Origin of the sequence: Streptomyces sp. NPDC058525 (genome assembly GCF_042719495.1) — a bacterium.
In the GTDB taxonomy this organism is placed as follows: domain Bacteria; phylum Actinomycetota; class Actinomycetes; order Streptomycetales; family Streptomycetaceae; genus Streptomyces.
In genome coordinates this window covers 1-42395 of record NZ_JBHXNP010000083.1, presented here as the reverse complement: position 1 = coordinate 42395, position 42395 = coordinate 1, and the positions used below count along the sequence as shown (strand labels likewise).

The window sequence follows — 42395 nt, the reverse complement described above, 5'->3', positions numbered from 1 at the left end:
TTCCGCACCAACTGCCGTCGGCCCGAGGAACACCCCGCTGTCATCTCCGTAATCAGCGACCGCACACAGCGCGCACATCTCAATCAGCAGCCAGGGCGCCCCGGAGAGCCGGACGGCCACTCCTTGGGAGCCACTGAAGGCAAGAACCCATAAGCCACACCCGGCCCTCCCGGGCCACCAAACAACTTACGGAGAATCCATGAGCGCGCACGGCCACGTCGACCTCGGCCACACGGTGGCCGGCTGGACCGGTACCGGCCTCGCCCTGGTGGGCTCGACCGGGGCGGGCCTCGCCGTGTGCGCCGCCTGGCTGCCCGGGGTCTGGATCGGGCTCGGCGTCGTCGCGGCGGCCGGGGCCGTCACCTGGCTGCTGCACCTCGCCGGGTGGGGCAAGCCCAGCGGCCCCCGCCCCGAGGCCGACTGGGACTGGCGCACCCGGGACACCGCCGCCCGCGCGGGGCACGCGGACTGCCTGGGCTGCCGGGTCGGCGGACCGCGCCGGGCCGCGGCGGCCGCCCCTCGGCCCCGATCGGCCGTGCCGCTGCCCGCCGCGGATGGCGGCGCATGAACTGCGGGTGAAGTGTCCGGGCCCTTCTCGCAGGCGCCCTTTCCCCCGTTTCGCGGACGAGGCGGGCAGAAGTTCGAATGCGCGGCACGCCACGGTTGGCCGCGTTCAGCGTGTGCTGTACGAGACCGTTGGGCAGGATCGAGACGGCCGCGCGTGCGGCCCGCAGTGGAACGTTGAGAAGGATCAGCCAGATGGCAACAGGCACCGTGAAGTGGTTCAACTCGGAGAAGGGGTTCGGCTTCATTCAGCAGGACGACGGCGGGCCGGACGTGTTCGTGCACTTCTCCGCCATCGCGACCACCGGCTTCAAGTCGCTGGAAGAGAACCAGAAGGTCGAGTACAACGTCACCCAGGGCCCCAAGGGTCCCCAGGCCGAGCAGGTGGTCCCCCTCTCGTAGTACCGCTTCCCGGGCCGAGCCCGTGAGGTGAGCCCCGCCGGTCCGTCCGGCGGGGCTTTTTCGCGTACCGGCTCTCCGACGCCCGCTACACGGCCCGGTGGAGGGCCGGCAGGAGCCGCCACAGATGGTCCGCCAGGTCGGCCGGACCGGCCGGGACGGTGTCGTGCAGCCAGTCCGCGAGAACGCCGGTGAAAGCGGCGGCGACCGCCGAGGCGACGAGGTCCGGGTGCGGGGCGCCCGCGGCCGCGCGCTCTGACCGGGCCCGCTCGCGCAGCTCCCGGTGGAGGCGGTCGCCCAGCGGCCCCCCGCCGCCCGGCAGGAGCAGGGTGCGGTAGAGCGGCGCCCGCTCGGCCGCCCCGGCCAGGAAGTCCGCCAGGGCGGCGGGCGGCCGCACCGGGGGGAGCGCCGCCGGGCCGGTCTGCCAGGCGTGCAGGGCGTCGACCGCGGCGTGCACCACATCGGCGCAGGCGTCTACGGCGAGCGCGGTGAGGTCCTCGTAGTGCAGGTAGAACGTGGCGCGGCCGACCTTCGCCCGGCGGACCACCGCCGAGACGCTGACCTCGGCGAGCGGGTGGCCGGCGCATTCCGCGAGCAGGCTCTCGCGCAGCCGCGCCCTGGTCCGTGCCGTGCGCGGGTCCGGCGCCCGCGCGTCCTGCGCGCTCACGCGGCCGGCAGCGCCGCGCCGAGGGCCAGCGCGCCGGGCAGGGCCTGGGCGACGAGGATCCGGCGGTTGGCGGTCGCGGCCCCGTAGACCCCGGCGACGAGGATCTGAGCGACCGTGTGCACGGGCCGCCTCCACTTCACAGGTTCGGGGACTGTATTTTCTGGACAACTGTCCAGGAAATACAGTCCCCGTCCACGGCTCAGTCCTCCCGGACGGAGATGGCCGAGACCGGGCAGGCCCGGGCGGCCTCCCGGACCAGCGGGCTCCCGGCGCCGTCCTCGCGCCCCGGGAGCAGCTCGCCGAAGCCGTCGTCGTCCTGGGTGAACACCCCGGGGGCGGTCAGCGCGCACTGGCCCGCGCCGATGCAGACGCCCGTGTCGATGTCGATGTGCAGACGCGCGTGCGACACCGCCCTCACCAGGCCACGGGCAGCTCGACCATGCCCTGGATGGTGTCGCCGGGCTTGAAGGGGATCCCGTCCGGATCGGCGGCCAGCCGCAGCCCGGGCAGCCGCTCGAACAGCGTGCCCAGCGCGATCTCCATCTCCGCGCGGGCCAGGTTCTGCCCGAGGCACTGGTGGATGCCGAAGCCGAAGGCCACGTGGTGCCGGGCGGGCCGGTGCCAGTCCAGCGCGTCCGGATCCTCGAAGACGGAGTCGTCGCGGTTGATGACCGAGGTGGAGAAGACCACCCCGTCCTCCGCGCGCACCGTGACCCCGCCGATCTCGATGTCCTCGGTCGCGACCCGCAGCATGCCGTCCGCGATCGACAGGAACCGCATCAGCTCCTCCACGGCCGAGGACATCAGCGCCGGGTCCGCGCGCAGCTCGGCCAGCTGCTCGGGGTGGCGCAGCAGGGTGAAGGTGCCGAGCGAGATCATGTTGGCGGTGGTCTCGTGCCCCGCGATCAGCAGGATCGCGGCGAGGTCGGCCAGTTCCCCGACGCCGATCTCGCCCGGCTCCAGGCGCTGCGCGATCAGCTCGTCGAGCAGTCCGTCCCCGGGCTCGCCGCGCTTGCGCCCGATGAGGCCGACGAGGTACTCGTCGAGCCTGCGGCGGGCGTCCTCCACATCGGCGGGCTCCGGGCCGCGCAGCAGCCGCCGGGACTCGCCCTCGAAGAACTCGTGGTCCTCGTACGGGACTCCGAGCAGGGCACAGATCACCATCGAGGGCACCGGCAGGGCGAAGGCGGAGACCAGCTCCGCCCGCGGGCCCGCCGCGACCATCTCGTCGATCAGCCGGTCCACCGTCTGCTGGATGCGCGGCCGCAGGGCCGCGGTCCGCTTCACGGTGAAGGAGGGGATCAGCATCCGGCGCTGGGCGTTGTGCTCGGGATCGTCGAACCCGAGCAGCGCGGCGCGCCGGTTCTGGAGGCCCTTGAACCGCCGGCTGGGCATGGGGAAGCCCGCGTTGCGGCGGTCGGTGGAGAGCCGTCCGTCGGCCAGCAGGGTGCGGGCCTCGGCGAGCCCGGTGACCACCCATACGGAACGGCCGTCGAAGAGGGTGACGCGGGAGAGCGGCCGGCTCTCCCGCAGGGGTTCGTAGGCGGTGGGCGGGTGGTAGGGGCAGGTTCGGTCCTGGGGGAAGGCAACGGTCTCTGACGTGAAGGACATGAGCACCTCGCGAGCGATGGTTCCGTTGTGCCGGATCCATTACATGCCTGAGGCACCTATCCCACCTATGCCACTTTCGGCCAGATCACCCGAGTTCGCCCACAGGGCCCAGTCGGCGGTCCGGCGGGCTCAGAGATGGGCGTCCAGGAAGGCCCGGAACTCCTCGCTGGTCAGGGGCCCGGCCTGGCTCGCCACCGCCTCGCCGTCCTTGACGAGAACGGCGGTCGGCGCGCCGGTCACACCGAAACGCCTGGTCGGCCCCGGGCAGCGGGTGATGTCCGTACGGACGGCGGTGAGCCGCGCCCCGTACTCCTCCGCCAGCTCGCCGACGACCGCGTCCATCGCGCGGCACGCCTCCAGGGCCTTCGGCCAGGTCCCGCAGAAATAGGCGAGAACCGGCCCCGGCGCCATCGACAGGATGAAGTCGAACTCCTGGTCCTCCAGTGGCTGGTGTACCCGACGTGCCATGCCTGCCGCTCCTCGCTCCCGGGCCGCCCTGACCAGGGAGGCGGCCACCATCATCGCCGCTGCGCGCGGCGGCCGGTTGAAGCTCCTATTGGCTGTCAAGCGGCGGTGAGCCAGTCGCGGTAGGCGTTGGCGAGGGTGTCGTCGCGGCGGGTTCCGCGTTCGATGCAGGAGATGACGGCGGGCCAGACGCCGAAGTGGTTGGCGGCGGTGGTGAGGGTGATGTTCTTGGCCTGGCGCGCGGGCCGCAGGTCGGCGATCTCCGGGACTGGGACCGTGGTGGTGAGGTAGCGGAACACTTCCCTGACGATGGCCCGTTTCAGGAGGCGGATGATCTCCTTCTTGGTCCGGCCGGCCGCGGTCTGCCGGACCACGTAGTCACGGGTGCGAGCGTCGCTTGACATACGGACCAGCGCTATCCGGTAGAGGGCCGCGTTGGCGGCCCGGTCGCCGCCTCGAGAGAGGCGGTGGCGGTTGGTTTTGCCACTGGAAGCCGGGACCGGTGCGACGCCGCACAGGGCTGCGAAGGACGCCTCGGTGCGGAGACGGTCGGGGTTGCCGCCGGCGGTGATCAGCAGCTGGGCTGCGGTGTCTGGGCCGACGCCGTAGGCGGCACGCAGGCCTGGATTGTGTCCGGTGACCACGTTGTCCAGCGAGGCCGTGAGCTCGGCGTGCTCGGCGGTCAGGGCCTGGACGCGTCGGGCCAGACTCTTCAAGGCGGTCAGGACGGCGGTGTGGACGGCGTCCCCCGCAGGGCGCAGGCGTGAAAGGGCGTCGATCAGCGGTTTGCCGTGCAGGGCCCGGTAGCGGGCGCGGATGGCGTCGGGGGCGCTGATGAGGATGTGCCCGGTCTGGTTCACGGCGGCGGTGCGTGCTTTGACCGTGGACCGGGCGGTGTTGTGGAGGGCGCGTATGCCGGTGACGGTCTCGTCCTTGGGCGCGCTCGATGCACGCCCGGAGAGTGCGGCGCGGGCGGCGGCGTAGGCGTCGATGGGGTCGGACTTGCCGCTGCGGCGGCGTTCGGCGCGGTCGGGGCGGTTGACCTCGACCACGCTCAGGCCATCGGCGACGGCTGCGCGGGTGAACCCGGTTCCGTAGGATGCGGTGCCTTCCACACCGATCGCGATCACGTTCCCGTGCGCGCCCAGGAACGCGAGAGCTGCCGTATATCCGGCGGTGGTGGTGGGGAACTCTGCGTCGGCGAGATGGCCGCCGTTGTCGGTGAGGACCGCGACGTGAATGGTGTCGGCGTGCGAGTCCACACCGCCGAACACCCACTGGCCGCCCGTGCCCGCCATGCCTGCTGCTGTCATGCTGGAGGTGCCTTCCTAGCCGGAGGCGGCACCGGCCGGGTGGGGCAGACAGGACATTGAGGGGGCTTCTGACCAAGCTCCTATCAGGTCATGTTCCACCTGGCCGGAGCCATGAGAACGGGCCCCGGCAGCCGGACGGTACAGCCGGAAGACAACCCAGCAGGGTGTCAGTCAGTGGCAGAGCCACGACCACCGGAACCCGCTACGAGTATCAATGTCAGTGGTGCCTGTGAAGCTGTACGGCATGGACGACAGGATGCTCCGGCGCCGGGTCTACGGCGCCGACCACGAAGACCCGGACCCCGGCCCGCGCCCCGGCCACGTCTACGGCGAGCTCGTGGGCGGCCCCCTGGACGGGCTGCTGCTCGACGTCACCGGCTGGAGCGTCCGGCAGCTCGCCGAAGAGGCCCGGCTGCCCACGGAGATAGGGCGCTACGGGGCGGGCGGCCGCGCGCACTACCGCCGCCGGGCGGCAGACCCCGGCCGCTGGGACTGGGTGGGGGACAGCCGCTGACCGGCCCGGCCGTGCACCACGAGCCTCCGGAGTCGGCGATCATGGAATTCGACACACGGAGGAATGGGGCCATGGGGAACCTGGAGATGAGCACCGGCGACATGCGGGCCGTGATCCGCCTGCTGACGGCGGTGGAGCGGACACCCGAGCAGGAGCGCGTCCTCGGCGTCGCGCGGGAGCGGTGCGCGCGGGCCGACGCCCGCTTCGAGGACGAGGGCATCAGGCTGGGGGTGCCGGTCACCCGGGCGCTGGAGGAACTGCTGGACGGCAGCCCCAGCGCGGACATGGAGCCCGCCTACACCTACGCCTTCCAGGCGCTGGTCGCCGTGAACTTCTCCGATACCTACGACCTCGGCTACTGGCGCCGGCCGTCCTGGTTCCACACCGTCGACGAGGAGATGACCCGGCACGGGGTCCCGGCCGACCTCGCGCCCGTCGCGATCCTGTTCGGCGGCCCGCCGCTGCGGCTCCCGCATCCGGGCGACGCCGTCCCGTGGATGGGCACCTTCCCCGCCTCCCGGGCCGCCGAGCTGGTCGAGGCGTACGAGGCGGTCCTGGACCGGCTCGACCCGGAGGTGCGGGAGACGGCGGAAGTGCTGCTGGAGCCCATGCGCGTCGAGGCCGGGGAGTGGGAGTCGACGAAGAAGGCGGGCCGGACCGAGGACACCGTCTTCTTCTGGATCCACTGAACTCAAGGGGCCGGGGCGGGGCCGAAGGGCCGGGGCGAGGCCGAAGGGCCCGGCGGCCGGGATCCGGTGGCCGCTCCCGAAGATTCTTTGAAGAATTCTCCGGAGAGCTGTCGATCCGGGCGTCTCCCGTTCGACGCAGGGGTGAGAGGCAGGGAAAGCCCCCGCCCTCCCGACCGAGGAGTCACCATGCCGCGCTTCCTGACGATGATCCGCATCAACGAGCAGGACCTGCCCCCCGAGGAGTTCCCGGCCGACTTCCAGCAGCGGATGGGCGCCCTGTTCGAGGAGATCACCAAGGCCGGGGTCATGCTCGACACCGCCGGCCTGCTGCCCACCTCCGAAGGCACCCGCCTCAGCTGGTCCGGCGGGAAGATCAGCTTCACCGACGGCCCCTTCACGGAGACCAAGGAGGTCGTCGGCGGGTACTCCCTCACCCAGTGCAAGGACAACGCCGAGGCCATCGAATGGACCAAGAGGTTCCTGGAGATCCACCCGGCCGAGTGGAACGTCAGCGCCGAGGTCCGGGAGATCCAGGAGATGTGATCCGCGGCGCGTTTGCCCTGCCTCGTCACGGCTGCTCTGATGGGTGGCCGTGACGGCAGTGAGTGCGGCCCAGGCGGTCGAGACGGTGTTCAGGATCGAGTCGGCGCGGATCATCGCCGGCGTCGCCCGTATCGTCCGGGACGTCGGCATCGCCGAGGAACTCGCGCAGGACGCCCTCGTCGCCGCGCTCGAACAGTGGCCCGCGTCGGGCGTCCCGGACCGGCCGGGCGCCTGGCTCATGGCCACCGCCAAACACCGCGCGATCGACCTCGTCCGCCGCAAGGAGACGTACGCGCGCAAACTCGCGGAGGTCGGCCGGACCCTGGAGGACGTACCGCCGCCCGCCGAACCGGCCGACCTCGCGGACCCCGAGCACATCGACGACGACCTGCTGCGGCTGATCTTCACGGCCTGCCACCCGGTCCTCGCCACCGAGGCCCGGATCGCGCTCACCCTGCGCCTGATGGGCGGCCTGACGACCCAGGAGATCGCCCGCGCCTTCCTCGCCTCCGAGTCCGCCGTGGCCCAGCGCATCGTCCGGGCGAAGCGCACCCTGGCCGCGGCCGGGGTGCCCTTCGAAGTCCCGTACGGGGCCGACCGCGAGGCACGGCTCGCGTCGGTCCTCGAGGTCATCTACCTGGTGTTCAACGAGGGTTACTCGGCCACCGCGGGCGAGGACCTGGTCCGTCCCGCCCTCTGCGAGGACGCGCTGCGGCTGGCCCGCGTCCTGGCGGGCCTGATGCCCAAGGAGCCCGAAGTGCACGGCCTCGCCGCGCTGCTGGAGTTCCAGGCGTCCCGCATGGCCACCCGGACCGGACCCGACGGGGAACCGGTCCTGCTCGCCGACCAGAACCGGGCCCGGTGGAACCGCCTGCTCATCCTCCGGGGCATCGAGGCCATGCGGCACGCCGGCACCGGCCCGTACTCCGTCCAGGCCGCGATCGCCGGCTGCCACGCGGCCGCCGTCCGCTACGAGGACACCGACTGGACGACGATCGCCACCCTGTACGGGCGGCTCGTCACACTGGTCCCGTCCCCGGTGGTGGAGCTCAACCGGGCGGTCGCCGTCTCGATGGCCCAGGGGCCGGAGGCCGCGCTGCCGCTCGTCGACGCACTCGCGCGGGAGCCGGCCCTGCGCTCCTACCACCTGCTGCCGAGCGTGCGGGGAGACCTGCTGGAGCGGCTCGGCCGGCCCGCGGAGGCCCGCGCCGAATTCGAACGCGCGGCCTCGCTCACCCGCAACGAGAGCGAACGCGCCCTGCTCCGCCGACGCGCGGAGCAGCTGTAGCGCGTGACGCCCAGGCCGTCGCCAGGGGACGGCCGTGGGCCGTACGGCGGCGCCGGCGCGACGGCTGAACCACGGTCGGCCGGGCTGTCCGGGACCGCACTCTTGTGTCCTCGGACGGGACCGGGGAATCTGGGGCGCCCCCACGCCCGGTCGACGAAAGGTCAGGTGTACCGGAGATGACCGCCACCAGACGCTCAGCGAGGCTGCTGCCCTGCGCCGCCCTGCTCGCCGCCGCCCTCCTGCCGATCGCCCCCCTCGCCACCGCCGCCTCCGCGGCCTCCGGCCCTCCCGCCGCCCCCGGCGCTTCCGCGGCCCCGGCCGGGAAGTTACAGCTCGCCGGCCCCGCCGAGCAGGCGGTCCCGGACGGCTGGATCGTCGTACTCAAGCAGCCCGCCGCCGGTACCCGTACCCTGCACGACCTCCTGGCGAAGGCGGGCGGCTCGGCCCGGATCGGCCACGTCTACACCTCCGCGCTCCACGGGTTCTCCGCGCGGATGGACCGGAACCAGGCGGCCCGGCTCGCCGCCGACCCGCGCGTGGCCCGCGTCCAGCAGGACACCACGCTCACCCTGGACGCCGCGGCCCCCACCGGCACCGGCCCGGCGGCCGAGCAGCCGGGCGCCCCCTGGGGACTCGACCGCATCGACCAGCGCGCGCTCCCGCTCTCCACCACCTACACCTACCGGACCACCGCCCCCGGCGTCCGGGTGTACGTCATCGACACCGGACTGCGCACCACGCACACGCAGTTCGGCGGCCGCGCCTCCGTCGGCACCGACACCGTCGGCGACGGACAGAACGGCAACGACTGCAACGGCCACGGCACCCACGTCGGCGGGATCGTCGCCGGCTCCACCTACGGCGTGGCCAAGGAGGCCCGGCTGGTGGCCGTCCGCGTCCTGAACTGCCAGGGCTCCGCCAGCACCTCGGGGGTCATCGCGGGCGTCGACTGGGTGACCGCGAACGCGGTGCGCCCCGCCGTCGCGAACATGAGCCTGGGCGGGGCCGCCAACTCCGCCCTCGACGCCGCCGTCCGCGGCTCCGTCCGCGCCGGGATCACCTACACCGCCGCGGCCGGCGGCTCCGCCCGGCCCGACGGAGCCTGCGCCACCTCGCCCGCCCGGCTCCCCGAGGTCATCACCGTCGCGGCGAGCGACAGCCTCGACCGCCGGGCCTCCTCCTCCAACTACGGCCAGTGCGTGGCCCTGTTCGCACCCGGCGTGGGCATCCCGTCCGCCTGGAAGGGCGGCGACACCGCCACGGCCACCCTCAGCGGCACCTCGGCGGCCACCGCCCACACCGCCGGAGCCGCCGCCCTCCACCTGGCCTTCCGGCCCGGCGACACTCCCGCACAGGTCAAACAGGCCCTCGTCGTGAACGCCACGGCCGGCGTCCTCCAGGGCAACCCGCCCGTCGCCCCGAACCGGCTCCTCTACACCCTCTACCGGCCGTAGCGGGCGGCCACATCGAGCGGCGTCCGCCCGGGCCGGCGCGGCGCGGTCAGCGCGACGGGCCGGCGGAAGCCGCCCGAGCGGGCGATCTGCCGGACCGTCAGGCGCAGCGCCTCCTGGAAGGCGCCCATGGTGTTGCGGGCCGCCGGGGTGTCGACGTACAGCGAGTTCATGTGCAGCCCCTCGGCGTCCCGCTGGAACCACGAACAGGCGCCGTTGGCGCGCGCCGACCACACGTGCGTCGAGGGCCGCCACTCGTCGTGGCGCTCGGCGCCCCGGCAGCGGCGCATGTCGATGTACGAGAAGAAGTTCACCGGGTACGGCCAGGAGCGGGCGGCGAACTCCTCGGGGGCGAGCAGCTCCCAGGCCCGTACGAACGGCACGTCGATGTGGCTGATCATCTCGCCGAACCCGGCCCGGACCCCCGCCATCACCTGGGCGAAGTCCCGGCCGGGGGAGGCGTCGAACTCGATGGGCATGGTGTTGACGAACCAGCCCACCGCATTGCCCCAGCCCTCCCGGCCGCGCTCGCTCACCGGCATCAGACCCCGGTAGACGCCCGGTCCGCCGGCCTCGCGCAGGCAGACGGCGACGGAGGCCAGTACCCCCATGAAGGGCTTCCCGCCGACCGCCAGGCAGGTCTTCTCGAAGACCTCCGTCTCGGCGGCGTCCAGCAGCGTGGAGGCCTCGTTGACGATCGGGTACATCCGGTCCGGCTCCACGCCGAGATCGAGCGGGAAGCGGGGGAAGAACTCACCGCCGCGCGCGATGAACTCCTTCCAGTAGTCCAGGCGTTCGTCGCTCGCGTCGATGGAGAGGTAGCGGCGGCGCTGCTCGTCGGCGAAGTCGAGATAGCTGGGCGCGGCCGACGGCAGCCCGCTGTCCTCGCCGCGGCACAGGGCCTCGTACTCCGTCAGCACCTCGTGGACGACGATCGGCATCGACATGCCGTCGCACACGATGTGGTCGAAGGCGAGGTAGACCGTCGCGGAGTCCTCGCGCAGCACCGCGCCCATCACGAACAGCGGCCAGGACAGCGTGTCGATGCTCCGGGTGAACCGCTCGACGAGGAAGTCGCGCAGCGCCCCGGAGGTCTCGAAGGTGTCCACGGTCTCGGCTTCGAGGGCGAGTTCGGCGGGGTCGAACGGTTCGCAGGACAGCTCCCCGGCCAGCCGGCGGAAGGCGCACCTCAGCACCTCGTGCCGCTGCACGAAGGCCAGCAGGGCCCGGGCCAGGGCCGGTTCGTCCAGCCGCCCGGCCACCTCGAACGTGACGGCGATCCACGACGCGACGGGGTCGTCGGCGGCCCGGCTCTCCTCGGCGACGGTGAAGTGCTTCTCCTGGTTGAACGAGGCCCTCCTGCCCGGCTCGTCGTCGGGCCCGCCGGCCTCCGCGACCGCGGACCTCAGCCGCCATTCGACCACCCGACCGGGTGCCACGTGGTGCATCTCCAGAGGAAACTGCCGCATTCCGTTCATCCCTTCGCCCCCGAGTCAACCCCGAGGCCCTAACGACCCCCAGGGCGCGAAGGTGACGAAATCGGCGACGTACGTACCTCAGTCCCCGTCCGTGTCGGAGTCGTCGCGGCGCACCTCGATGTGGTCGGCGGCCAGGTCCACGGCCACGCGCTGCTCCATGCCGAGGGCCTCCAGGAACTTGTGCGGCAGCTGCACGCGGCCCGTGCGGTCCAGCATCACGTACTCCCGTTCGCTCACCGACTGCGCGCCGTGCTCGTCGGTCACCGTACGGCGCAGCACCTCGCTGCTGGTGCGTCCGTCGCGGATGGCCACCGTGCGGCGGACCTCCCCCGCGACGAGCGGATCGTGGGTCACGATGACCACCGTGGCGCCCAGTTCCCGGTTGACCGTGCGGAAGGCCTCGAAGATCGCGGCGCCGGTCTCGGAGTCCAGCTCGCCCGTCGGCTCGTCGGCGAGCAGCACCGCGGGGTCATTGGCCATGGCCACGGCGATGGCCACGCGCTGCTGCTGGCCGCCGGACAGCTCGGCCGGCCGGCGGGCCGAGAGGTCGGATATCTCCAGGGCTTCGAGGAGTTCGCCGACCCGGGCCGCCCGGCGCCTGGCCGCGCCCCGGGCAGCGCGGCCCCTCAGCTGCATGGGCAGGGCGATGTTCTCGGCGGCCGTCAGGAAGGGCATCAGGTTGCGGGCGGTCTGCTGCCAGACGAAGCCCACCGCCTCCCGGCGGTAGCGCAGCCGCTCCTTGGCCGACATCTCCAACAGGTCGTAGCCGCCGACGGTGGCGGTCCCCGCCGTCGGGACGTCCAGTCCGGCCAGGATGTTCAGCAGGGTGGACTTGCCGCTGCCGGAGGCTCCGACCAGGGCCACCAGATCGCCCTGCGCCACGGTCAGTTCGAGCCCCTGCAAGGCCTGCACCTCGACCCCGTCGGTGCTGAAGATGCGCACCAGGCGATCGCAGGCGATGGCCGTGTCCGCCCCGGTCGTCCGGGGCGCGGCGGCGGCCAGCGCCTGCCGGCGCAGCTCTTCGTAGGTCGGCTGCTCGGTGTTCACCGCTGGTCTCCCGCTCTCAGCTCGGTGGAGATCTGTCGTCTGCCGGATATCGCCGCCTCGGCGAGCACGGCCGCGGCGACCAGCGCCGCCAGGCCCAGCGCCTGCGTCAGCACGGGCCGCGCCGTGAACCGCAGCCCGGCCGGCACCGGTGCGCCGACCAGCGCGGAGAGGTCCACGGCCGGGCCGAGCAGGGCCACGGCCGCCGCCGCGACCAGCCCGCCGCCGACCGCGGCGACCAGCGCCTGCGGCAGGGACTCGGCGAGGATCAGCGCCACGCCCTGCCGGGGACGCAGGCCCATGGTGCGCAGCCGGGCGAGCAGCGCGGCGCGGTCGGGCGCGGCCCGCATCAGTGTCAGCAGGACGGCCAGCAGGGCGAATCCGGCGGCTCCCGCGACCGCCGCCCAGAACAGCCGTCCGGCCGAGTGCTGGAGCGGGTCGGCGCCGAGCTCGGCGACGGTGTCGGCGCTGGTCCGCACCAGGACGTGCTCGGCGGCCGAGGCCGGAGCGTTGGCGCGGACCAGCTCCCGCAGCCGGTCCGTGTCCAGGGCTCCGGTGGCGAACCAGCGGTTGGGGCTGGAGACACGGGGCGTCAGCGCGACGGTCGGATCCGCCGGCAGGACCAGCGTGCCGGCTCCGCTGCCCGACAGCGCGGGCGTGCCGTCGACCACGGCAGCGGCCCTGACCTGGAGTTCCTCACCGCGGACCCGCAGCCGGAAGGCCTGCTCCCCGGCCTGCGGCACCACATCGCTGCTGAACAGCGCCGGCACCGGCTCCCCGGGGGCGCCCGCCGCGAGCAGCGCCGGATCGAAGCCGCCGCGCCCGACCGTGCGGGCCAGCGCCGCGTACGCCACCGGGTCGACGACGACCACCGTCACCTGCGGGGAGCCCGCCTCGGTGCCGAAGACGAACGCGTCCTCCTCCACCCAGGCCGCGACCGGCGTCCGTACCCCGGGCAGCTCGTTCGCGGCCCGGATGAGCTCGGGCGTCAGCGCGTCGCCCAGGGGAGCGGTGATCTGGGCGTCGCCGCCGACGGCCTGCCGGGCCACCTGGAGCCGGGCGGCGTCCACCGAAGCGAGCACCGTGGCACCGAAGCCGCCCGTGGTGACGGCGAGCAGCAGGGCGATCAGCGGCAGTACGGAGGGCCGCCCGCGGCCCCCGCTGCCCCGGGCGGCGCGCGCCAGCCCGAGGAAGCCGACCAGGCCGGGACGCCGTCCGGCCGCCCCGGCCAGCGCCCCGACGAGGGCGGGCTGGAGCCGGGCGAGCAGCAGCGCCCCGGACAGCGCGAGCAGCAGCGGGGCGGCCACCAGCAGCGGATCGAATCCGGCGGAGGTGACGACCCCGCGCCGGCGCACCTCGACCACGGCCGCGGCGGTGGCGGCGAGGACCAGCAGCTCGCCGACGAGACGGCGCCGGGGGCTCGGCCGGCGCGGCGCGGACAGCAGGACGAAGGCCCGTACGGGGAAGGCCAGCAGGGCGAGCAGCGTCACGGCGGACGCGGCGGCCAGCGAGGCCGTCAGCCGGGGGGCCGGCAGCAGCCGGAGCGCGAGCCAGGTGGCGAGCGCGGCGGCCGGCAGCACGGTGAGCGCGCCCTCCGCGAGCAGCCGGCGCACCAGGGAGCGGCGCGAGCCGCCGCGGGCCGACAGCAGCCGCAGCTCGGCCTCGCGCCGGTCGCCGGTGAGCGCGGCGGCCAGGCAGAACACCACGGCGGCCACCCCGGCGACACCGGCCGGGCCGATCGCGGCGAGCGGTGCGGCGCCCCGCTGCCGGGCCTCGGCCTGCGCGAACAGTTCGGGAAGGCGGGAGCGGATGCGCAGGTCGGGCCGTTCGACGGCGAGGGACAGCTCGGACGCGGTGCGGCCGGTGACGAAGGCGGCGACCTCCCGCGAGACGCCGGGCAGCAGGTCGGCGCGCAGCACACCGGTGTCCACCGGGAGCCGCCAGAAGTACTCGATGCCCTCGCCCCAGGGCGCGATACGGCCGAGCCCGTCCGCGCCGACGAGCGCGGAGGTCTGCCAGAACACCTTCGGCAGGGTGTCGCGGGTGCGCGTCTCGCAGGCCCTGGTCAGGCACGGCAGGTCGGTCCAGTAGACGTCGTCGGGGTCGGCGGCGTCGTACAGCCCGACGACCTCGGCCCGGAGCGTGCCGGAGATGCCCGGCGCGGTTTCCAGCACGGTGCCCAGCGGGGCCTTGAGGGTCTCGGAGGCGCTGCGCGACAGGGCCACCGGGAGCGGGCCGCCCGGCTCGCCGCCGTCCGGCCAGCGGCCGGCCACCAGCGCGGTGTGGGCGGCGGCCTCGGGGAGGTGGGTCAGCGAGAGCAGCGGGTCGATCCCCTCGGGCCGGTCCAGGCCCGGGTTGGCCAGGCCGCGCGGCTTCACCCCGACCGCCCCGTGCACCGAACCGCTCGGGGCGATCCGGAAGGCGCCGCCGGTGCGCGCGCCCAGCGCGGCCCGTACGGAGTCCAGGTCCTGCGGGGTCATCGGCCCGCCACGGCCGGTGGCGGAGGCGAACAGGCTGGTCGGTCCGGGGCCCTGGGCGTGCAGGAACGAGCGCAGCGCCTGGTCGGCGCCGCGGTCCACGGCGCGCGGCAGCGCGGCCGCCAGCAGTACCGAGACGAAGGCGAGGGCGGCGCCGAGCAGCACGGTCAGCGGCGCCGCGCGCAGCCGGGTCCGCACCCAGGGCGCGGGGCGAAGTGCCCGCTCCTCGGCGGTGGTCGGGGCCGGGCGGGTCACATCTCCTCCAAGAGGCGCAGCCGGTGGGCGGCGCCCCGGGCGGTCCGGTCGCGGCGGCCGCCGATCACGGCCGACAGCAGGGGCACCGCGGCGATCGCGGCGGCCATCAGCAGGGTCTGGACGGCCGGCAGGTCCACGAGGACCTCGGGTACGGGCCGCCGCGCGGCCGGCGTCAGCACCACCAGCGGCACCACCAGGTGCACGATGGCCGCGCCCAGCCCCAGCCCGACGGCGGTGCCGAGGCCGACCAGGACGCCGTTCTCGGCGGCGGCCGTGCGGCCGAGGGCGCGGCGGGGCGCACCCAGCGCGGTCAGCACCGCGAACTCCCGCGCCCGCTCCCGCCCGGCCGCCGCGGCGGACGCGCCGAAGCCGATCGCGGCCAGGACCGCGCAGGCCACCGCGAGGGCGGCGAGCGCGCTCTGCGGGCCGGCGCTCAGCGGGTCCTCCAGCAGAGCGGCGGCCACCTCCTCGCGCAGCTCCGCCCGCTGCGTACCGGGCCCGGCCCGCAGTTCGGCGGCGGCCCCGGCAGGGGCCGGGTCCCCGGACGGGGCGGCGGGCAGCCACCACTCGTCGGGCGGTGGCAGCTCCCGACCGGTGTCGGCCGCCAGCAGCCGCCCGGCGGAGGCCAGGTCGACGGCGAGGGCGGTGTCCCCGGCCACCGGCAGCGAGCCGACGGCCGCGGTGATCCGCACGGGCACACTGCCCCCGCCCAGCGGCACGGGCACCAGGTCGCCGACGGCCGCCCCGATGGCGGAGAGGTAGCCGCGGGTGGCGATCCCGGGCACTTCGGCGGCGGGCGCGGGCCCCGGCAGCAGCCCGAGCTGGACACCGCCGACGGTGTCCGTGCCGCCGCGGTACCGCACCCGGAGCAGCGCCGGGCCGCCCGGGGCGTCCTGCGCGGGCAGGAGTTCGGCGGCGGGTGCGGCGCCGGACAGCGCGGGCGGCTTCAGGGTCCAGGCCGGCGGGGCGGCGGGCAGAGGCACCGGTACGGCCGCCCCGCCCGGGGCCGAGGCGACCGCGAGGCGGCGTACGGTCAGCTCCCCGGGCAGCTCGGGCCCGCCGGTCCCGGGCTCTTCCAGGCCGTAGCCCGGGCCGGCTTCGAGCCCGTACGAGAGCACCAGACCGGCCAGGCTCAGCGGCGCGGCGACGGACCCGAGCGGGGCCCCGGCCAGTGCGTCGAGGTCCACCGAGAGGGTGGCCTCCCCGGTGTCGGGGAGCTGGAGCATGGGCGAGCGGAAGGTCATGCCGAACCGGTCGCGCAGCAGCAGTCCCAGACCGGGCCGGCCGGCCGCCCGGGGGGTCCGGGCGGTCACGTCGAGGTCCAGCCGGCGGGGGTGCCCCGGCAGTTCGATGACGCCGCCCGCCGGGCCGTTGCCGGCGGCGAGCGGCGCGAACAGTTCGCGCATGCACCGGCCGTCCCGCAGGTCGGCGCGCAGCGGCACCCGTTCGGCCACCCCGGCGGCGTCCAGCGCGAGCACCTCCGCGGGCCGCCCGCCGGGCAGTTCCTGCCTGGTGCGGATCACCGGGATCACCCGCTCGCCGCCGGGCAGCGCGGCGTAGCGGCCGCCCCGGCCCGGCGGGGCGATCTCGCTGCCGGAGATCCGCAGGCCCCCGGCGGTGGCGAACTCGGCCTGGTCGCGCTGGGAGGCGGTCCAGGCGGTGTGCTGGCCGAGTGCCAGGACCCCGCTGGACACGGCCAGGACGAGCAGGAGCACCGGACCGGTGGCCCGCCTCGGCCGCCGCGCGAGCTGCCAGCCGACCAGGGCGGGGCCGAGCCCGCGGCCGCGCGCCGCCAGCCGGCCGCCCAGCCGCGCGGCGAACGGCAGCAGCCGCAGCACCAGCAGGGTGCCCGCGCACAGCGCCAGGGTCGGCGCGGCCACCAGCACCGGGTCGATGCCGAGTCCGCCGGAGGCCGGGGCCTGCGGTCCGTGCCCGGCACCGCTGTACTGGGCGAGCTGCTGGTAGGCCAGGACGGCCAGGGCCACCAGCGCCAGGTCCGCGCCGGACCGGGCGGCCCCGGCGACCAGGGCCTGGCGGCGGCCGCTGCGGCGCAGGGCGGCGGCCCCCGCGCCGCGCAGTGCGCCGGGCAGCGCGGTCAGCGCCACGCACCCGAGGGCGCAGGCGGCCGCGACGGGCCACAGCAGCCAGGAGCCGGAGGTGTCCAGCGGCACCCGCGACAGCGGGCCGAAGCCGCTGAGGAACCCGAGCAGGGGAGGGGTGAGGAGGGGGGCCAGGAGCGCGGCGGGCAGGGCCAGGAGCAGCGATCCGGCGGCGCCGAGCGCGCCGAGCCGTCCGCGTGAGGCGCCGCGCGCGGTGAGCAGGACCCGCTCGGGCTCCTGGCGGTCCGTCAGCAGCCGGGAGACGAGCAGCAGGGCGGCCGCGGCGAGTACGGCCAGCTGGAGCGCCCCGACCAGCAGCGAGGACCGGGCGACGAGCTGCCCGGACTCCAGCTCGCCCAGCAGCTGCGGGAGTTCGGTCCTGATCTGGAACCCGGCGAGGGACTCGGCGGCCCCAGCCCCCCGGGGGCCGCCGGCCGGGGCCGCCGCGCGCTCGCGCAGGGCCCGGGCCTCGGCGGGGCGGACGGTGGCGAAGTCGGCGGTCAGCAGCGAGGCGCGGCTGTTCTGCGGGATCCCGCCCGCGGTGAAGGCGGTGTCGTCGACGAGCAGCGGCCCGTAGGTGGTGAAACCGCCGACCTGGAGGGCGCGGCCGCCGAGCGGGTCGAGCCGCCAGTACGGGTCCTCCGGATCGGCCGCCCGGTACACCCCGGTGACCCGGACGGTCAGCGGGGCGCCGCCGTACCGGTCGGCCAGCCGCACCTCGGCGGGCAGCGCGGCCTCGGCCAGCCCCAGCCGGACCAGCGCGGCCCGGGGCACGGCCACCGTCGGCGGGGACGAGCCGTCCGCGGCCTGCGGCCACTGGCCCGCGAGCAGGTCCGCGCGCTCCCGGTCCACGGAGGCGAGCAGGGTCAGATCGGCCTGCTTGCCCGGGGCGGGGGTGCCCGGCAGGCCGTACGGGCGGCTGCGCGCCAGGCTCTCGACGCCCACCGGGAGCCGGCCGAACAGCTCGCCCGCGAAGCTCCGTACGGCCGCGTCGTCCCGCGCCCGCGCGGCCACCGGATGCTCGGCGGTGACCAGCACGGTGGCCCGGTCCCGGCCCGGTCGCTGGAGCGCCTGGCGCAGCCCGGCCTCGCCCACGCCGCGGGTGAAGGCGAACAGCGCGGTCAGCACGGTCGTGGTGATCAGTACGGTGAGCAGCACGGCGGCGGCGAGCGGCAGTCGCCCGCGCAGCCGGCGCACGACGAAGCCGAGCATGTGCCTTGTCCCTCCCCCGTCCGGACCGCTGGCTCCGGATAGCGGACGATGCTGTCAGATTCGAACGTGCAGTGGAAGGGACTTGCGCGAAGGATGAGACGGATGAGCAAATTCGAGCAGGAGGGGGCCCGGTGGCGTCTCCACCGGCCGAACCGAGTCCCAGGGGGAACCGCACACCATGACGCAGCATCAGGACGGCCCGGCCGCACCCATGGTCGTGGTGGACGACGTCCACCGGAGCTTCGGCAGCGGCCCGCGGACCGTGCACGCCCTGCGCGGCGTCACCTTCGAGGTGCGCCGCGGTGAACTCACCGCCCTCAAGGGCCGCTCCGGCTCCGGCAAGACCACCCTGCTGAACCTGGTCGGCGGCCTGGACACCCCGACCAAGGGAGACGTGCTGCTCGACGGCACGCCGCTGGGCGGCCTCGACGAGACGGGGCTGCTGGCGCTGCGGCGGGAGCGCATCGGCTTCGTGTTCCAGTCCTTCGGCCTGATCCCCGTCCTCACCGCCGCCGAGAACGTCGGCGTCCCCATGCGCATGCGGGGGCTCCCCGCCCGGCAGCGCGAGGAACGCGCCCGCACCCTGCTCGCCCTGGTGGGCCTTGCCGAACACGCGGGCCAGCGCCCCGGCGAACTCTCCGGCGGCCAGCAGCAGCGGGTGGCGGTGGCCCGCGCCCTCGCCAACGAACCCGACCTGCTCATCGCGGACGAGCCCACCGGCCAGCTCGACTCCGAGACCGGACGCTCGATCATGCGGCTGCTGCGCGCGGTGGTGCGCAGCGAGGGCGTCACCGCCCTGGTCGCCACGCACGACCCGGCCCTGATCGAACTGGCCGACCGCGTCGTGGAACTGCGCGACGGCCGCATCGTCGACGAACACCGCCCGGCGGACCTCTGACGAGGGCGGCCGCCGGGCAGTCCGGTGACGGCAGTCCGGTGACGGCCGCCCGGTGACGGCCGCCCGGTGACGGCCGCCTGGAGACGGCCGCCCGGCAACGGCCACTGGGTGACGGCTACTCGGTGTGCAGCACCGAGGCGATCGTCATCCGGGCCGCCGAGCGGGCCGGAAGCAGGGCGCCGAGGACGGCGATGGCCACGCCCGCCAGCAGCATCGCAGCCAGCTGCGGTGCGTGCCACACGTCCTTCATCGACTCGGGGAACTCGACCACCCCGACGTTGTCCACGACCAGCCGGTGCGCCAGCATCCCGAGCGGGATCCCGAGCAGCCCGCCGGCCACGCCCAGCCCGGCCACCGAGGTCACCGTCATCACCACCACCTGGCGGGGCGTCATCCCGATGGACTTCAGCATGCCCAGGTCCCGGCGGCGCTCCCGGGTGTTCAGCAGGACCGTGTTGAAGACGCCGAGCGAGGCGACGAGGGTCAGCAGCACCGTGAACACCACGGAGAAGGTGACGACGGTGACGGTCGCGGCGCTCCCCCCGTCCTCCACCGACACGGAGAGCCCGGGGTCGGCCGCCTCCGCCGCCGCCGCGTAGGCGGCCGGGTCGGCGCCGGGGGAGAGCCGTACGTCGTACTCGATCGGACGGGCGCCCGGCGCGAGCTGCTCGAAGGTCTCCCACGAGGCGTCCACGGAGCGGGCGTTGCCCTCGATCAGCCGGCCGACGACGGTCGTGGCGACCTGTCGCCCGTCCAGCTCCAGGGTGACCCGGTCGCCGATCCGCAGCCCGCGCTGGGTGAGGAACGACGGACCGGCCGCGATCTCCCCGGCCGCGTCCGGCAGTCGGCCCTCCACGATCTCGTAGGCGTACGAGGAGTCGTTGCCGCGGTAGAAGTTGGCGAAGGCGGGCTGGGTCTGCCCGGACAGGCCCACCTCGGCCAGCCCGCGGGCCCGTACGTGCCGCGCCCCGGGCAGGGCCCGCAGCCGCTCCTCGATCTGCGCGTCGCCGAGCCGGGGCGCCGGCCGGTTGCCCTGCGCGTCCGCGTGCACCAGGACCCGGGCGCCGCCGTCGGCCCCCGCGGCCTGGCCCAGCGCGAGCATCGTGCTGGTCAGCCCGGTCGACAGGGTCACCGTGGTGACGCCCAGGACGATGGCGGCCATGGTCAGCAGGGTGCGGCCGGGGCGGGAGAACGGCTGGCCCAGGCCGAGGCTGACCCCGCGCGGCAGCCGGGTGGATCCCAGCACCCGCTGGACGCGCAGTCCGCGCCCGGTCCGCGGCGCGGTGCCCGCGCTGATCGCGCGGGCGGCCGGCAGCCGGTGCGCCCGCAGCGCGGGGACCAGGGCGGTGAGCAGGACGAGGGCGGGCATGCCGAGCAGGCAGACGACGTACACCCACGGGGGGACGGCGCCGACGGCGGCCCGGCCCGTCTGGATGCCGGAGAACGAGACCTTGAGCACCGGTCCGGCCAGGGCGTTGCCCAGCAGGGTGCCGAGGACACCGCCGGCGACGGCCGGCACGGACACCATCGTCAGGTAGACGGCGACCACCTGGTTCGGGGTGAAGCCGAGCGCCTTGAGCACGCCGATGTGCCGGTACCCCGATACGACCGCTCCGCTGACCACGTTCGCGACGATCAGGCAGGAGACCAGGATGCCGAGCACGCCGAACAGCGACATGAAGGGGAGGTAGGCGTCGGCCAGCGCGGAGAAGGCCTGCTCGAGGGCGAGGTGGGTCTGGGTGTGGGTCAGCGCCTCCCCGGGCAGCCGCGCCGTCGCCCCGGCGAGGCCGGAGCGCAGCTGCGCGTCGGTCGCGGAGTCCGCGAAGCGGTAGAGCATCTGGGCGGAGGCCGGACCCAGCGCGGCCAGCTGCTCGGGCGTGACCCAGGCGCCGGCCGACTGGCTCATGCTCGCGGCGAATCCGACGACGGTCAGGGGCTGGCCGCCGCCGGGGACCGCGAGCCGGGTGCCGAGCAGCTCGGGGGAGGGGGCGCCGGCGAAGGACCAGTTGACGACGATCTCGCCGGGGGCGGCGGCCCACCGCCCCCGCAGGATCTCGACGCGGTCGACGGGGCCGCCCGGATCGGCCCGGCCCACCACCGTCAGGGAGCCGCCGGGCGACCCGAGCCAGCCCCTGGGCACGGCGACGGCGGCCTGTCCGAAGGGCCCGGCCGCAGCCTCCACGCCCGGCCGCCCGCCGGTGCCCGCCAGCTGCTCCGCCGAGACCTTCGAGGTGTCGAAGGAGGCCACCACGTGCGCGCCGCGCTGGGCGGCGTACGCCTGGTCGAAGGGGCCCGAGGCCGCGGCGATCAGCCCCAGGGCGAGCAGCACGGTCGTGGTGGAGCACAGGACGACCAGCCCGATCACGAACGTCTGGACCCGGCGGCGCTTCACGGCCGCGCGCGAGGCCCTCCACACGGCGTTCACGCGGTCGCCTCCAGTGCGCTCTCGCGGGCCACCCGGCCGTCGGCGACCTCGACCAGGCGGCTCGCGCAGCGGGTGGCCAGCTGCCGGTCGTGGGTGACGATGAGCAGGGTCTGGCCGATCTGGTTGAGGTCGATCAGCAGGTCCATCACCTGCTCGCCCGAGCGGCTGTCGAGGGCGCCCGTCGGCTCGTCCGCCAGCAGCAGCGCCGGACGGTTCATCAAGGCCCGTGCCACGGCCACCCGTTGGCGCTCACCGCCGCTCAGTGTCGCGGGGTAGTTGTTCCGCCGGTCGGCCACCCCCAGCTCGTCGAGGAGCTCCAGGGCCCGACGGCGCGCTTGACGGGCCGAGGTCCCCGTCAACTGGGCGGCGAGCGCCACGTTGTCGAGGGCCGGCAGATCGTCGATGAGGTTGAAGAACTGGAAGACCATGCCGATGTGGCGGCGCCGGAACAGCGCCAGCCCCGTCTCGTTCAGCCCTGCCAGGTCCTGGCCGTGCACCTCGACCCGGCCCGACGTCGGCCGGTCCAGGCCCGCCACCATGTTCAGGAGCGTGGACTTGCCGCAGCCGGAGGGACCCATCACCGCGACGGCGTCACCCGCCCGGATCTCCAGCGACAGCCCGTCCAGGGCCTTCGCGTCGCCGAACTCCTTGTGCACCCCCTCCAGCCGTACCACCACGTGTCCCGACCGGTTCTGATCATTTGTCATGGACCGAACCTAAGACGGGGGCCCCGGACCCTGCGTCAGCCCCCGGATGTAAAGGTCGGGTCAGGTCATCCTGGGGATGTACGCGAACCGTCCGGCAGAATGACACCCGGACGGACGGGGGGAGTTCGGGAGTGGAACCGATCATCGCGGTGGCCGCGGCATGCCTGGCCACGGCCGTGGCCGGAGGGCTGGGCCTGGCGCTGCTGCGGGCCCGGCGCGGGCACCGGGCGGCCATGGGGGAGCGAGGCTGGCTGCTGGAACGGGAGCGCGAGAGCGCGGCCCGCGCCGCCGTCGACGCCGAACGGGCCAGGATCGCGGCCGAACTCCACGACATCGTCAGCCACAACGTGAGCCTGATGGTGGTCCAGGCCGGCGCCGCCCGGGAGGTGGTGGCCAGCATGCCGGCGGAGGCCGCGGCGGCGATGGCCGCCGTGGAGCGGGCCGGACGGACCACGATGACCGAACTGCGGCACCTGCTCGGCCTGTTGGCGCCCGCACAGGACGGCCGGGACGAGCCCTACGCCGCCGGCCCGGCAGCGGAGCTGTCTCCGCAGCCCAGCCTGGTCCGGCTCGGCCCGCTGATCGACAAGTTCGCCTTCGCGGGACTGCCGGTGGAGGTGCGCGTGTCCGGGGACCCGCGCCCGCTGCCCGCCGGGATCGACGTCACTGCGTACCGCATCATCCAGGAAGCGCTGACCAACGCCCTCAAGCACGGAGACGGCGGGAAGACGGAGGTGACGGTGCGGTACGCGGACCACGCGCTGCGCGTGGAAGTGCTCACGACCGGGCCCAGCGTCCTCAGGGACGGAGCACGCGGGCGCGACGGCGCCGCAGGCGGCGGGGACGCCGCGCCCAGGGCCGAGGGCACCGGACGCGGACTGCTCGGCCTGCGCGAGCGCGTCGCCGTCTACGGCGGCGACCTCGACGCCCGCCGCCGCCTCGGCGGCGGCTACCGGGTGAGGGCCCGCCTGCCCCTGGACCGGCCGTGACCGCCCCCGCCGGGCCCGCGCCCCGGGTGGTCATCGCCGACGACCAGGAGCTCGTCCGCACCGGCTTCCGGATGATCCTGACCGCGCGGGGGATCGACGTGGCCGGCGTGGCCGCCGACGGGGTCGAAGCGGTGGCCGCGGCGCGCCGGCTGCGCCCCGACGTCGCCCTGCTCGACATCCGGATGCCGAACATGGACGGCCTGGAGGCCGCCCGCCGGATCCTCGCCGAGGTCCCCGGCTGCCGGGTGATCATGCTGACGACCTTCGACCTCGACAGCTACGTCTACGCCGCCCTCGCCGCCGGTGCGAGCGGCTTCCTGCTCAAGGACGTGACCCCCGAACACCTCGCCGCCGCCGTCCGCCTGGTCGGCACCGGCGACGCGCTGCTCGCCCCGTCGATCACCCGCCGCCTGGTGGAGCGCTGCGCACCGGCGGCGGCCCGGCCGGCGGCCGGGCACCGGGAGCTGGACGCGCTGACCCCGCGCGAACGCGAGGTGCTGACCCTGCTCGGCCACGGCCGCTCCAACGCCGAACTGGCGGCCGAGCTGACGCTCAGCGAAGCCACGGTGAAGACCCATGTCGCCCGGATCTTCGCGAAGCTGTCCCTGCGCGACCGCGCCCAGGCCGTGGTGCTCGCCTACGAGACGGGCCTGGTCACGCCCGGCTCGCCGTGATCGCCTCCGCCGTCACGGAGCGGTCGCCCGCGGCGCCGGGCCGGCGGTGAGGGCCTCGGCCAGGGCTTGGGCGTAGGGGTGGGGGCGGCGTCGGCGGGGGAGCAGGAGGCCGATGTGGCGGGTGGGGCTTGGGGGGTTGATCTGGATCACCGTGGTCTGCGGGGACGGGTCCAGTGAGACCTGCGGGATCAGGGAGACGCCCACGCCCGCCGCCACCAGGGTCTGCGCGAAGAAGTAGTCGGTGGTCGACGCGCCCACCCGCAGTTCGAAGCCGGCGAGTTCCGCGTAACGGCGCAGGTACGCCTCGGTCTTGAGGCAGCCGATCACCCAGCGTTCGGCGGAGAGCTCGGCCGGGCTCAGCGAGGGCCGGTCCGCGAGCCGGTGGCCGCGCGGGACGACCAGCCGCAGCGGGTCCTCCATCAGCGGAACCCAGTCGAGCGCCGGACGCTCGCCCGGCCGCACCGGCGGCGGCCCGTCGAAGTGGTAGGCGAGGGCCAGATCGGCGGCGCCGCCGCGCACCATCGGCGTCGCCGCCTCCGGCTCGCTCTCCAGCACCGTCAGCTCCACCTCCGGATGCGCGGCCACGAACCGGGCGAGCGCGGCGGGCAGCAGATGGCGGCCGCCGCTGGTGAAGGTGGCCACGGTCAGGCGCGGGCGGGGCGCGGTGAGCCGGTCGATCTCGTGGCGGACCTGGTCCAGCTCGGCGGAGATCGCCTCCGCCGCCTCCACCAGCAGCCGTCCGGGCTCCGTCAGGGTGACCCCGCGGGTGCTGCGCACGGCCACCGGGTGCCCGAGCGTGCGCTCCAGCGCGGCGATGTGCTGGGAGACGGCCGACGGGGTCAGCAGCAGGGCGCCGGCGGCCCTGTTGAAGCTGCCGTGCTCCGCGACGGCCCGCAGGACGCGCAGCCGCTGCACATCGATCATCAGTCGTCCTTCATACGTGTTCAGCAAGTCATCAGTTCTGCTGGGGACCCTATAGCGGCAGAGTCGGGGGCATGAACACGATTCTTGTCATCGGCGGGAGCCGGTACTTCGGGAAGTCCCTGGTCACCAAGGCGCGGGACGCGGGGCACGAGGTCACCGTCCTCAACCGGGGCTCCAGTGCCCCGCCCGCCGGCGTCGGCCACCTCGTCGCCGACCGGGACGACGAGGCGGGGCTGCGGGCGGCGCTGGGCCCGCGCGGATTCGACGCCGTCATCGACCAGGTCTGCTACACGCCCCGGCAGGCCGCCGTCGCCCGCCGGGTCTTCGCCGGGCGGACCGGCCGGTACCTCATGACCTCGACGATGGAGGTGTATGACCCGGCCACCCTGCCCGGTCCCGGTCAAGGTTCCGTGCCCGTGCCCGTGCCCGTCACCGAGGACTCCCTGGACCTCGCGCGCACCCTGCCCGCGGCCCGGCACCCCGACCACGCCCAGGCCCACGCCTACGCCTACGCCGAGCAGAAGCGGCAGGCCGAGGCCGTCTTCCTGCGCGAGCCGGCCTTCCCCTTCGTCTCCGTACGGACCGCCCACGTGCTCGGCGGCGGACGGGAGGAGTTCACCGGGCGGCTGGCGCACTACGTGGAGCGGATCGCGGCCGGGACCCCGGTCGACGTGCACGAAGCCCCGTACGCCACCTCGTTCATCCATCACCGGGAGATCGCGGACCTGCTGTACTGGGCGGCCGGGCAGGAGTTCACCGGGCCGGTGAACGCGGCCTCGCACGGGGCGCTGGACGTGACCGGGCTCTGCGAGCTGGTCGCCCGGCGGCTCGGGCGGCGGCCGAGGTACCGGCTGATCGAACAGGGCGCCGCCGCCTCGCCGTTCTCCTTCGACCGCGCCTACGCCATGGACAACGGCCGGGCCGCCGCCCTGGGTTTCCGCTTCGGCCGGGTCGCCGACTGGCTGCCGCAGGCGATCGACGAAGCGGCCGAAGCGTAGCGCCCTTCCGGAGGTCAGCCTTCGCCCGCCCGCCGCTCCAACGGCGTTGCTACCGCCGAGTTGTTCACACTGAAGGTGACGCTGCCCGCCCGGTAGCGGTCGTCGGACCACTCGATCGGGCGGCCCGTCGCGGTCGCGGAGACGTGCCGCTGGCGCAGCAGCGGGCTGCCGCGCCGGATCTCCAGCAGCCGGGCGTCCTCGCTGCCCGCGGCGAGGGCGTCGATGAGGTGCTCGCCGTGGTGGGCGACGATCCCGGAGCCCTGCGCCAGGCTGTCCATGACGGAGCGGCAGTCCGCGGGCAGTGCCTCGACGGCCGCCGCGACCCAGTCCGCGTACGCGGTCCGCTCCACCATCGTGGGCTCCCCGTCGAGCAGGCGCAGCCGCAGCACGGCCAGGATCTCCGTACCCGGCTCCAGCGCGAGCCGCTCCGCCTCCTCGGCTTCCAGCCCTTCGCGGTGTGGATCGTCTCGATCTCCGGAGCCCAGGCCCGGATGTCCGTGGCCGTCTCCGTCCTCAGCCTCCTGATCACCTGGCTGCTGCTGCTCGCCCTCTCCCGGGCCGGAACCGCCCCGGCCACCGCCGCGGCCGCACCCGCCACCACCTCCCGCAAGGAGTCCTGACCCCGATGTCCACCACGCCCACCACCCTTCCCGCAGACGCGGCCGCCGCCGGGAAGCCGGCGGCCGACTCCGCGCGGCCCGCGGGTGCGCGCGTCGAATTCCGCGGCCTGCGCCGGGCGTTCGGCTCCACCGTCGCCCTCGACGGCCTCGACCTGACCGTCGAGCCCGGCGAACTCCTCGCCCTGCTCGGCCCGTCGGGCTGCGGGAAGACCACCGCCCTGCGCGTCATCGCCGGATTCGAGCAGCCCGACTCCGGTGAGGTCCTGGTCGACGGAGAGGACATCACCCGGGTCCCGGCCAACCGTCGCGACGCGGGCATGGTCTTCCAGTCGTACAGCCTCTTCCCCAACCTCAACGCCCGTGACAACGTGGCCTTCGGCCTGCGCGTCCGCAAGGTCGGCGCGGCGCAGCGCCGCGAGCGGGCCGCCGAACTCCTCGACCTGGTCGGCCTCCCCGACCACGGCGACCGCTACCCGCACCAGATGTCCGGCGGCCAGCAGCAGCGCGTGGCCCTGGCCCGGGCCCTCGCCCTGCGCCCGCGCGTACTGCTGCTCGACGAGCCGCTGTCCGCGCTGGACGCCAAGGTGCGGGCCAACCTGCGCGAGGAGATCCGCCGGCTCCAGCTCTCGCTGGGCATCACCACCGTGTTCGTCACGCACGACCAGGAGGAGGCACTGTCGATGGCCGACCGGGTGGCCGTCCTGAACGCCGGGAAGCTGGAGCAGTGCGCCGCCCCGGCCGAGCTGTACGAGCGGCCCGCGACGCCGTTCGTCGCCGAGTTCGTCGGCACCATGAACCGGCTGCCCGGACGGCTCACCGACTCCGGCCTGGTGGCCGTGGCGGGCGTCCGGCTGCCGGTGGACGGCCCCGTCCCGGCCACCCCGGACGTGGAGGTCCTCGTACGCCCCGAGAACGTGACGGCGACCGCCGACGCCGAGGGCGAGGCGACCGTGGTCTCCGCCTCCTTCTTCGGCTCGGTGACCCGTCTGCACCTGGAACTGCCCGGCGGCGTACCCGTCAAGGCCGACCTGCCCTCGCGGGACGCCGGGGCCCTGGTGCCCTTCGCCCTGGTCAGCGCCTCGCCGCGGCTGGTCGTGGACTCGGTGGTCGGCGGCTCGCTGGCCCATGTCCCCTTCGCCTTCACCGTGTCGGCCGACGACACCGAGCGCACCAAGCCGCACCCGGACCCCTACCGGGCGGCGGCCGGGCGCCTCGGGCTCGAACCGGGCGCCTGCGTGGCGGTGGAGGACTCGCCCGACGGCGCCGCCTCGGCGGAGGCCGCCGGATGCGGGGTCCTCGTGGTCCCCTCGCTGCTGCCGGTCCCGCCGTCACCGCGGCGGACGTTCGCGCGCTCGCTGGAGGACGTCACCCCCGCACTGCTGCGCGGCCGGGCGGAGCCGCCGGTGTGAGACCCGGCCCGGCCGGTTGGGTAGGGTGCCGGTCGTCGGGAGAGAAACTGCGTGGGAGACATGAGTTGATGAGTGGTCAGCAGCGGGGCGGGGACGGTACGGCTCAGGTCTTCCAGCCGCTAGCCGGAGACGATCCCACCACCATCGCCGGCTACCGGCTGGCCGCCAAGCTCGGTGCCGGCGGCATGGGCAAGGTCTACCTCTCCTACACGCCCGGCGGCCGGCCCGTCGCGATCAAGGTGATCCGGCCCGAGTTCGGCGAAGACGCCGAATTCCGCCGCCGGTTCACGCAGGAGGTCCAGTCCGCGCAGCGCGTGCAGGGCCTGTTCACCGCTCCCGTCATCGACGCCGACACCGACAGCGCCCAGCCCTGGCTGGCCACCGCGTACGTACCGGGCCCCTCGCTCGCCGACTCGGTGGTCGCGCACGGGGCGCTGCCGGTCGAGGCCGTCCTGCTGCTGATCGCCGGGATGGCCGAGGCCCTGCACGTCATCCACGGCGCGGGCATCGTCCACCGCGACCTGAAGCCGTCCAACGTGCTGCTCGCCGCGGACGGGCCCCGCGTCATCGACTTCGGCATCGCCCACGCCGCCGACGCGACCTCCCTGACCGGCAGCGGAGTGACCATCGGCACCCCGTCCTTCATGGCCCCGGAACAGGCCGCCGGGCGCAAGGTGACCCCGGCCACCGACGTCTTCGCGCTCGGCCAGGTCGCCGCGTACGCCGCCACCGGGACCCCCGCCTTCGGCGAGGGCACCTCGCACGGCGTGCTCTACCGCATCGTCCACGAGGAGCCCGACCTCAGCGGGGTCCCGGAGCGGCTGACCGAACTGGTCACCCGGTGCCTCGCCAAGGACCCGGAGGCCAGGCCGTCCCTGGCCGAGATCATCGCGCTCTGCCAGGCCGCCAACGCCGAGACCGTGCTGCGCCGCCCCGAGGACTGGCTGCCGGCCCCCGTCGCCGCCGACATCACGGTGCGCGCCGCCGCCCCCGCCCCGGTACAGACCCCGCCGCCCCCGGCCGCGGCCCCGGCCGTGCCGGCGTACGCGCCCACCGCGCCGGCGGCCCCGGCCACCCCGCCCCCGGGCTTCGGCCCGGCGCCGCACCAGCAGCCGACGCAGCAGCAGTCCATGCATCAGCAGCCCACGCAGCAGCACCAGAACCAGCCTCACCCGAACCAGCCGTACCAGCCGCAGCACCCCCCGCAGCAGCCCCAGTCGTACCCCACACCGCCCCCCGGCCCCGCCGCGCCGCCGCCGGCCCACGGGCACGCCTACGCCCCGACGCAGTTCCCGCCGCAGCCGCAGCAACCCCGCCCGTACCCCGGCGGGTTCATGCCGCAGCCCGTCCAGCCCCCGAAGAAGTCGGGCAGGAAGGGCGTGCTCATGGCGCTGGCGGCCGTCCTGGTCTTCGCGGTGGCGGGCAGCGCCACCGCCTACGTCCTGCTCAAGAAGAACGACGGGCAGCAGGCGCAGGGCAGCGGCTCCGGGCAGGACAAGGGCAAGGGAGCGGACCAGGCCGGGGGAGGCCAGACGGGCTCGGCGCAGCCGGGCGCCAAGCCGGGCACCAAGACCGATCCCAAGCCCACCGACCACAAGGGCATCAACCTCACCGCGGGCTACCACCTGACCCTCGGCGACGAGGACATCCGGCCCCAGGACGGCGAGGACGGCGGCTACGAACTCTCCTACGACACCGGCGGATACCTCGACGCCGAGACCTCGGACGGGAACATGGTGCTGCTCGACCCCGGGCAGGAGGGAACCCTCGCCGTCTGCCGCGCCGAGACCCGCTTCGCCAAGAGCATCTACCTGACCAAGCTGTCGAAGGGGCGGCAGATCTGCGTCACCACCGGAACCGGGCACCTGGCCCTCGTGACGGTGCAGGGCTTCTCCCCCGAGAACTCGCCCAGCAAATACATGACGCTGGACGTGACGGTCTGGCGCAACGCGGTCCGCTCCGGCGCGGGCAGCTGAGCCGCGGTCCCGGTCCCGGTCCCGTGAACCAGGCACCACCGCCCCGGACCCCGCTCTACCTCCAGGTCGCCGCGGACCTGCGGGCCGCCATCACCGCGGGCGAGTACGGCTCCGGGGCCCGGCTCCCCGCCGAGGACGAACTGGCCCGCCGCTACGGCGTCTCGCGGGGTACGGTCCGCCAGGCGCTGGCCGCGCTGCGCGGCGACGGCCTGATCACCTCCCGCCGCGGCACCCGCCGGGTCGTGCAGGCCGGGCCGGGCGGCGCGGCCGGCACCACCGAGCTGCGCAGCTTCACCCGGTGGGCGCGCTCGCTGGGCGAGCGGCCGGGCGGCCGCACCGTCTCCGTCGTCCCGGGGCAGGCGGACGCCGAGGAGGCCGAGCAGCTGCGGATCGAACCCGGCGCCCCCGTCCACCGCCTCCTGAGGCTGCGCACGCTGTCGGGCACCCCCGTGATGGTCGAGCGCACGACATATCCCGGGGCGGTCGGCGAGCTGGTGGCGGCCATGCCCGCGGACACCGTCTCGTACTCGGAGCAACTCGCCCTGCACGGCGTACTGTTCACCGACGCCCACCACACCATCGACATCGCCCCGGCCGACGAGGACGACGCGCGCCTGCTGGGCTGCCGGGCCGGGGAGTCGCTGCTGCGGGAACGCAGGCGCTCCACCGACCCGGCGGGCGTCCCGGTGGAGTGGTCCCAGGACCGGTACCTGCCGGGGACGGTGGCCTTCACCGCGCACAGCACCTCGGCCGGCGCCCTGGGCCGCAGGCTCAGGCCCTGACCAGCAGCCCCTCCAGCAGGGGGCGGAAGGAGTCGAAGTCCGGGACGGCCGCGTCCGGGTCCTTGGCCTGTTCGTCCCAGCGCCTGACGGCCACCGCGTCGGCCGCGCCCGGCAGTGCCTCGAAGGCGCGCGCCTGGGCCTCGGTCATCGGCCCGCCCTGCACGCGCAGGGTGTGCACGGAGGCCTCGGACAGCAGGTCGAAGTAGCCGGGCTCGGCCGTGCACAGGTACCGCTTCGCGGCGACGTGCAGCCGCACCGGCTCGGTCACCTCCGGCCCGAACCACTGGGCCAGCCAGTCGGCTCCGGTGTGGCTGTGCCGGTTGTCCAGGCCGCCCTCCATCAGGTCCCGTCCGGTCACGGTCCCGTGGAAGTGCCCGATGTCGTGCAGCAGCGCCGCGGCGACGAGGTGCGCGGGGGCGCCGGCCGCCTCGGCGAGTGCGGCGGCCTGGAGCATGTGACCGGCCTGGGTGACGGCCTCTCCCAGGTACTCGGAGCCGCCCTCGCCCTCGAAGAGCGCGGCGAGCAGGTCGACGGGGCCGGGCCCCTGGTCGCGGGCGGTCATGCGCGGTCTCCTTCGCGGTGCAGGACGGCAAGGGTGGACAGCAGGCCGTCGAGGTCGGCGTACGCGCCCTGGAGGTGGCGGGCGCCGGATTCGGCGAAGGCCGTACGGGCGTGCAGCAGGCGGGTGTTGTCGAAGACGAGGCAGTCGCGGGACGCCGCGCAGCAGGACGAAGCCGAGGCGCGCGACGCTCTCCAGCGCCCGGATCCGCACCCGCCGGTCGCCGGTGTACGCCTCCCAGCCGGCCTCGGGGAGCCGTCCGTGCAGGTCCGCCGCGGCCCACAGCTCCTTGTCCGCCTCGGTCCGGCCGTCGCCCGGCCGGGGCGCGCCGCCGGCGCCGGGTGCGTGGGCGGCCAGCCAGGCCTGCGGGTAGACGGACCGGTGTCCGTCGGGCTCCCACCGCACCTCCCGGCCCGGGCTGCCGTCGGCCGCCGGTACGCCGTCCCGTACCCGGCCGACGGCCAGGTCCTCGGGCAGGTCGGTGATCTGGAACAGCTTCTGGCCGGTGCGCGGATCTCGGCAGTCGGCGCACGGACAGTTGTCGCGCAGCCAGAAGGCGGGCGGGTGGAGGGTTCGAGTCGCGGACACCGGTGCTCCCGTCGGAGTTGTATATACAACTTTTCGGACGGCATGCTGGCAGTGCCGGATGACCGGAAGATGGCGCCGACATGTCCGAAGGCCGTCTGCCGAGCCCGCGGAACCGGATCGCGCGGGCCGTCGTCTGAGACCCCGTGTGGATGAGACGAAGAATCGCCGCCTTGCTGTTCGCCCTGCTCGCGACCCAGGTGGGCGCCCTGGCCAACCCCGCCTTCGCGTGCGGATGCGGAGCGATGGTGCCCGACCGGCAGTCCCGGATCGGCGTCGACCGCGAGACCTCCGTCGTGCGCTGGGACGGCCGTACGGAACAGATCGTGATGCGGTTCACCGTCGACGGGGACGCGCACCGGGCCGCCTGGATCATGCCCGTGCCGGGCCGGGCCACGGTGGAACTGGGCGACGCGGAGGTGTTCGGCGAACTCTCCCGGCTGACCCGGCCCGAACGCAGGACCCGCGGCTACTTCTGGCCGCGCGACGGCGACTGGCCCTTCTCCGCCACGGACGGGGCCACCGCCGGCGCGCCGCCGCCCGGCAGCGCCGACCCGGGCGTCGGCGTCGTCGGCCGCGAGCGGCTCGGCGACTTCGACGTCGCCCGCCTGACCGCCACCGACCCCGACGCCCTGAAGAACTGGCTGGAGACCAACGGCTTCGACCTCCCCGAACGGCTCACCGCCGAGGTCAAGCCCTACGTCGACCGGAAGTGGGAGTACGTGGCGGTACGACTGGCCCCCCGGCAGCCGGGCACACCGCTGCGCGGGGACCTGGACCCGCTGAGGATCCGCTTCGACAGCCCGACGCCGGTCTACCCGATGCGGCTCTCCCGGATGGCCAAGTCCCCCCAGTCCCTCGGCCTGTACGTCCTGGCCGACCACCGCATGGAGCCGAGCTCGACGATCGGCGGATCCGCCCCCGAGGTGACCTTCGCCGGGAAGATCGCCCCGAAGGACGGACCGCTCGCCGAACTCACCGGCGGACAGCCGGTGTTCCTCACCGCGATCGACCAGCGGTTCCCCGAGCCGGGCCGCATCGACGCCGACCACGAACTGCGGGCCACCGCCCAGGACACCCCCTACCGCAGGGTCGTCTACCGGGGTGAGCTGCTCACTGTGGGGGACGGCATCCCGGTCTGGCTCCTGACGGTGTCCGCCCCGCTCGTCGCGGTGGCGGCGTCGGCCCTGGTCGTCCTGCGGCGCCGACGCCGCCGTACGGCCGCGGGTGCGGCCGTGTGATCAGGGCGGCTCCCTGAGCGGAGCCGCCGTGTGATCAGACCCGCCGCCTGATCAGAGCGGCCGGTCCGGCTGCGTCCGCCAGAACGCGCACTGGTGGTCCGCCCCGAACGACGAGCCCGGGCCCGTCGGCCCCGGGCCGAGCGTCAGCACCGGGGCGACCCCCGAGCCGGGCACGGCCGCCGGCCACGGCACCTGGCCCGGCACGACGGGCGCGCCGAAGCGGGCGAAGGCACCCCAGTAGCGCTTCATCCGCGTCGCCAGCGCCACCTGCACCGGGGTCAGCGGCCGCTCACCCATGGTGAAGTCGTGCAGATAGGCCAGTTCGGCGCTGTGCCCGTTCGACTGGTCCAGGCCCGGCACCTGCGCCCCGGCCAGCGTCGGTGACCGCGGATCGTCGAACTCGTACGCGTACGTCGGCACTTGGGAGGCGAACAGCTCCGCCGTCCACGCGGTGTGGCAGGCGAAGGTCGAGTCCGTCAGCACGGCCGACAGCGCCAGGTACGGCGAGCCGTGGGCCTCCACCGGGTAGCGTGCGAGCACTTCGGGCCCCGCGGCCCCGTACCCCGCGAGGACCTGCGCCGCGTACTGCTCCCGGGTCAGGTTCGGCTGCGTCAGCGCGACGAAGAACCGGCCCTCGGAACGGGTGCTGCCGATCATGACCGGCACCCTGTTCCACGCGCCGCCGCGGATCGCCCGCTCCGGCCCGACCGGCAGCAGGCCGTCGCCCGACGCCGGACCCGAAGTGGGCAGCGTACGGGCCGCCTCGACCAGCGCAGCCCCCGAGGCCCCGCGCAGACACGCGGCCACCCCGGCCGGACCGGAGCACCCCGCCCGCGCGGCGAACTCCCGCGCCAGGGACTCGGCCCGGGCCCGGTCGGTCGTACGCAGCAAGGTGCACGGCCCGCTCTGCAGCACCGCCCGGTGGAACAGGCCGGCCGCCGAAGGAGCCGCCAGCAGCGCGCACACGGACCCGCTCCCCGCCGACTGCCCGGAAACCGTGACGCTCCGCGGATCGCCGCCGAAGGCGCCGATGTTCTCCCGGGTCCACCGCAGCGCGGCGATCTGGTCCATCAGCCCGAACGAGCCGGACCGCACCTCGCGCGGCCCGTTCAGCTCCGGAAGCTCCAGATAACCGAGCTGCCCCAGCCGGTAGTTGATGCTCACCACCACGGTCTGGGTGAGCTCGGCCATGGTCCGCCCGCCGAACTGGGTCCCGGTGCCCTGGCTGTACGCACCCCCGTGCATCCAGAAGAGCACCGGCAGCCGGGCTCCGGGACGGGCCGACCGCGGCCGGTAGACGTCCAGGTACAGGCAGTCCTCGCTGACGGCCGCCGGATCGCGCAGGCCGAACGGGGAGAACTGCAGGCACGCCGGACCCTGCCGGACGGCCTCCCGCACCCCGGTCCAGCGCGCCGCCGGCCCCGGCGCCCTCAGCCGGGCCTCCCCGACCGGGGGAGCGGCGTACGGGACGCCCAGGAACTCCTGCGCCCCGTCCCGGGTCTGTCCGCGCAGGGAGCCCTGCGCGACGGAGACCACCGGGTCCGGCGCCCCGCCGCCCCGCGCCGCCGCCGGGGCGGCCGGGGCGAGCAGCCCCAGCGCCAGGGCGAGGACGGCGCCGAGCAGCGGTCCGCGCCGGCGTCTCACGGGCGGAGCCCGGCGATCAGGGCGGAGGTTACGGCGTGGTCGGCCAGGCCGGTGTTCCAGTCGGCGTTCATCGGGCTCACGGCGATCCGGCCCGCAGCGACCGCCTCGAGGTCGCCGCCCTTGGCGGCGGGCCGCAGCGCGACCTTGACGGACACCTTCCAAGTGCCGTCGCCGGAGTCGGTGAAGTCCGGCTGGAGGAAGTTCTGCGGATCCTGGAAGGTCGCGGCCACACCGGCGGCCGTGCCCTTGCCGTCGGCGCCGACCACCGGGTGGTTGACGTTGAGGCCGACTCCGGCGGGCAGCAGCCGCCCGGACCGGGCCCGCGCCCGCAGCCGGTCGATCAGCTTGACGGCGAAGTCGAGGGTCGGACCCATCGCGTTGACGGTGGTGACCGGGTCGGGCACGGTGAGGCCGCCGGTGCTCAGGGCGATGGCCGGCACCCCGGACTCCAGCGCGGCGACGGCGCCGCCTACCGTACCGGAGTGGGTGGCGAGCCCGGCGACGTTCGGGCCGAAGTTGGTGCCGGAGACCACGAGGTCGGGGGCCTTGGCCGCGAAGACCTCGGCGAGCCCGAAGGAGACGGAGTCGCCCGGAGTGCCGTCCACCGCCCACACCTTGGGCTCGGGGTGCTTCACCACGATGGTGGGGGCGTTGGACACCTTCGTGCCGGTGCCGCTCTGGTTGGTCAGCGGGGCCACGATCGTGACGTCGTGGCCGGCCGCGGTCAGCCGCTCGAAGGCCTTGCGGATGCCGGGCGCGTCGTACCCGTCGTCGTTGGTGAGCAGGATCCGCAGCGGGGCGGTGCGTTCGGGCGCCGGGCCGGCGGTCCGCGGGGCGGCGGCCGCGGGCACCGTACCGGCCAGGGCCGGGGTGCACAGCAGCAGGGCGGCCAGCGGCAGAACGCGCTTGCGATTCACGGGGATGCTCCTTCGGAGGGGTGGGTGAGTGGGCGGGTGGGGCGGTTTACGGGGGATGCCGGGCCCGGCGGACCCGGCACCCGGGGTCAGCGCACGCTGCGGATCGGGAGGATGGCCAGCGCGCCGATCAGCGACAGGGCCCCGCCCGCCAGGAAGAGCGGGGTGTAGCCGCCCAGTCCGGTGACGATGGCCGAGGCGACGAAGGGGGCGACGATCTGCGGCCCGGCGTTGGCGATGTTGAGGACGCCCATGTCGCGGGCGGCGTCCTCGGCGCGGGGCAGGACGAGGGTGACCAGCGCCGTGTCGACGGCCATGAAGCAGCCGAAGGCGAGGCCGTTGAGCGCGCTGAAGACGATCATGCCGGTCCACGTCGGGCTGATCACGGGGACCGCCATGACCAGTCCGGCGAGGGCGGCCGAGACGCCGACGAACACCTTGCGGCGGTTCCACCGGTCGGACAGCAGGCCGCCGAGCACCGTGGAGAGGGCCATCGCGACCATCGAGACCGGGGTGAGGACCGCCATCGCGGCGGGCGGGGTCAGCCCGGCGGGCAGCGCGATGTGGTCGTCGAGGATGTACAGCTGGTAGCCGACGACCGAGAAGTAGCCGAGGACCATCAGGGCCCGGCCGATGAAGGCCCACCGGAAGTCGTGGTGGGACAGCGAGGAGAGGAAGGCGGCGATCCCGGAGCCCTTGGGGCGGGCGGCCTTGGCGGCCGCCGCCTCGACGGCGGCGGCGGTGCGCGGGACGTCCCGGCAGAGGGTGGTGAGCAGCAGCGCCGCCACGGCGACGATCGCGCCGAAGATCAGGTAGCCCGTACGCAGGTGGTCCGCGGTCTGCGAGGCGATGAGCACGCCGACCGTGCCGCCGATGGGCAGGCCCAGCCCGACCAGCGCCGAGGCGGTGCCGCGGCGGGCGGCCGGGATCCGGTCGGGCACGATCGCGGTGACCGCGGCCTGGTAGACGTTCATGGTCGCCTGGGCCAGGCACCAGGCGGTGCCGACCAGGAGCGCGGTGCTCACACTGCCGAGCAGGGCCAGGGCGGCGAGCGAGGCGAGGGCGCCGCCCAGGATCCAGGGGCCGCGGCGTCTGCTGCGGTCGGACAGGGCGCCCGCGATCGGGTTGAAGGCGGTGGCGAAGATCGAGCTGACTCCGCCGATCAGGCCCAGGACCGCGACCTTGTTGACGGGGTCGATGGCGGCGACCTGGAGGGGCAGCAGGACCGAGCCCACACCCATGTAGACCGCCATCATGGCGGAGTTCGCGAACAGCAGCAGGGGCAACAGCCCGCGCTGGCGCGGCGGTTCGGGGGCTGCGGGGACGGGTTCGACGACGTCGGGCAGGGCCATGACGACTCCTCGGGGGACGGAGCGGGGAGGTGGCGGTGTGCGGGGCGCCGCGTACGGGGGAGGGGTGGCGCGGGGGACGCGGCGGCGGCCGGGGACGCCGGGAGAAGCGGCGGACGAGCGCGGTTACCTGATGTTGTTACACGTGTCACCTGCGGCGCTGGACACTGTGTAGCACCCATTTCCGGCCGCCGCCAGAGGTTCGGCCGGGTCCTGGTGCAGATCGTGACCGCCCAGAGATCCCTTGTGCCATGACGTGTAACCAACGCTTGTGCGAGGCCCGAGTCTCGGCCATACTCCGTGCCGCAGCGGCGCAGCCCGCAGCCCAACCCACCGCCTGGGCCCCAACCCACCGCCTGGGCCCCAACCCACCGCCGGGGCCCCAACCCCGCCGGGGCCCCAACCCACCGCCCGGACCCCGGCCCCCTGAGCCGGCGCCCACCTTCCCCTCCCCCCAGGGCCCCACCCTCGACCCCGCCCCCGCCCCTCGGCCTGCCCCCGTCCAGCCCTCGGCCTTGCCCCGTCCCGCGCCTCGCCTTGCCCTCCGTCCGGCCCCTGGGCTTCGCCCTCGGCCTTGCCGCGTCCCGCGCCTTGGCTTTGCCCTCCGTCCAGCCCCCCGCCTCCGCCCCTCGGCCTTGCCGCGTCCCGCGCCTCGGCTTTGCCCTCCGTCCGGCCCCTCGGCCTTACCCTCTGGCCCTGTCCCTCGGCTGCGCCCCTGGCTCCTGGTTACGCCCCTGGCCGGGCCCTGGGCTCCACCCTTGGCCTGGCCCTCCGTTCCGCCCTCGACCTCGCCCCGTCCAGCCCCTCGGCCTTGCCCCCGCTCCGCCCTCGGCCTTGCCCGCGTCCCGCGCCTTGGCTTTGCCCTCCGTCCAGCCCCTGCGGTCCGTCCTTGGCTCTTGGGGCTGGCCTCCGTTCCGCCCTTGGCTTCGCCTAGCGGTGGTCTTCCGCTCGGCGGTGGCGATGGAGGCTCCGCGTCGGTCGGTCGCCGCGCCGCCGTTGTCGTGCGCGGCTCGCCGCTGGTCCCGTCGCCGTGTAGCCCCGCCGCTCGCCCCCGGCCGTCCGTCCCCGCAGCCGTTCCCGCTGTCCAACCTCGCCGCTCGCCCTCCCGTGTCCGCTCTCCGGGGCGCCCGTGAAAGGCCCGCCATGACCCACTCCTCGCGCTCGTCGCGCCCAACGCACCCGCCCGCCCCCGCACCGCGGCCCCCGCACCACCTGCCGGCCGCGCCGCCCCGTCACGCGCTCGCCTGGGGGATCGCCCTCCTGCTCCTGCCATTGCTCGTCGCCCTGCTGCTCCGCGCGGTCGAACGGCCCTTCTTTCAGGGGCTCGACGACTGGTGGGAGGCCTCGGTGAACAATTCGTCCGCCGCCGGGGACGGCGGGTTCGCCCTCGTGCTCGACCGGCTCGGCGGCCCGCTCGGGATGATCCTGCCGCTCCTGCTGATCGGCGTCCTGTGCGTGTACGGGCGCTGGCGCTCGTCGCTGTTCGTCCTCGCGGCGGCCGTCGCCGCCAACGTGGTCGTGCTGCTGCCGCTCAAGCGGCTCGCCGACCGCCCGCGTCCGCCGCACCCGTGGGTCCTGGTCAACGAGGGCTCGTACCCCTCCGGCCAGGTGTTCAGCGCCGTGACCCTGGTGATCGTGGCCGGACTGGTGGTGTTCCCGCCCCGTGCGCGACGCTGGTGGTGGCCGGTCGGTGCCACGTACGTCCTCGCGATGATGGGGAGTAGGACCTGGCTGCACGCCCAGTGGCTCAGCGACACCTTCGCCGGCGCCCTGCTCGGCGCCGGGGCCTGCCTGGTGCTGTGGCGGGTCTTCGCCCCGCTGCTGCGCACGGAGGCGGAGCGCATGGCCGCGGACAGTCTGTGGCTGTGAGGTCTGGGGGAGAGAGACCCGAGCCCCGACCCCGGGCTCTGTTATTGCGAAGTGTTGACGGCCGATAATTTTGCGCAATAGTCTCCTCGTGTCGGCGCGCATCCGGCGCGCGGCCAGGAAGGACCGGCACATGGCTCACTCTCCAGGCGAGGACCCGATGGTCGTGGACCTGCCCGCAGGGCGGCTCCGCGGCGCGGACGAGGACGGGCTCCTCGTCTTCCGCGGCGTTCCGTACGCCGAACCGCCGGTCGGCGACCTGCGCTGGCGCCCGGCCCGGCCGCATGCGGGCTGGACCGGGATCCGGGACGCCACCGCCGACGGGCCGAGCGCGCCGCAGCTCTACCAGGAGGGCGGCGACCCGGTGCTCGGCGGCCACGGCGAGCCCCCCTTCGACGAGGACTGCCTGACCCTCAACGTCTGGACGCCCGCCGCCGACGGAGCCCGCCGCCCGGTGCTCGTCTGGATCCACGGAGGCGGCTTCGTGTCCGGCTCCGGGTCGCTGCCCGGCTACTCCGGCGCGACCTTCGCCCGCGACGGCGACCTCGTGGTCGTGAGCATCAACTACCGCATCGGGCCGCTCGGTTACCTCTGCCTCGGCCCCGGCGAGGGCGCCAACCACTGGCTCACCGACCAGCTCGCCGCCCTGCACTGGGTGCGGGAGAACATCGCCTCCTTCGGCGGCGACCCCGACGCCATCACGGTCGCCGGGCAGTCGGGCGGCGCCGTGTCCACCGCCGCACTCGCCGGGCATCCGCGGACGCGGGGCCTGATCAAGCGGGTGATCCTGCAGAGCCCGCCCTTCGGCCTGGACCTCCCCGCCCCGGACGCCGCCCTCGAACGCACCGCCGTCTACCTCGAGCTCGCCGGGGTCAAGGACGAGGCCGAACTGCGCACCCTGCCCTGGCCCGAGCTGATCGGAGCGGCCGCCGGACTGTTCGGGCGGACCATGCGGTGGGGGTACTGGCCGACCCCCTTCCTGCCCGTGATCGACGGCGCCACCCTGCCCCGGCATCCGGCCGAGGCCCTGCTGAGCGGGGCGCCGGCCGACATCGACGTCATGATCGGCTGGACGCGGGAGGAGGCCGCCTTCGGCTTCGCGCTCGACGAGCGGTACGCCGCCGCGACCCGGGAGCAGGTCACCGACCGCATCGCGGAGACCTTCGGCGCCTCCCGCGCCCCCGCCGTGTACGCGGCGTACGAGCGGACCCGCCCCGGCGCCCGCCCGCACGACGTCCTCATGGACCTGATCACGGACGAGCTCTTCCGGGTCCCCGCCGTACGGCTGGCCGAGGCCAGGGCCGAGCTCGGGCGGCCCGTCTGGGCCTACCAGTTCGACCTGCCCGCGCCCGCGTACGAGGGCCGGCTCGGCGCCGCGCACTGCCTCGAACTCCCCTTCGTCTTCGACAACTTCGACCAGTGGGCGCACGCCCCCTTCGCGGCCGGGATCGCCCCCGCCGTCCGCGACGGCCTCGCGCACGCCATGCACCAGGCCTGGATCGGCTTCGTCCGCACCGGCGACCCGAACCACTCCGACCTGCCGCGATGGCACCCGTACGACACCGCCACCCGCAGCACGATGCGCTTCGACTCGGTCGTCGGCGCCCTCGACGATCTCGCCGGCGACTCCCGGCTGCTTCATCTGACTCGTGTAACCTGAAAGGAGCCGTACGAGTCCGGCAGAAGGAGCTCCGAGGGACGTCATGGCCAAAGACACACGCGTCCCAGCGTCCATCACCAGTGCCGACGTGGCCCGGCTCGCCGGGGTGTCACGCGCCACCGTCTCCTTCGTGCTGAACGACACCCCCGGCCACCGCGTCAGCGAGAACACCCGCGCCCGGGTGCGCGACGCGGCCCGCCAGCTCGGCTACGTCCCGCACGCCGCCGCCCGGTCCCTGCGGGCAGGCCGCAGCAACCTCGTCCTGATGCCCGCGTCGATCTCCGCGATCGGCCGTCTCGTCAGCGACTGGGTGGACGACCTGCACAGCGAGCTCGACCGGCACGGCTACACGGCCGTGCTCCACGCCGGCCGGTTCGCCGACCCCCTCGACGCCGCCCGGGCCTGGGCCGAGATGCGCCCCGCGGCCGTGGTCGCCATGGACGGCGACCGCTTCGGCGGCCAGGCCGCCGAGCTGCTGCGCCGCGCCGGGGTGCGGGGGCTGCTCGCCTTCGCGGCCCATCCCGTCGCGGGCGTGCACACCGTCGGCTTCGACCACGCCAGGATCGGCGCCACCGCGGCCGAGCACCTCATCGCCCGGGGCCGCAGCCGGATCGGCGTCGTCATGCCCCTCGAACGCGGCCTGGGCACGCTCGCCCAGCCGCGCCTCGCCGGCGCCGAGTCCGTCGCCGCCCGCCACATGGCCACGGTCACGCCCCTCGAGCTGGCCTACACCCGCGAGTCCGCGACCGACCTCGCCCGGCGGTGGCGGAGCCTGGGGCTGGACGCCGTCTTCGCGTACAACGACGAATACGCGGCCCTGCTCCTGCACGCGCTCCAGGCGGAGGGCGTCTCCGTACCGGACGACGTTGCCCTGGTCGGCTGCGACGACCTCGTCCTGTCCTCGCTCCAGCAGCCCGCGCTCACCACGGTGCGGCTGGAGCTGCCGTCGGCCGCCCGGATCGCCGACACCGTGCACGAGCTGATCGACACCGGAACGGCCCCGCCGGTCGCACCCGTCGAGGCCGTCCTCGTCCACCGCCGCACCTCCTGACCGAGCCGCCGGAACGCCCGGGCCGCTCCTTGGCTCTCCGCGTCCCCGGATGGCCGGTGGGCCGCCGGGCGCGGACGATGGAGGAATGCGGCGGACCGAGGCATACGGCGCGGATACCGGAGGAATCTCCGGATTCCTGGAGAACCCGGTCATCGGCATGGCGCCGTGGATCGTCTTCTCGCTGCTCGTCGGACCGGGACGGTTCGAGATCGCGGTCGGGATCGCACTGGCGACGGCCGTCACGCTGATCGTGCTGAGCCGCGTGGTCAACCGAGGCAGCTCCTGGAAGCTGCTGGAACTGGCCGACGTGGTGTTCTTCGCCGCGCTGGCCGTCGTCGGGGCCACCGCGAGCGCGGGCACGCTGCGCTGGCTGGAGACGTACGCGGGCGAGCTGGCGAACATCACCCTCGCCGTGATCGCCTTCGGCTCCATGGCCGTGGGGATGCCCTTCACCCTCCAGTACGCCCGCGAGCAGGTCGACCCCGCGCTCTGGCACACGCCCGCCTTCGTCCGGACCAACTACGTGATCACGGCGGTGTGGGGGCTCGCCTTCGTGGTGGCGGCCCTCGCGGGCGCCTACGGGGACCTGGTCCTGCACAATCCGAACAACATCTGGACCGGCTGGATCATCCAGATCCTGGCGATCGTCGCGGCCCTCCGGTTCACGGGCTGGTACCCGGAGGTCGTGCGCGCCCGCGCGACCCGCGAGGCGGCCGGCCAGGGCGCGGAACCGCCCCGCCTAGCCGGCCTGCTGCTCCCGCTGGCCGGGCTGCTGGTGCCGATCGGAATCGCCGTCCTCGTCTTCGACGGCAACGTGTGGTGGCTCGGCGTGGCCCTGATGGTGGCGGGCGGAATCCTCACGAAGCGCTTGCAATCACGAAGCTGAACCCGCGGGGGCGGCGCCGCGCGGGCAGGGCCGAGGGGTGCGGTTGCGTCCCGACGGGCCTGCGCCGGGTGTCACCACGGGGTTCGGGTGCGGCGCCGTTGCGGGGGCGCTGCCCCCGGCCCCCGCGCCTCAATCGCCGGCGGGGCTGGTGGGGTGCCGGGCTTCGTGA

General features: G+C 74.7%; 35 protein-coding genes and 3 pseudogenes. 20 read left to right on the top strand and 18 right to left on the bottom strand.

Going from position 1 to position 42395, the window contains the following annotated elements; translation table 11 throughout:
• Positions 1-199 precede the first annotated feature (199 nt).
• Both ACFWP3_RS30840 and ACFWP3_RS30835 read left to right on the top strand, forming a co-directional pair.
• On the top strand, positions 200-568 hold the full coding sequence (locus tag ACFWP3_RS30840; RefSeq protein ID WP_384227521.1) for an HGxxPAAW family protein: 369 nt from the start codon (positions 200-202) through the stop codon (positions 566-568).
• Between the two features lie 191 nt (positions 569-759).
• Positions 760-966 carry a cold-shock protein gene (locus tag ACFWP3_RS30835; RefSeq protein ID WP_384227518.1) on the top strand — a complete coding sequence of 69 codons (207 nt, stop codon included), beginning with the start codon at positions 760-762 and terminating at the stop codon, positions 964-966.
• Positions 967-1051: 85 nt separating this feature from the next.
• Here ACFWP3_RS30835 and ACFWP3_RS30830 read toward each other — a convergent pair whose 3' ends face one another.
• The 6 genes and pseudogenes from ACFWP3_RS30830 to ACFWP3_RS30805 form a co-directional block, all read right to left on the bottom strand.
• Positions 1052-1630, bottom strand: a complete 579-nt coding sequence (locus ACFWP3_RS30830) for a TetR/AcrR family transcriptional regulator (protein ID WP_384227515.1) — start codon at positions 1628-1630, stop codon at positions 1052-1054.
• Positions 1627-1731, bottom strand: a pseudogene (locus ACFWP3_RS30825) (DUF1304 family protein); the annotation flags it as partial. The gene ACFWP3_RS30830 and the pseudogene ACFWP3_RS30825, both read right to left, overlap by 4 nt.
• A gap of 98 nt (positions 1732-1829) precedes the next feature.
• A complete protein-coding gene (locus ACFWP3_RS30820) occupies positions 1830-2024 on the bottom strand; it encodes a ferredoxin (protein WP_384227527.1) in 195 nt (64 codons plus the stop codon).
• A 20-nt stretch (positions 2025-2044) separates the two neighbouring features.
• On the bottom strand, positions 2045-3241 hold the full coding sequence (locus ACFWP3_RS30815; RefSeq protein WP_384227512.1) for a cytochrome P450: 1197 nt from the start codon (positions 3239-3241) through the stop codon (positions 2045-2047).
• 129 nt (positions 3242-3370) lie between these two features.
• The gene (locus tag ACFWP3_RS30810) at positions 3371-3709 is read right to left on the bottom strand and encodes a thioredoxin family protein (protein WP_384227510.1); all 339 of its coding nucleotides are present in this window, start codon (positions 3707-3709) and stop codon (positions 3371-3373) included.
• 95 nt (positions 3710-3804) lie between these two features.
• Complete coding sequence (locus ACFWP3_RS30805) at positions 3805-5019, bottom strand: IS110 family transposase (RefSeq protein ID WP_384227508.1); 1215 nt, start codon at positions 5017-5019, stop codon at positions 3805-3807.
• A 244-nt stretch (positions 5020-5263) separates the two neighbouring features.
• On the opposite strand from ACFWP3_RS30805, the gene ACFWP3_RS30800 reads away from it, so the two are divergent.
• The 5 genes from ACFWP3_RS30800 to ACFWP3_RS30780 all read left to right on the top strand — a co-directional run bounded on the left by ACFWP3_RS30800 (position 5264) and on the right by ACFWP3_RS30780 (position 9507).
• Positions 5264-5533, top strand: coding sequence for a hypothetical protein (locus ACFWP3_RS30800; protein WP_069923646.1), 270 nt, complete (start codon positions 5264-5266; stop codon positions 5531-5533).
• Between the two features lie 71 nt (positions 5534-5604).
• Positions 5605-6222 (top strand): hypothetical protein, encoded by a 618-nt coding sequence (locus ACFWP3_RS30795; RefSeq protein ID WP_384227505.1) that lies wholly within the window; start codon positions 5605-5607, stop codon positions 6220-6222.
• 186 nt (positions 6223-6408) lie between these two features.
• Positions 6409-6765 carry a YciI family protein gene (locus ACFWP3_RS30790; protein WP_384227502.1) on the top strand — a complete coding sequence of 119 codons (357 nt, stop codon included), beginning with the start codon at positions 6409-6411 and terminating at the stop codon, positions 6763-6765.
• Between the two features lie 58 nt (positions 6766-6823).
• On the top strand, positions 6824-8053 hold the full coding sequence (locus ACFWP3_RS30785) for an RNA polymerase sigma factor (protein WP_384227524.1): 1230 nt from the start codon (positions 6824-6826) through the stop codon (positions 8051-8053).
• 176 nt (positions 8054-8229) lie between these two features.
• Positions 8230-9507 (top strand): S8 family peptidase, encoded by a 1278-nt coding sequence (locus ACFWP3_RS30780; RefSeq protein ID WP_384227499.1) that lies wholly within the window; start codon positions 8230-8232, stop codon positions 9505-9507.
• Here ACFWP3_RS30780 and ACFWP3_RS30775 read toward each other — a convergent pair.
• From ACFWP3_RS30775 to ACFWP3_RS30760, 4 genes are all read right to left on the bottom strand, one after another.
• Positions 9495-10973 carry a condensation domain-containing protein gene (locus ACFWP3_RS30775; protein WP_384227497.1) on the bottom strand — a complete coding sequence of 493 codons (1479 nt, stop codon included), beginning with the start codon at positions 10971-10973 and terminating at the stop codon, positions 9495-9497. The genes ACFWP3_RS30780 and ACFWP3_RS30775 overlap by 13 nt on opposite strands.
• An 87-nt stretch (positions 10974-11060) precedes the next feature.
• Complete coding sequence (locus tag ACFWP3_RS30770; RefSeq protein WP_384227496.1) at positions 11061-12029, bottom strand: ABC transporter ATP-binding protein; 969 nt, start codon at positions 12027-12029, stop codon at positions 11061-11063.
• Positions 12026-14758, bottom strand: a complete 2733-nt coding sequence (locus ACFWP3_RS30765; protein WP_384227494.1) for a hypothetical protein — start codon at positions 14756-14758, stop codon at positions 12026-12028. Before ACFWP3_RS30765 ends, ACFWP3_RS30770 begins: the two co-directional genes overlap by 4 nt.
• Positions 14755-18069 (bottom strand): FtsX-like permease family protein, encoded by a 3315-nt coding sequence (locus ACFWP3_RS30760; RefSeq protein WP_384227491.1) that lies wholly within the window; start codon positions 18067-18069, stop codon positions 14755-14757. Before ACFWP3_RS30760 ends, ACFWP3_RS30765 begins: the two co-directional genes overlap by 4 nt.
• A gap of 178 nt (positions 18070-18247) precedes the next feature.
• On the opposite strand from ACFWP3_RS30760, the gene ACFWP3_RS30755 reads away from it, so the two are divergent.
• Entirely contained in the window at positions 18248-18967 is a 720-nt protein-coding gene (locus tag ACFWP3_RS30755; RefSeq protein WP_384227488.1) for an ABC transporter ATP-binding protein, read from the top strand.
• Positions 18968-19082: 115 nt separating this feature from the next.
• On the opposite strand, the gene ACFWP3_RS30750 is transcribed toward ACFWP3_RS30755, so the two are convergent.
• Both ACFWP3_RS30750 and ACFWP3_RS30745 read right to left on the bottom strand, forming a co-directional pair.
• Positions 19083-21392, bottom strand: coding sequence for an FtsX-like permease family protein (locus ACFWP3_RS30750; RefSeq protein ID WP_384227485.1), 2310 nt, complete (start codon positions 21390-21392; stop codon positions 19083-19085).
• Positions 21389-22099: an ABC transporter ATP-binding protein gene (locus ACFWP3_RS30745; RefSeq protein WP_384227483.1), complete on the bottom strand. Its 711-nt coding sequence runs from the start codon at positions 22097-22099 to the stop codon at positions 21389-21391. The genes ACFWP3_RS30750 and ACFWP3_RS30745 overlap by 4 nt, the downstream gene beginning before the upstream one ends.
• 131 nt (positions 22100-22230) lie before the next feature.
• Here ACFWP3_RS30745 and ACFWP3_RS30740 point away from each other — a divergent pair, with 131 nt between their 5' ends.
• Both ACFWP3_RS30740 and ACFWP3_RS30735 read left to right on the top strand, forming a co-directional pair.
• Entirely contained in the window at positions 22231-23088 is an 858-nt protein-coding gene (locus tag ACFWP3_RS30740; RefSeq protein ID WP_384227481.1) for a sensor histidine kinase, read from the top strand.
• Positions 23085-23762, top strand: a complete 678-nt coding sequence (locus tag ACFWP3_RS30735; RefSeq protein ID WP_384227479.1) for a response regulator — start codon at positions 23085-23087, stop codon at positions 23760-23762. Before ACFWP3_RS30740 ends, ACFWP3_RS30735 begins: the two co-directional genes overlap by 4 nt.
• A gap of 12 nt (positions 23763-23774) precedes the next feature.
• Here the strand turns inward: ACFWP3_RS30735 and ACFWP3_RS30730 are convergent, their stop codons facing one another.
• Positions 23775-24686, bottom strand: coding sequence for a LysR family transcriptional regulator (locus tag ACFWP3_RS30730; protein WP_384227477.1), 912 nt, complete (start codon positions 24684-24686; stop codon positions 23775-23777).
• 71 nt (positions 24687-24757) lie between these two features.
• Between ACFWP3_RS30730 and ACFWP3_RS30725 the strand changes: the two genes are divergently transcribed.
• Positions 24758-25684, top strand: a complete 927-nt coding sequence (locus ACFWP3_RS30725; RefSeq protein WP_384227475.1) for an NAD-dependent epimerase/dehydratase family protein — start codon at positions 24758-24760, stop codon at positions 25682-25684.
• A gap of 14 nt (positions 25685-25698) precedes the next feature.
• On the opposite strand, the pseudogene ACFWP3_RS30720 reads toward ACFWP3_RS30725, so the two are convergent.
• Positions 25699-26121, bottom strand: a pseudogene (locus ACFWP3_RS30720) (GntR family transcriptional regulator); the annotation flags it as partial.
• On the opposite strand from ACFWP3_RS30720, the pseudogene ACFWP3_RS30715 reads away from it, so the two are divergent.
• From ACFWP3_RS30715 to ACFWP3_RS30700, 4 genes and pseudogenes are all read left to right on the top strand, one after another.
• Positions 26116-26304: pseudogene (locus ACFWP3_RS30715) on the top strand (ABC transporter permease); the annotation flags it as partial. The pseudogenes ACFWP3_RS30720 and ACFWP3_RS30715 sit on opposite strands and share 6 nt — an antisense overlap.
• Positions 26305-26309: 5 nt before the next feature.
• Positions 26310-27713, top strand: a complete 1404-nt coding sequence (locus ACFWP3_RS30710) for an HAD-IA family hydrolase (protein ID WP_384227473.1) — start codon at positions 26310-26312, stop codon at positions 27711-27713.
• 68 nt (positions 27714-27781) lie between these two features.
• The gene (locus tag ACFWP3_RS30705) at positions 27782-29689 is read left to right on the top strand and encodes a serine/threonine-protein kinase (protein ID WP_384227471.1); all 1908 of its coding nucleotides are present in this window, start codon (positions 27782-27784) and stop codon (positions 29687-29689) included.
• A gap of 23 nt (positions 29690-29712) precedes the next feature.
• On the top strand, positions 29713-30471 hold the full coding sequence (locus tag ACFWP3_RS30700) for a GntR family transcriptional regulator (RefSeq protein ID WP_384227469.1): 759 nt from the start codon (positions 29713-29715) through the stop codon (positions 30469-30471).
• Here the strand turns inward: ACFWP3_RS30700 and ACFWP3_RS30695 are convergent.
• Positions 30461-31618, bottom strand: coding sequence for a phosphonate degradation HD-domain oxygenase (locus tag ACFWP3_RS30695; RefSeq protein WP_384227467.1), 1158 nt, complete (start codon positions 31616-31618; stop codon positions 30461-30463). The two genes, ACFWP3_RS30700 and ACFWP3_RS30695, sit on opposite strands and share 11 nt — an antisense overlap.
• 149 nt (positions 31619-31767) lie before the next feature.
• Here ACFWP3_RS30695 and ACFWP3_RS30690 point away from each other — a divergent pair, with 149 nt between their 5' ends.
• Positions 31768-32856, top strand: coding sequence for a DUF2330 domain-containing protein (locus tag ACFWP3_RS30690; RefSeq protein WP_384227465.1), 1089 nt, complete (start codon positions 31768-31770; stop codon positions 32854-32856).
• A 51-nt stretch (positions 32857-32907) separates the two neighbouring features.
• Here ACFWP3_RS30690 and ACFWP3_RS30685 read toward each other — a convergent pair whose 3' ends face one another.
• The 3 genes from ACFWP3_RS30685 to ACFWP3_RS30675 all read right to left on the bottom strand — a co-directional run bounded on the left by ACFWP3_RS30685 (position 32908) and on the right by ACFWP3_RS30675 (position 36766).
• Positions 32908-34500, bottom strand: coding sequence for a carboxylesterase/lipase family protein (locus ACFWP3_RS30685; protein ID WP_384227463.1), 1593 nt, complete (start codon positions 34498-34500; stop codon positions 32908-32910).
• Positions 34497-35417 (bottom strand): 5'/3'-nucleotidase SurE, encoded by a 921-nt coding sequence (surE, locus tag ACFWP3_RS30680; RefSeq protein ID WP_384227461.1) that lies wholly within the window; start codon positions 35415-35417, stop codon positions 34497-34499. The genes ACFWP3_RS30685 and surE overlap by 4 nt, the downstream gene beginning before the upstream one ends.
• Before the next feature lie 86 nt (positions 35418-35503).
• The gene (locus ACFWP3_RS30675) at positions 35504-36766 is read right to left on the bottom strand and encodes an MFS transporter (protein WP_384227459.1); all 1263 of its coding nucleotides are present in this window, start codon (positions 36764-36766) and stop codon (positions 35504-35506) included.
• A 1140-nt stretch (positions 36767-37906) separates the two neighbouring features.
• Here ACFWP3_RS30675 and ACFWP3_RS30670 point away from each other — a divergent pair.
• The 4 genes from ACFWP3_RS30670 (at position 37907) to ACFWP3_RS30655 (ending at position 42226) form a co-directional block, all read left to right on the top strand.
• Complete coding sequence (locus tag ACFWP3_RS30670; protein ID WP_384227457.1) at positions 37907-38632, top strand: phosphatase PAP2 family protein; 726 nt, start codon at positions 37907-37909, stop codon at positions 38630-38632.
• 130 nt (positions 38633-38762) lie between these two features.
• Positions 38763-40289 carry a carboxylesterase/lipase family protein gene (locus tag ACFWP3_RS30665; RefSeq protein ID WP_384227455.1) on the top strand — a complete coding sequence of 509 codons (1527 nt, stop codon included), beginning with the start codon at positions 38763-38765 and terminating at the stop codon, positions 40287-40289.
• A gap of 43 nt (positions 40290-40332) precedes the next feature.
• On the top strand, positions 40333-41340 hold the full coding sequence (locus tag ACFWP3_RS30660; RefSeq protein ID WP_384227452.1) for a LacI family DNA-binding transcriptional regulator: 1008 nt from the start codon (positions 40333-40335) through the stop codon (positions 41338-41340).
• Positions 41341-41425: 85 nt separating this feature from the next.
• Positions 41426-42226, top strand: coding sequence for a hypothetical protein (locus tag ACFWP3_RS30655; RefSeq protein WP_384227450.1), 801 nt, complete (start codon positions 41426-41428; stop codon positions 42224-42226).
• The last annotated feature ends 169 nt before the right edge of the window (positions 42227-42395 follow it).

What these genes read in the sequence shown, in the direction of transcription:
- ACFWP3_RS30665 (WP_384227455.1), top strand. Translation starts at nt 38,763, where the DNA reads ATGGCTCACTCTCCAGGCGAGGACCCGATGGTCGTGGACCTGCCCGCA.
- ACFWP3_RS30790 (WP_384227502.1), top strand. Translation starts at nt 6,409, where the DNA reads ATGCCGCGCTTCCTGACGATGATCCGCATCAACGAGCAGGACCTGCCC.
- ACFWP3_RS30725 (WP_384227475.1), top strand. Translation starts at nt 24,758, where the DNA reads ATGAACACGATTCTTGTCATCGGCGGGAGCCGGTACTTCGGGAAGTCC.
- ACFWP3_RS30705 (WP_384227471.1), top strand. Translation starts at nt 27,782, where the DNA reads ATGAGTGGTCAGCAGCGGGGCGGGGACGGTACGGCTCAGGTCTTCCAG.
- ACFWP3_RS30805 (WP_384227508.1), bottom strand. Translation starts at nt 5,019, where the DNA reads ATGACAGCAGCAGGCATGGCGGGCACGGGCGGCCAGTGGGTGTTCGGC.
- ACFWP3_RS30840 (WP_384227521.1), top strand. Translation starts at nt 200, where the DNA reads ATGAGCGCGCACGGCCACGTCGACCTCGGCCACACGGTGGCCGGCTGG.
- ACFWP3_RS30800 (WP_069923646.1), top strand. Translation starts at nt 5,264, where the DNA reads ATGGACGACAGGATGCTCCGGCGCCGGGTCTACGGCGCCGACCACGAA.
- ACFWP3_RS30730 (WP_384227477.1), bottom strand. Translation starts at nt 24,686, where the DNA reads ATGATCGATGTGCAGCGGCTGCGCGTCCTGCGGGCCGTCGCGGAGCAC.
- ACFWP3_RS30710 (WP_384227473.1), top strand. Translation starts at nt 26,310, where the DNA reads ATGTCCACCACGCCCACCACCCTTCCCGCAGACGCGGCCGCCGCCGGG.
- ACFWP3_RS30810 (WP_384227510.1), bottom strand. Translation starts at nt 3,709, where the DNA reads ATGGCACGTCGGGTACACCAGCCACTGGAGGACCAGGAGTTCGACTTC.
- ACFWP3_RS30670 (WP_384227457.1), top strand. Translation starts at nt 37,907, where the DNA reads ATGACCCACTCCTCGCGCTCGTCGCGCCCAACGCACCCGCCCGCCCCC.
- ACFWP3_RS30815 (WP_384227512.1), bottom strand. Translation starts at nt 3,241, where the DNA reads ATGTCCTTCACGTCAGAGACCGTTGCCTTCCCCCAGGACCGAACCTGC.
- ACFWP3_RS30690 (WP_384227465.1), top strand. Translation starts at nt 31,768, where the DNA reads ATGAGACGAAGAATCGCCGCCTTGCTGTTCGCCCTGCTCGCGACCCAG.
- ACFWP3_RS30755 (WP_384227488.1), top strand. Translation starts at nt 18,248, where the DNA reads ATGACGCAGCATCAGGACGGCCCGGCCGCACCCATGGTCGTGGTGGAC.
- ACFWP3_RS30775 (WP_384227497.1), bottom strand. Translation starts at nt 10,973, where the DNA reads ATGCGGCAGTTTCCTCTGGAGATGCACCACGTGGCACCCGGTCGGGTG.
- ACFWP3_RS30745 (WP_384227483.1), bottom strand. Translation starts at nt 22,099, where the DNA reads ATGACAAATGATCAGAACCGGTCGGGACACGTGGTGGTACGGCTGGAG.
- ACFWP3_RS30795 (WP_384227505.1), top strand. Translation starts at nt 5,605, where the DNA reads ATGGGGAACCTGGAGATGAGCACCGGCGACATGCGGGCCGTGATCCGC.
- ACFWP3_RS30655 (WP_384227450.1), top strand. Translation starts at nt 41,426, where the DNA reads ATGCGGCGGACCGAGGCATACGGCGCGGATACCGGAGGAATCTCCGGA.
- ACFWP3_RS30760 (WP_384227491.1), bottom strand. Translation starts at nt 18,069, where the DNA reads ATGCTCGGCTTCGTCGTGCGCCGGCTGCGCGGGCGACTGCCGCTCGCC.
- ACFWP3_RS30780 (WP_384227499.1), top strand. Translation starts at nt 8,230, where the DNA reads ATGACCGCCACCAGACGCTCAGCGAGGCTGCTGCCCTGCGCCGCCCTG.
- ACFWP3_RS30660 (WP_384227452.1), top strand. Translation starts at nt 40,333, where the DNA reads ATGGCCAAAGACACACGCGTCCCAGCGTCCATCACCAGTGCCGACGTG.
- ACFWP3_RS30835 (WP_384227518.1), top strand. Translation starts at nt 760, where the DNA reads ATGGCAACAGGCACCGTGAAGTGGTTCAACTCGGAGAAGGGGTTCGGC.
- ACFWP3_RS30675 (WP_384227459.1), bottom strand. Translation starts at nt 36,766, where the DNA reads ATGGCCCTGCCCGACGTCGTCGAACCCGTCCCCGCAGCCCCCGAACCG.